Source organism: Paenibacillus amylolyticus (assembly GCF_051136285.1).
Classification (GTDB): Bacteria; Bacillota; Bacilli; order Paenibacillales; family Paenibacillaceae; genus Paenibacillus; species Paenibacillus amylolyticus_F.
The window spans coordinates 4,554,597-4,612,267 of the sequence record NZ_CP194938.1 but is presented as its reverse complement, the minus strand read 5'-3'; the positions used below and the strand labels follow the sequence as shown (position 1 = coordinate 4,612,267).

General features: G+C 47.9%; 39 protein-coding genes, 1 tRNA gene and 3 rRNA genes (2 of these 43 cut by a window edge). 7 read left to right on the top strand and 36 right to left on the bottom strand.

Annotated features, from left to right (window positions below):
* Positions 1–62, bottom strand: the 5' portion of a protein-coding gene (cysS, locus tag ACR8BL_RS20150) for a cysteine--tRNA ligase (RefSeq protein ID WP_434749253.1). The gene continues 1,339 nt to the left of window position 1, outside the view; the window shows 62 of its 1,401 coding nt (coding positions 1–62); its start codon is at positions 60–62; its stop codon lies beyond the left edge, outside the window.
* A gap of 65 nt (positions 63–127) precedes the next feature.
* A complete protein-coding gene (cysE, locus tag ACR8BL_RS20145) occupies positions 128–781 on the bottom strand; it encodes a serine O-acetyltransferase (RefSeq protein ID WP_434749252.1) in 654 nt (217 codons plus the stop codon).
* A gap of 154 nt (positions 782–935) precedes the next feature.
* On the opposite strand from cysE, the gene ACR8BL_RS20140 reads away from it, so the two are divergent.
* On the top strand, positions 936–1,193 hold the full coding sequence (locus ACR8BL_RS20140; RefSeq protein WP_434749251.1) for a hypothetical protein: 258 nt from the start codon (positions 936–938) through the stop codon (positions 1,191–1,193).
* A gap of 75 nt (positions 1,194–1,268) precedes the next feature.
* On the opposite strand, the gene gltX is transcribed toward ACR8BL_RS20140, so the two are convergent.
* The 4 genes from gltX to ACR8BL_RS20120 form a co-directional block, all read right to left on the bottom strand.
* On the bottom strand, positions 1,269–2,732 hold the full coding sequence (gene gltX / locus ACR8BL_RS20135; protein WP_434749250.1) for a glutamate--tRNA ligase: 1,464 nt from the start codon (positions 2,730–2,732) through the stop codon (positions 1,269–1,271).
* A gap of 33 nt (positions 2,733–2,765) precedes the next feature.
* On the bottom strand, positions 2,766–3,242 hold the full coding sequence (gene ispF / locus ACR8BL_RS20130) for a 2-C-methyl-D-erythritol 2,4-cyclodiphosphate synthase (protein ID WP_434749249.1): 477 nt from the start codon (positions 3,240–3,242) through the stop codon (positions 2,766–2,768).
* Positions 3,239–3,931: a 2-C-methyl-D-erythritol 4-phosphate cytidylyltransferase gene (gene ispD, locus ACR8BL_RS20125; RefSeq protein WP_434749248.1), complete on the bottom strand. Its 693-nt coding sequence runs from the start codon at positions 3,929–3,931 to the stop codon at positions 3,239–3,241. Before ispD ends, ispF begins: the two co-directional genes overlap by 4 nt.
* Before the next feature lie 101 nt (positions 3,932–4,032).
* Positions 4,033–5,118 carry a PIN/TRAM domain-containing protein gene (locus ACR8BL_RS20120; protein WP_434749247.1) on the bottom strand — a complete coding sequence of 362 codons (1,086 nt, stop codon included), beginning with the start codon at positions 5,116–5,118 and terminating at the stop codon, positions 4,033–4,035.
* Positions 5,119–5,290: 172 nt separating this feature from the next.
* On the opposite strand from ACR8BL_RS20120, the gene ACR8BL_RS20115 reads away from it, so the two are divergent.
* On the top strand, positions 5,291–5,686 hold the full coding sequence (locus ACR8BL_RS20115) for a DUF1573 domain-containing protein (RefSeq protein ID WP_434749246.1): 396 nt from the start codon (positions 5,291–5,293) through the stop codon (positions 5,684–5,686).
* Between the two features lie 136 nt (positions 5,687–5,822).
* Here ACR8BL_RS20115 and pssA read toward each other — a convergent pair whose 3' ends face one another.
* The 12 genes from pssA to ACR8BL_RS20055 all read right to left on the bottom strand — a co-directional run bounded on the left by pssA (position 5,823) and on the right by ACR8BL_RS20055 (position 21,093).
* Complete coding sequence (pssA, locus tag ACR8BL_RS20110; protein ID WP_434749245.1) at positions 5,823–6,554, bottom strand: CDP-diacylglycerol--serine O-phosphatidyltransferase; 732 nt, start codon at positions 6,552–6,554, stop codon at positions 5,823–5,825.
* 42 nt (positions 6,555–6,596) lie between these two features.
* On the bottom strand, positions 6,597–7,673 hold the full coding sequence (disA, locus tag ACR8BL_RS20105; protein WP_434749244.1) for a DNA integrity scanning diadenylate cyclase DisA: 1,077 nt from the start codon (positions 7,671–7,673) through the stop codon (positions 6,597–6,599).
* Positions 7,674–7,686: 13 nt separating this feature from the next.
* On the bottom strand, positions 7,687–9,054 hold the full coding sequence (gene radA, locus ACR8BL_RS20100; RefSeq protein WP_090924698.1) for a DNA repair protein RadA: 1,368 nt from the start codon (positions 9,052–9,054) through the stop codon (positions 7,687–7,689).
* A gap of 271 nt (positions 9,055–9,325) precedes the next feature.
* Complete coding sequence (locus ACR8BL_RS20095; RefSeq protein ID WP_434749243.1) at positions 9,326–11,788, bottom strand: ATP-dependent Clp protease ATP-binding subunit; 2,463 nt, start codon at positions 11,786–11,788, stop codon at positions 9,326–9,328.
* Positions 11,789–11,982: 194 nt separating this feature from the next.
* A complete protein-coding gene (locus tag ACR8BL_RS20090; protein WP_434749242.1) occupies positions 11,983–13,053 on the bottom strand; it encodes a protein arginine kinase in 1,071 nt (356 codons plus the stop codon).
* A 28-nt stretch (positions 13,054–13,081) separates the two neighbouring features.
* On the bottom strand, positions 13,082–13,600 hold the full coding sequence (locus tag ACR8BL_RS20085) for a UvrB/UvrC motif-containing protein (RefSeq protein ID WP_434756416.1): 519 nt from the start codon (positions 13,598–13,600) through the stop codon (positions 13,082–13,084).
* 31 nt (positions 13,601–13,631) lie between these two features.
* Positions 13,632–14,093, bottom strand: a complete 462-nt coding sequence (locus tag ACR8BL_RS20080; RefSeq protein ID WP_434749241.1) for a CtsR family transcriptional regulator — start codon at positions 14,091–14,093, stop codon at positions 13,632–13,634.
* Positions 14,094–14,566: 473 nt separating this feature from the next.
* A complete protein-coding gene (locus ACR8BL_RS20075; RefSeq protein WP_434749240.1) occupies positions 14,567–15,751 on the bottom strand; it encodes a GNAT family N-acetyltransferase in 1,185 nt (394 codons plus the stop codon).
* Between the two features lie 212 nt (positions 15,752–15,963).
* Positions 15,964–16,080, bottom strand: a 5S ribosomal RNA gene (rrf, locus tag ACR8BL_RS20070).
* Positions 16,081–16,175: 95 nt separating this feature from the next.
* Positions 16,176–19,101: ribosomal RNA gene (locus ACR8BL_RS20065) — 23S ribosomal RNA — on the bottom strand.
* A gap of 252 nt (positions 19,102–19,353) precedes the next feature.
* Positions 19,354–19,429 (bottom strand) — tRNA-Ala (locus ACR8BL_RS20060).
* A 108-nt stretch (positions 19,430–19,537) separates the two neighbouring features.
* Positions 19,538–21,093: ribosomal RNA gene (locus ACR8BL_RS20055) — 16S ribosomal RNA — on the bottom strand.
* The 16S, 23S and 5S rRNA genes sit together here with 1 tRNA gene alongside, the layout of an rRNA operon.
* A 586-nt stretch (positions 21,094–21,679) precedes the next feature.
* Here ACR8BL_RS20055 and ACR8BL_RS20050 point away from each other — a divergent pair.
* Positions 21,680–23,068 (top strand): molybdopterin-dependent oxidoreductase, encoded by a 1,389-nt coding sequence (locus tag ACR8BL_RS20050; RefSeq protein ID WP_434749239.1) that lies wholly within the window; start codon positions 21,680–21,682, stop codon positions 23,066–23,068.
* Between the two features lie 137 nt (positions 23,069–23,205).
* Here ACR8BL_RS20050 and ligA read toward each other — a convergent pair whose 3' ends face one another.
* The 15 genes from ligA to uvrB form a co-directional block, all read right to left on the bottom strand.
* Complete coding sequence (ligA, locus tag ACR8BL_RS20045; protein WP_434749238.1) at positions 23,206–25,218, bottom strand: NAD-dependent DNA ligase LigA; 2,013 nt, start codon at positions 25,216–25,218, stop codon at positions 23,206–23,208.
* Positions 25,219–25,336: 118 nt separating this feature from the next.
* The gene (pcrA, locus tag ACR8BL_RS20040) at positions 25,337–27,703 is read right to left on the bottom strand and encodes a DNA helicase PcrA (RefSeq protein ID WP_434749237.1); all 2,367 of its coding nucleotides are present in this window, start codon (positions 27,701–27,703) and stop codon (positions 25,337–25,339) included.
* Positions 27,704–28,026: 323 nt separating this feature from the next.
* Complete coding sequence (locus tag ACR8BL_RS20035) at positions 28,027–28,713, bottom strand: heptaprenylglyceryl phosphate synthase (RefSeq protein WP_434753189.1); 687 nt, start codon at positions 28,711–28,713, stop codon at positions 28,027–28,029.
* Between the two features lie 222 nt (positions 28,714–28,935).
* Positions 28,936–29,811: a phosphatidylinositol-specific phospholipase C/glycerophosphodiester phosphodiesterase family protein gene (locus tag ACR8BL_RS20030; protein ID WP_434749236.1), complete on the bottom strand. Its 876-nt coding sequence runs from the start codon at positions 29,809–29,811 to the stop codon at positions 28,936–28,938.
* Positions 29,812–29,990: 179 nt separating this feature from the next.
* Positions 29,991–30,881 (bottom strand): dTDP-4-dehydrorhamnose reductase, encoded by an 891-nt coding sequence (rfbD, locus tag ACR8BL_RS20025; protein WP_434749235.1) that lies wholly within the window; start codon positions 30,879–30,881, stop codon positions 29,991–29,993.
* On the bottom strand, positions 30,878–31,903 hold the full coding sequence (gene rfbB, locus ACR8BL_RS20020; RefSeq protein ID WP_434749234.1) for a dTDP-glucose 4,6-dehydratase: 1,026 nt from the start codon (positions 31,901–31,903) through the stop codon (positions 30,878–30,880). The genes rfbD and rfbB overlap by 4 nt, the downstream gene beginning before the upstream one ends.
* Before the next feature lie 54 nt (positions 31,904–31,957).
* Positions 31,958–32,506, bottom strand: coding sequence for a dTDP-4-dehydrorhamnose 3,5-epimerase (rfbC, locus tag ACR8BL_RS20015; protein WP_434749233.1), 549 nt, complete (start codon positions 32,504–32,506; stop codon positions 31,958–31,960).
* Positions 32,507–32,714: 208 nt separating this feature from the next.
* A complete protein-coding gene (gene galU, locus ACR8BL_RS20010) occupies positions 32,715–33,593 on the bottom strand; it encodes a UTP--glucose-1-phosphate uridylyltransferase GalU (protein ID WP_434753188.1) in 879 nt (292 codons plus the stop codon).
* Between the two features lie 141 nt (positions 33,594–33,734).
* Positions 33,735–37,271: an SNF2 helicase associated domain-containing protein gene (locus ACR8BL_RS20005; RefSeq protein WP_434749232.1), complete on the bottom strand. Its 3,537-nt coding sequence runs from the start codon at positions 37,269–37,271 to the stop codon at positions 33,735–33,737.
* Positions 37,272–37,594: 323 nt separating this feature from the next.
* Positions 37,595–40,108: a DUF3656 domain-containing U32 family peptidase gene (locus tag ACR8BL_RS20000; protein ID WP_434749231.1), complete on the bottom strand. Its 2,514-nt coding sequence runs from the start codon at positions 40,106–40,108 to the stop codon at positions 37,595–37,597.
* A 369-nt stretch (positions 40,109–40,477) separates the two neighbouring features.
* The gene (locus ACR8BL_RS19995) at positions 40,478–42,373 is read right to left on the bottom strand and encodes a stalk domain-containing protein (RefSeq protein ID WP_434749230.1); all 1,896 of its coding nucleotides are present in this window, start codon (positions 42,371–42,373) and stop codon (positions 40,478–40,480) included.
* A gap of 43 nt (positions 42,374–42,416) precedes the next feature.
* Positions 42,417–43,583 carry a S1C family serine protease gene (locus ACR8BL_RS19990; RefSeq protein ID WP_434756415.1) on the bottom strand — a complete coding sequence of 389 codons (1,167 nt, stop codon included), beginning with the start codon at positions 43,581–43,583 and terminating at the stop codon, positions 42,417–42,419.
* Positions 43,584–43,973: 390 nt separating this feature from the next.
* Complete coding sequence (locus ACR8BL_RS19985) at positions 43,974–44,183, bottom strand: hypothetical protein (RefSeq protein ID WP_090923015.1); 210 nt, start codon at positions 44,181–44,183, stop codon at positions 43,974–43,976.
* Positions 44,184–45,300: 1,117 nt separating this feature from the next.
* The gene (gene uvrA / locus ACR8BL_RS19980) at positions 45,301–48,159 is read right to left on the bottom strand and encodes an excinuclease ABC subunit UvrA (RefSeq protein ID WP_434749229.1); all 2,859 of its coding nucleotides are present in this window, start codon (positions 48,157–48,159) and stop codon (positions 45,301–45,303) included.
* A 204-nt stretch (positions 48,160–48,363) separates the two neighbouring features.
* Positions 48,364–50,355, bottom strand: coding sequence for an excinuclease ABC subunit UvrB (uvrB, locus tag ACR8BL_RS19975; protein WP_434749228.1), 1,992 nt, complete (start codon positions 50,353–50,355; stop codon positions 48,364–48,366).
* Positions 50,356–50,524: 169 nt separating this feature from the next.
* On the opposite strand from uvrB, the gene ACR8BL_RS19970 reads away from it, so the two are divergent.
* The gene (locus tag ACR8BL_RS19970) at positions 50,525–51,325 is read left to right on the top strand and encodes a flagellar motor protein (RefSeq protein ID WP_434749227.1); all 801 of its coding nucleotides are present in this window, start codon (positions 50,525–50,527) and stop codon (positions 51,323–51,325) included.
* On the top strand, positions 51,309–52,148 hold the full coding sequence (locus ACR8BL_RS19965; protein ID WP_434749226.1) for a flagellar motor protein MotB: 840 nt from the start codon (positions 51,309–51,311) through the stop codon (positions 52,146–52,148). Before ACR8BL_RS19970 ends, ACR8BL_RS19965 begins: the two co-directional genes overlap by 17 nt.
* A gap of 146 nt (positions 52,149–52,294) precedes the next feature.
* Here ACR8BL_RS19965 and ACR8BL_RS19960 read toward each other — a convergent pair whose 3' ends face one another.
* Genes ACR8BL_RS19960 through ACR8BL_RS19950 form a run of 3 tightly spaced genes read right to left on the bottom strand, consistent with a single transcriptional unit; the run spans position 52,295 to position 55,600 of the window.
* Entirely contained in the window at positions 52,295–53,470 is a 1,176-nt protein-coding gene (locus ACR8BL_RS19960; RefSeq protein WP_434749225.1) for an ABC transporter permease, read from the bottom strand.
* Complete coding sequence (locus ACR8BL_RS19955) at positions 53,463–54,653, bottom strand: ABC transporter permease (protein ID WP_434749224.1); 1,191 nt, start codon at positions 54,651–54,653, stop codon at positions 53,463–53,465. Before ACR8BL_RS19955 ends, ACR8BL_RS19960 begins: the two co-directional genes overlap by 8 nt.
* Before the next feature lie 11 nt (positions 54,654–54,664).
* The gene (locus ACR8BL_RS19950; protein WP_434749223.1) at positions 54,665–55,600 is read right to left on the bottom strand and encodes an ABC transporter ATP-binding protein; all 936 of its coding nucleotides are present in this window, start codon (positions 55,598–55,600) and stop codon (positions 54,665–54,667) included.
* A gap of 201 nt (positions 55,601–55,801) precedes the next feature.
* On the opposite strand from ACR8BL_RS19950, the gene ACR8BL_RS19945 reads away from it, so the two are divergent.
* Both ACR8BL_RS19945 and ACR8BL_RS19940 read left to right on the top strand, forming a co-directional pair.
* Positions 55,802–57,019 carry a sensor histidine kinase gene (locus ACR8BL_RS19945; RefSeq protein ID WP_434749222.1) on the top strand — a complete coding sequence of 406 codons (1,218 nt, stop codon included), beginning with the start codon at positions 55,802–55,804 and terminating at the stop codon, positions 57,017–57,019.
* A gap of 20 nt (positions 57,020–57,039) precedes the next feature.
* A protein-coding gene (locus tag ACR8BL_RS19940; protein ID WP_434749221.1) for a response regulator transcription factor crosses the window boundary here: on the top strand, positions 57,040–57,671 show its 5' portion. Its footprint extends 58 nt past the window's final position; 632 of the gene's 690 nt are visible here — the first part of the coding sequence; the start codon lies at positions 57,040–57,042; the stop codon falls past the right edge of the window.

Genomic DNA, 57,671 nt, shown 5'->3' with positions numbered 1-57,671 from the left:
GACTCTTGTGGAACAAACTCCTCTTTGGTGCGACTCATCGTATTATAAATATGAAGCGTCATAGTCACTTTTCCTTTCGTCCTAAACTACTTTTACTTGATTTCATGGTGTATGTTAACGGATGGAGTTAGGTGCATTTCTCAGATTCACGTGTATTTTGCAAAGTACGCACTTCCTCCTGCAGCCGTTCAATCTCACGCTGCATGCTGCGCAAAGAGTCGATGACCGGGTCGGGCAATTGTTGATTCAGACGATCCACCCGCCGTCCATCCTGCTTGACGATTCTGCCTGGAATGCCCACCACCGTGCTATTGGCGGGAACTTCTTTCAGTACAACCGAGTTCGCGCCAATGTTGCTCTGATCCCCAACTCGAAATGACCCCAACACCTTGGCTCCGGATGAGATAACCACATTATTACCAATCGTCGGGTGTCTCTTTCCTTTTTCTTTTCCCGTTCCACCAAGAGTTACTCCTTGATAGATTACAACATCGTCACCAATCTCGCAGGTTTCACCGATGACAACTCCCATACCGTGGTCAATAAACAAACGTTCCCCGATCGTAGCTCCAGGATGAATCTCTATCCCTGTCATAAACCGGCTAACCTGTGATACGAACCGGGCGAGCGAGTACCATTTTCGTCTGTACAGATCGTGAGCAAATCGATGGGCCCATATCGCATGCAACCCTGAATACGTAAATACGACTTCAAACCAACTCCGGGCGGCCGGATCATTTTCAAAGACCGTCTGAATATCGGATCTGATCTTTTTGAACATGCTCGTTCCCCTCTTGTTCAGGTTCTCGTCCTCCGGGTTCGCCGGACGGCGCGTTCCTTGTTAGTATACTTGCGCACTCGCATAAACAAAAAACGCCCCTGCAGCACGAAGCTGCAGAGGCGTTAGTCGCGGTCCCACTCTGCTTGGCTCATTCTTGAAAAAAAGAGCCCTCTGGCGGTTCGGTAACGAGAACCAGTCGTCACCATCTATCCTGACGTTTTCCTCTATCCAGTGGACAGAGGCGGGGCCGGATTCGACAGTGCAGCTCACGGGTGCATTTCAGACTGCTGGACAGTGGACGGCTCGCAGCCACCACACGCCGAGAGATCTATTCTCTGCTCACGCGTGGGGCCATCCTCTCTGGATCTGTCCGGATCAGCTTACTTCTCCCGGTCTTTGCTGTTCTATATGAACGTATTATAACAATTCAACCTTGTGTTGCTATTATAGCGAAAAGCATTGGGACTGACAACCAGCAGAATTGAATTTACGCGCCTGTCACTCGTGCCAGCAAACGCTGGGTTACAGTGTCTCTGCCCAACAGCACAATCGTCTGATTCAGGTCACGTCCGTGAGTCTGTCCAGTCAAGGCCACGCGGATTGGCATAAAGAGCTGTTTGCCCTTAAAGCCCGTCTCCTTCTGTACTTCCTTGATCAGCGCAGCCATTTTACTAGGCGTGAATTCATCACTCGCCTGCACCTTATCCGCAAATGCCTTCAGTACGGTTGGGACCTGCTCCTCAGCAAGTACCGCAGCGCCTTCACTTTCCAGTTCAACTTCTGGACGGAAGAATACTTCGGACAGTTCCACGATATCGGATGCCGAATTCATCTGTTCCTGATAGAGATGTACGAGCGTATGTGCCCATTCTGTTTGCTCCGTGGAAAGATCCGCAGGAAGACGTCCAGCTTTTTGTAGATGCGGAATGGCCATCTCGGCAATCCGTGCCGGATCAGCATTTTTGATGTAATGGTTGTTCAAGTGCGCCAGCTTGTGTGTGTCAAATACAGCCGGACTCTTAGACAGACGTTTGGTATCAAAAATGGAGATCAACTGCTCTTGTGAGAAGATTTCTTCTTCTCCTTCCGGCGACCAGCCAAGCAGGGAGATGAAGTTAAACATCGCTTCTGGCAAATAGCCGAGCTGATCATATTGTTCAATAAACTGAATTACGGATTCATCGCGCTTGCTCAGTTTTTTGTGATTTTCGTTCACAATCAGTGTCATATGACCAAATTGTGGCGGCTCCCATCCAAGCGCTTCATAGATCATCAGCTGACGCGGTGTGTTGGAGATATGATCCTCTCCACGCAGTACGTGGGAGATCTTCATCAAATGATCATCCACGGCAACGGCATAGTTGTACGTGGGAATGCCATCCTTTTTCACAATGACAAAGTCGCCTGATTCCTTACTGTTAAACGAGATTGTGCCTTTGACCATGTCGTTAAATGTATATGTGCGGTCTGCCGGTACACGGAAACGAATGCTCGCCACGCGGCCTTCTGCCTCGAATGCCTCGATCTGCTCTGGTGTCAGGTCCCGGTGTTTGCCGGAGTATCGCGGGGTTTCTCCACGAGCCGACTGCTCTTCACGCTCCTGCTCCAACTCTTCTTCCGTGCAGTAGCAACGATACGCCAGACCTTTGTCCAGCAGTTCCTGCGTATATTTACAATACAGATCCAGACGCTCAGTCTGACGGTACGGTCCGTATTCTCCGCCTACATCAATACTTTCATCCCACTCGATACCGAGCCATTTCAAGTATTTCAGCTGGCTTTCTTCTCCGCCCGCAATATTCCGCTTCACGTCCGTATCTTCGATACGAATGATAAATTTTCCGTTATTATGTTTGGCATACAAGTAGTTAAACAGCGCCGTACGAGCGTTCCCGATATGCAGGTGTCCCGTTGGGCTCGGTGCGTAGCGCACCCGAATTTCTGTGCTCATATGATCCCCTCCGTCTCTAATTGATTGATGATATCACACACGTACAAGGCATACAACGGATTGGGCTGCAATTCCCTCTCCCCGTCCTGGGAACCCAAGTTGTTCTGTTGTTGTTGCCTTCACGTTCACCTGTGTTACATCCGCTTCCAGCGCTTTGGCAATCACTTCTGCCATCTGCGGGATATAAGGTGCCATCTTTGGCTTCTGGGCAATAATCGTTGAATCGATATTACCAAGCTTATACCCACGATCCTTCACAAGTTGCCATACATGTTCAAGCAGTTTCAGGCTGTCGGCATCCTTGAATTCCGGATCGGTATCCGGAAAATGTTTGCCGATATCTCCAAGTGCCAGCGCGCCAAGAATGGCATCACTGATTGCATGCAGCAACACGTCTGCGTCGGAGTGGCCCAGGAGCCCTTTATCATAAGGAATCGTTACTCCGCCAATAATACACGGTCTACCTTCCACCAACTGATGCACGTCAAATCCTTGTCCTACACGTATCATCGCTTCTTCTCTCCCTCAAGCCAAAACGCGGCATACTGTAAATCTTCCGGTGTCGTTAGTTTGATGTTGGTATAACTGCCTTCCACAACCTTGACCGACATTCCCTGGCGTTCAGCCAGCATGGCATCATCCGTGCCCAGAAACCCGTCCTGTTCCGCGGACTCGTAAGCCTCCAGCAGGGAAGAAAGACGAAAAGCCTGCGGGGTTTGAATGCTCCACAGACTACTGCGATCCGGCGTCGCTGTAACGATGCCTTCCGCATTCACTTGTTTGATCGTATCCTTCACCGGCACAGCCAGCACAGCCCCCCCGCCCGATGCGGCGACAGCCATACAGTCTCTGATATGCTCACGGGTCACAAAAGGACGCACCCCGTCGTGAACGAGAACCCAATCCGTGCCTAGCGCCCGAAGGCCTTCATGCACCGAATGCTGTCTCTCTTTCCCTCCGGGGATCACGCGGACACGCGATTCCAGCTGATATTCTTTTACCCATTTCAGGCATCGTTCAACATCTGCGGCACCTGTAACCAGAATCATCTCACGGATCTCGTCCAGAGTCGCAAATACTTCAAGCGTATGTATGAAAACGGGCTTGTCCTGTAGCAGCAAAAATTGTTTGCTCTCGGTCGTTCCCATGCGGGTTCCCCGGCCTGCCGCCACAATGACAACGCCCCACCCTTTATCCATGCCGCAATCCCTGCCTTGTCTGTCAGTTTATCGCCGGGCGACAATTCATATCTGATTTGATATCCATCATCGTACAACGATACACTACCCATCATACCGCTTTATTGGGCTTTTTCCAACAGTTTCGGCTTGGCAAAAATCATTCGTCCCGCCGACGTCTGCAGCACACTGGTCACGAGCACTTCCATCATCATGCCGATATACTCGCGTCCGCCTTCAACCACAATCATTGTTCCGTCATCCAGATAGGCTACGCCCTGTCCATGCTCCTTACCGTCCTTGATAATCTGCACCATGATCTCTTCTCCCGGCAGCACAACCGGCTTAACCGCGTTTGCCAGATCATTGATATTGAGCACCGATACCCCTTGAAGTTCACAGACTTTGTTCAGGTTAAAATCATTGGTAACAACCTTGCCCTGAAGCACTTTGGCGAGTTTCACCAGTTTGCTATCCACCTCGGAAATTTCCTCGAAGTCGCCTTCGTAGATCAATACCTGCACATCAAGTTCCTTCTGGATTTTGTTCAAAATGTCCAGCCCACGACGCCCGCGGTTACGTTTGAGCAGATCTGATGAGTCTGCAATATGCTGCAGCTCTTCCAGTACAAATTCCGGGATAACAATCGTTCCCTCGATGAACCCGGTCTTGCAGATATCTGCAATTCTTCCATCAATAATGACGCTGGTGTCCAAAATTTTATGCTCTTCCATCCGTCGTCCTTCTTCTGCCTCGGGGTGTCCCCATCGTCCCGACTTCCAGAGTGCCGCCAGATCGTCTTTCTTGGCCATAGCCAAACTATACCCGGAATACGCGGCAATCACAGTCAGGGCCACTTGCAGCACCTCTCCTGCGGTTCCCAACCAGACAAGGCAAGGATACATCAGTAATGCAACCAGCAGTCCAGCCAAGGTACCTGCCGCCCCAGCAGCAAGCTCATTCATGGGTATTCTGGCTAAAGAATCGATACCGCTATGCAATCTGTTTGCCATCATGGTACCGCCGATCGTGCATACGGACATAAAAAGTACTGCTCCCAGCAGTGTCGATACGCCAGCTCCCAGCAATCCTGCCGACTGAATCCATTCAGCCATCCAGGGAATAGACTTGCCTGCCAGATGATAAGCCGTGTACCCGAACCATGCGCCGCACAATCCAGTAAAAGTTAAAATGCCTTTTCTCCACATGAGTTCCTGCACCTCCTCAATCATTCTTCATTTTCATATCCAGTATGATCCAATTTCGGGAAAGCTAATCCGGTTCGCAAGAAGTTTTTGGAAATGTTACATTCGTCAGTTGAAAGTAAGACTTTTATTGGCATATAATGAATTCAATTCATATCCCGAGGTGAGTGGCAAAATGAGTACGCTAAGTTTACAGGCTTTTCAGGATCAAGTTTCCGAACTGTTGCTGCGTCATCGCAGCCTGATTGATGTACTGTCCAAAACAGGACAAGCCGGGGCCTCTGTTAACCGCGCCGTGTCCAAAGCCATTACTGAATGCGGCTGCATTGAGCTGCACGCCACCAAACAGCAGTACACCCCTGAGAGTGGTATTTCTCAAGCCAAGAGCCTGCTGGAAACGCATGTGGAAGGTCAGTTGTGTGAGAATTGCAAAGAGGTGATCAGCTCCGAGTTGGGGCGAAACCTGTTCTATATGTCTGCACTCTGCAATCTGCTGGACATTAACTTGGAAGAAGTCGTGAATCACGAATCACAGAAATGTTCAACGCTGGGGATATTTAACCTGTCTTAGCTATATCTGTCTCGGTTACTTGGTTATAGATCGAAAAATGCAATCCAAACAAAAAGCACGTACGCTCCTTTTTAAGGAATGTACGTGCTTTTTTATATATGATTGGTCGTAGCTGGAGCTAAATACTCTACTCTCTTTAATTATCGGAAGAACGGGAAGACTTCTTGTCCTTGCGTTTTTTGGCACGATTTCGGGAAGCAGCCGTTCGCACACTGTATCTCATGCCATATAAGGCATATAACACCAGCGGGATAAAAATCAGCTTGGAGAGCTGATCCGGGAAAAGAACAGCCAGCGCTACAGCCAGCAGTATAACCCACGGGGCAATCCAGATGGCCTTGCGGGGCAGTCCGACTTTTTTGAAATTGGGATATTTCAGTGAACTGACCATCAGGTAAGACAACAGCAGCGTAGCAATCATCATGCTGATTGGTCCAATATCCTTGTGAAACAGGGAAAGTGTAGCCAGCACACCACCCGCAGCCGGAATCGGCAAACCTGTAAAATACCCCGGAATTCCTGGGCGCACGTTAAATCTCGCTAAACGAATTGCACCGCAGATCGGAAAGGCGGCTGTAGCAATCCAGGCAAAGATCGGCATCGCATCCTGAAATGACACCATAAAAATAATTAATGCAGGTGCTGCACCAAAAGACACCATATCGGATAAAGAATCCAGCTCCTTGCCAAATTCACTTTGCGCATTCAACGCCCTTGCTACCCTTCCGTCCAGACCGTCCAGCAACATCGCAACGATAACCATTATTGCAGCCGAGCTGTATTTCCCGTTAATTGCAAGCAAGATGGCCAGCATACCAAGAAACAGATTACCTAAGGTAAAAAGATTTGGAATGAATCTGGTTAACATGTTGTTTCACCTCATCCATTAGAAGCCCTTATAGGCGATTTCCTACATCTGTCGGTCAATAAACATTTGCTCCTGCAGACGTTTGAGACCTTCCTTAATGGTGCGTGCACGAACCTCACCAATGCCGTCTACCTCATCGAGTTCTTCAATTGTTGCCATGATGACATGTGGTAACTGTTCAAATTGATCCACCAAGTTATGAATAATTACATTAGGCAGACGAGGGATCTTATTTAATACCCGGTAACCACGTGGGGCAACCGAATCTTCGGAAGTCGCCGCTGATGAAGGATAACCCAGCAATCGTACAATATGATGTGCATCAAGCAACTCCTCGTCCGACAATCTTTTTAATCCCATGATAATTTCACGAATCTTGTCATCACTATCGTCACGAGCATAGTCCTTATACAGCAGCCAAGCTTCTTCCTCTGTTGTCCCCACAAGCTCTTCCATTTGCATGGAAATGAGCCTGCCTTCGTTCCCCAGCTCATCAATATATCGTTCAATCTCCGTTTTGATCCGCAGCACCATTTCAGTACGCTGAATGACGTTTACCACCTCAGGAATCGTCACCAGCTCCTCAAATTCGGAAGCACTCAGATTTGTAAGGGATTGCTTCAGCACCGCTTTATACTTTTCGAGTGTTTGAATCGCCTGATTCGCTTTGGTCAGAATTACTCCGATTTCCTTAAGTGAATATCGAAGCGTGCCCTGATACAGGGTGATAATATTCCGGCGCTGCGAGATGGATACGACCAGCTTGCCGGTTTGTTTTGCCACTCGCTCTGCCGTCCGGTGACGAATGCCTGTCTCTGAAGAAGAGATAGAGGAGTCCGGGATTAGTTGTGTATTGGCGTACAAAATCCGTTTCAAATCCTCACTCAAAATAATCGCACCGTCCATTTTGGCAAGCTCGTACAGGTAGTTTGGGGAGAAATCACAGTTAATCGAAAATCCCCCATCCACCACTTCCATCACTTCAGGGCTGTATCCTACAACAAGCAGTGCGCCCGTCTTGGCACGCAGCACATTTTCCAGACCTTCGCGGAAAGGTGTACCTGGTGCAATCAGCCTTAACAAATCATTCATATTGTCCAGTTGGCTTGAATCTTTCATCTTGTTATGCCCCCTAATCTAAAGCAACCGCTAGTGCATCTGCCACGGTATTCACACCGATCAGTTGTATCCCGCGAGGATGTTTCCAGCCCTTTAAGCTTTTTTCTGGTAAAATAACTCGTTTGAAGCCCAGCTTCGCGGCTTCTTTCACACGTTGTTCTGCCCTCGATACGGCACGAACTTCACCCGTTAGGCCAATCTCGCCAAAGATGACATCATCCGGCTTGGTTGGTACATCTCTCAAGCTGGAAGCAATACTGACTGCGACGGCCAGATCGACGGCCGGTTCATCCAGCCTGACCCCGCCAGCCACGTTCAGATAGGCATCCTGTGTCTGCAGGAACATGCCCATCCGTTTCTCCAGAACCGCAATGATCAGATTCAACCGATGATGATCAATGCCTGTTGCCATGCGGCGCGGAGATGGAAAATGTGTCGTCGAAATCAAAGCTTGCAGCTCCACCAGCATCGGACGTGTACCTTCCATGCTCGCCACTACGGTAGAACCGGCTACTCCGAGTGGACGTTCAGATAAAAATAACTCTGAAGGATTACCCACTTCGCGGAGCCCGTCTTCTCCCATTTCAAATATGCCAATTTCGTTAGTGGAACCAAAACGGTTCTTCACCGCACGAAGGAGACGATACGTATGATGCCGTTCACCTTCAAAATAAAGCACACAGTCCACCATATGCTCTAACATACGAGGACCAGCGATGGCACCTTCTTTGGTAACATGCCCTACAAGAACCGTTGCAATGCCTCGGCCTTTAGCAATCCGCATGAATCTGGACGTGCATTCCCTTACCTGTGCCACACTCCCTGGTGCGCTGGTAACTTCGGGCAAATATACCGTTTGAATAGAGTCGATGACAAGAAAATGCGGCTGGATCTGATCCACCGCTTCCTCCACTCGTTCCATATTGGTTTCACACAGCACGTACAGCTCAGGCGAAAGTGCACCGAGCCGGTCAGCTCGCAGTTTTGTTTGCTTCACGGATTCTTCCCCAGACACATATAACACACGCAGCCCGGAGTGGGTTAATGCGTGAGAAGTCTGTAACATCAACGTTGATTTTCCGATACCCGGATCGCCCCCCACCAACACAAGCGAACCTGGCACAATGCCGCCGCCCAATACACGGTTGAGTTCTCCGATTCCAGTCTGTACACGCGGCTCCTGACCGCTATCTATATCTATGATAGGAAGCGGTTTATCTTTACTGTCAAACAGCGGAGAATTTCTCCCTTGTGTTTTGACCACCGTTTCGGTTTCTTCTATCATTGAATTCCAGGACTGACAACCAGGACATTTTCCGTACCATTTGGGGGCTTCATAGCCGCATTCCGTACATTGAAACTTGGTTTTAACTTTGGCCACTTCAGCACTCCTATGAATTATTTTATTTTATATCAGCATTTACATTATTCGACTAATTTTGCTTGTTGCCCTAACATACAGGGTTACTAAAAGTTTACCATTGTTTGAGATTTTTCGTAAAGGATTATCGCAAACTTTACACATGTTCCTGGTGTATCTCGCTACAATTCAATCACAACTCCCGCACATATGAAAAAATCCTCCCCGGCGGAAGCCAGGAAGGACCGGAATATGAATATAAGCTGCTTTCATTCAGCTGTTCACACCCTATTTATTTCGTTTCAATCTCCTCATTGGACAGAACGGGCGCATCTTTTTTGGTTACAGACAATGCTCCATTCTCTTCGTCAATGAGCAAGGAGTCCCCTTTGGTAACATTACCTGTGAGCAGTTCTTCAGACAATTTGTCTTCTATATGCTTCTGAATTGCCCGGCGAAGTGGGCGTGCACCGTAAGCAGGATCAAAGCCAGCTTTGGCCAGGAAGTCCTTGGCGTTATCTGTAAGTTCAAAATCAACTTCGTATTCGTTGAGTCGTTTACGTAGTTCCTCACTCATGAGAGTAACAATCTCAGCGATATGTTTCTGTTCGAGTGAGTGGAACACGATAATCTCATCGATCCGGTTCAGGAACTCAGGACGGAAGCTTTTCTTCAGCTCATCCATCACTTTGCCCTTCATGTTATCGTAATCTGCCCCTGCATCCACAACAGCTGTGAAGCCAAGAGTGGAATTACGTTTGATCGCTTCTGCACCCACGTTAGATGTCAGGATAATCAGCGTATTGCGGAAGTCCACAACACGTCCTTTGGAATCCGTCAAACGCCCATCTTCCAACACTTGCAGCAGGATGTTGAAGACCTCAGGGTGCGCTTTCTCCACTTCGTCCAACAGGACTACAGAATACGGTTTGCGACGAACCTTCTCTGTCAACTGACCGCCTTCTTCATATCCCACATATCCTGGAGGTGCTCCGACCAGTCTGGATGTGGAGTGTTTCTCTCCATACTCGGACATATCAATCCGAATCACGGCATTTTCATCACCGAACATCGCTTCAGCGAGTGCACGAGCCAGTTCGGTTTTACCTACACCAGTAGGACCAAGGAAGATGAAAGAACCCATCGGACGTTTCGGATCTTTAAGTCCGGCACGTGCACGGCGAACGGCACGGCTGACGGATTTCACAGCTTCATCCTGTCCGATAACCCGTTCATGAAGAATGGACTCCAGATTCATCAAACGCTGTGTCTCTTCTTCTTTTAGCTTGTTCACCGGAATTCCTGTCCAGTTGGCTACCACTTGAGCGATATCTTCTGGAGTTACTTCGGAATCAGTGCGGCCTTGTTTTTCTTTCCATTGGTTCTTCGTGGTATCCAGCTCTTCACGAATTTTCTGTTCCGTATCACGAAGTGCTGCTGCCTTTTCGAACTCTTGGCTTTGAACCGCCGCGTCTTTTTCCTTGCGGATATCTTCCAGACGGCTCTCCAATTGTTTCAGGTTTGGCGGAATGGTGTAAGAGTTCAGCCTTACTTTTGATCCAGCTTCATCGATCAAGTCAATGGCCTTATCCGGCAGGAAACGATCAGTGATGTAACGATCAGACAATTTAACGGCTTGCACAATCGCTTCATCTGTAATTTTCACACGGTGATGCGCTTCATAACGATCACGCAGACCATGCAAAATTTGGATTGCTTCTTCCGGCGATGGTTGATCAACGGTAATCGGTTGGAAACGACGCTCCAGCGCAGCATCCTTTTCGATGTATTTACGATATTCATCAAGGGTGGTCGCACCGATACACTGCAATTCTCCACGAGCCAGAGCTGGTTTCAAAATGTTTGATGCGTCGATTGCACCCTCCGCACCACCGGCACCAATCAGCGTGTGCAACTCATCGATGAACAAGACAATGTTTCCAGCTTGACGGATCTCATCCATGATTTTTTTCAGGCGATCCTCGAATTCACCACGATATTTGGTTCCAGCTACAACCGAACCCATATCCAACGTCATTACCCGTTTGTCACGCAAGGTTTCCGGAATTTCATTTGCAATGATTTTCTGTGCAAGACCTTCAGCAATCGCTGTTTTACCTACACCCGGTTCACCGATCAATACAGGGTTGTTTTTGGTACGACGGCTCAACACCTGAATGACACGCTCAATTTCCTTGCTGCGGCCAATGACCGGGTCAAGGTTATTTTCTCTGGCGTAAGCCGTGAGATCGCGAGCCAGACTATCTAATGTTGGTGTACTCACATTGGCAGGTGTTCCATTATGACTGGAAACCGCTTCGCTGCTTCCGAGCAATTGCAGTACTTGTTGACGTGCTTTGTTCAAACTGATGCCAAGGTTGTTGAGCACACGTGCAGCAACTCCTTCGCCTTCACGGATTAATCCGAGAAGAATATGTTCTGTTCCTACATAGGTGTGACCCAATTTACGAGCCTCATCCATGGACAATTCAATTACTTTTTTCGCGCGCGGCGTATATGCAATGTTCGTAGGTTGCTCTTGACCACGGCCAATTAGCGTTTCTACTTCATCCTGAATTTTTTCCAATCCGAGTCCCAGGCCGATCAGTGCTTTGGCAGCAATGCCTTCACCTTCACGAATGAGGCCGAGCAAAATATGCTCCGTACCGATGTTATTATGACCGAGACGGACAGCTTCTTCCTGCGCGAGTGCGAGCACCTTTTGGGCCCGTTCCGTAAATCTTCCAAACATCATATCTCCTGCACCTCCATGGTTTTGGATCAAACGAGGGAATTTAATCTACTCGATAACCCTTCGTTATTCTTCATATCATTTTGTTGGCAGCCATGCTGCGATTAAAATCATTGGTACCTTCCATGAGAGTGGAGGCCTTGTTATATAAAAGCCGCAGGTGCGGCATGAAACCGAAGTTAGTATTCCAGGAATGTTTACCCAGAACTTTTAGCTGCTTTGATCGTATCACGAATTAACTGTGCCCGGTAGATGTCACGCTCATCTGTGCGCATATCCCCGAACGTTTTTTGCAAAAATCCTGGCTGCGTCATCACATTCAGCTCATTCATCACCGGAATGGTTAACCCATCCAGCAATCCAAGATCCACACCGAGCCGAATATCAGATAAGCGCTGCGCTGCTTCTTTCGTGTCTACAATGGCTGCATGGGACAAGATTCCGTAGGAACGCATCACCCGATCTGTAATACGTAGTCTGGAATCGGTAATAAGCCGTTCTCTGGCTGTACGTTCATGACCAATCATCTGTAAAACAACGCTGTGCAGATTGTCGATCACTTCTTGTTCCGTCTGCCCAAGTGTAATCTGATTGGAAATCTGGAACAGATTGCCCATTGCCTCACTGCCCTCTCCGTAAATCCCTCGAACCGTTAACCCCACCTGGGATACGGCACTGAGAATACGACCGATCTGCTGTGTCATGACCAATGCTGGAAGATGCATCATGACCGAAGCCCTGACACCTGTTCCAACGTTTGTTGGACAACTGGTTAGATAACCCCTGCGATCATCAAAGGCATAATCCACATGCGCTTCAAAAGCATCATCTATAGCGGAAGCTTTCTCCCAGGCTTCTTTCACCTGGAACCCCGGATAGAGGCACTGGATACGCAGATGATCCTCTTCATTAATCATAATGCTTACCGATTCATCTTCACTAAGAATGACGGCTCCGTTTGTAGATTCATTCGCCAGACTTGGGCTGATTAGATGTTTCTCCACCAACACTCGCTTATCGAGTTCATCGATATCGATCAGATCAAGTGTAGTAAAATCACCAAAGGCATGTACGTCATCGTACTGAAGTACTTCGCTCAGTTTATTCAACACCTCTTCCGATTGCTCACCCGAGGCCAGCATCGGGAAGGGGATATGCTGAAGGTTACGTGCGATACGGACACGACTGCTGATTACAATCTCTGAATCAGTTGCATCACTGCGCATCCATTCACTGAGCGCCTTCTCTGTAAAACGCAGATTAGGCATTATGGTTCCCTCCTACTCATGACAAACTTTACTCCTGAGCTATTCCTTTTTCAAGTTCACGAATCTGATCCCGGATTTGAGCTGCCTCTTCGAATTCTTCTTGGGCAATGCTCTGCTGAAGATTTTGCTTCAGATCAGCAATTTGTCGTTTCACCTTAATGCGTCCACCCGCTCTGGCAGGAACTTTGCCCACATGAGACGTGCTACCATGCACTCGTTTGAACAACGGGTCGAGACGACTGTCAAAGTACTTGTAACAGGAGCTGCAGCCAAAACGGCCAACTTTGCTGAACTGCGCATAAGTCATGCCGCATTCTTCACATTGCAGTGCCTTGGCAGGTGCAGCACCTGAACTTTTGCCTGCCGGATCAAAATCAAGCAATCCGGACAGCAGATTGTGAATGGAAAATCCTCCGGATGTTCCAGGAATCATCTCCCCCTTCTCACGGGCACATGATTCACAGATATGAAATTCCGTCTTCTCTCCATTTACAATTTTCGTAAAATGAAGTGTAGCCGGACGTTTATTACATTCTTGGCACAGCATATAGATGTACCTCCTTTGATCCCGATAGTTTTCATTTACCGAGCAAAGATATTAGCATCGCCTTCAACATTCTGGCACGAATTTGATCCCGGTAAGGAAGTTTGACCATAAGAACCTCTCTCGACACAGCCGCACGCATCAACCCGGCTTCCCGCTTACTTAAGAAACGGGCTTCTTCCAGTTGATAGATCAAACCTTCCGCAGCAGTCTGTCCAATCTCCTCACCAATGCTGTGATGCAGATGGTTGTGCAGAGCAGATTGAGCGGGTAATTCAATGCGCTGTATACGAACGTATCCACCGCCGCCACGTTTACTCTCTACCAGATAACCTTTTTCTATAGTGAAACGGGTGCTGATGACATAATTGATCTGGGAAGGTACACATGAAAACTGATCCGCCAGATCATTACGCTGAATTTCAATCATTCCTTCGGGACTTTCATGCAAAATACCCTTCAGATATCGTTCGATAATATCAGAGATATTACGCATCCAATCATCCTCCACTGTCTGAAACGTTAAGTCAATAAGGACCCACACGCCCCCACAGAGTACACCTTCTCCACCCATTTAACCACTTAGTGAAACAGCGAATCTTACCGCCTCAGGTGGTAAACAAGAGAGCATAGGAAGCACGGAGGTCCTTTAATATCCCCTTGATCTTCCAATGACATGTATCCGTTACACGGTACTTCTCATCAGAGAGCAGTAAGAAAGTCGAACAATCATATCGTAGGTATAATAATAAACATTTAACCTTGAGTTGACTTTGACTTTCTTTGACTTTATATACATTATAGCATATTTTACTGTTTTGCCAAGTGGGGGCACTATTCATTTTTTACGATTTTACACGAAATATTCGCCTGACACAAAAAAACCTCTCCCAGGCATCGGGAGAAGTCTGATTGCTCACTATTACACTTCTTATCTAATCGATGATATACGACTTGATATCTGCAAGCTTAAAAGAAGTCAAGTAAGTAGGTTTCACGGTGTGGAATAGCCTTCTCCAGCGCTTGAATTGCGGTAGCCGAGCCTTCCATTCTACCGATCTGCGCCATCTCTGCTGGTCTGCGATACCCCATTAACACGGCTGTGAGCGATTGGATATTGAGTCGAATTCGCTGATCATGCTGATCTTCACGCTCTGATTCGGCCTTTTTCCATATAGAAGCCGTTCCGTTCATCGCTACATTTAATTCCCATACCCCTTCATTCCAAGGAGCATATGCGTCTTCGACTTCAAGCCAAATCTGTACAGGCGAGTCCTGACTTGCAAAAGGATACTGCGAAATGAACTGCTCCACACTTACAATCCGTGCCATGAAGTAAGGTACCACCTCTTGCTGAATCCGTGGATTGTCCAGTTGAAACGCTAACATATCACTTGCTGGCGCTTGTAAAGTCACCTCGTTAATCATGGAATCATGATTGGCGATAAACGTCCAAAGCCCTTGTCTTGCCTCTTCATTCAGATGAATCATCTCACCGATGGTAAATTTGCTATCCTTAACCTCGTAGAATACATAACCTTGAGGTACATCAGCCTCATCATAGTACACAGCTCGCTTACTGCCTTTTTTTATATATACTGAATTCTCCCACCAAGCGCCATCCCGATTCAAGCTTCCATTATAACGTGCTGCATACGTTTCATAGACCTGCTTCAATACAGCAAGCTCGGGATTCCCCCGTTTAATCGTACCTGGTGTTTGTTTCTTGGCTGGCAGTTCGGAGGTAGACAATTTGTATTTCTTATATTCCACATAGGTTTCCCACCCGTATTTTCGATAAAAGGAGAAAGCAAACGGATGCAGGAAGGAAATACTCTGTTTATTTCGATTCATTTCTTCGAGCGCATATTTTAGCAGACCCGCTACCCATCCCTTGCGTCTGTATTCCGGCCAAGTTGCTACACCTGCAATTCCACCCATTTCAAAGGATCGTCCGTGGATGTACGTTTGAAATGGAATAATTTGAAGTTTGGCTCCCACCTGTCCATCCGCATAGACACCCAATACATTATGCTTGGAAAATTCCTCTCGCCGTCTCTCCAGTTGATCCTCTGTCATTGTAAACTGAAAAGCATACTCAGAGAGCGCCATACACGCCTCATAATCGCCAGCCGTTAATTTACGAAGTTCCATATGATCCTGCACCTCATTCTCTCGTAATGTAAGTCCATCCTTGTGAAAATAAATAGTTCAAATTATATAGGAGGTTAAGCGATACTACTACATACATTCGAGTGTGTCAGAGGTTTCCCCTAAAGTCAAACAGGAGATGCAACATTCACATCTCCTAAGTAATAAAATATAAAATAAAAACCACCACCGAATTACATCGGCAGTGGTTCTTTGCTTGGCGGCGTCCTACTCTCCCAGGACCCTGCGGTCCAAGTACCATCGGCGCTAGAGGGCTTAACGGTCGTGTTCGGGATGGGTACGTGTGGAACCCCTCCGCCATCGCCACCAAACGCGATTGGTCGAAGCATAGCTTCTTCCATTCATCAGAGTGTTGTTCTCTGAAAACTAGATTCGAAACGAAACTCACGCAAACTCAAACGTGCTATTGGATAAGCCCTCGACCGATTAGTACTGGTCAGCTCCATGCATTGCTGCACTTCCACCCCCAGCCTATCTACCTCGTCGTCTTCAAGGGGTCTTACATACTGGGAAATCTCATCTTGAGGGGGGCTTCACGCTTAGATGCTTTCAGCGCTTATCCCGTCCGTACATAGCTACCCAGCGGTGCTCCTGGCGGAACAACTGGTACACCAGCGGTACGTCCATCCCGGTCCTCTCGTACTAAGGACAGCTCCTCTCAAATTTCCTACGCCCACGACAGATAGGGACCGAACTGTCTCACGACGTTCTGAACCCAGCTCGCGTACCGCTTTAATGGGCGAACAGCCCAACCCTTGGGACCTACTTCAGCCCCAGGATGCGATGAGCCGACATCGAGGTGCCAAACCTCCCCGTCGATGTGGACTCTTGGGGGAGATAAGCCTGTTATCCCCAGGGTAGCTTTTATCCGTTGAGCGATGGCCCTTCCATGCGGTACCACCGGATCACTAAGCCCGACTTTCGTCCCTGCTCGACTTGTAGGTCTCGCAGTCAAGCTCCCTTATGCCTTTGCACTCTTCGAATGATTTCCAACCATTCTGAGGGAACCTTTGGGCGCCTCCGTTACTCTTTAGGAGGCGACCGCCCCAGTCAAACTGCCCACCTGACACTGTCCCCGTACCCGTTAAGGGCACCAGGTTAGAACCTAGATACGATCAGGGTGGTATCCCAACGGTGCCTCCACACAAGCTGGCGCTCATGCTTCTAAGGCTCCCACCTATCCTGTACAGATCGTACCCAAATTCAATATCAAGCTGCAGTAAAGCTCCATGGGGTCTTTCCGTCTTGTCGCGGGTAACCTGCATCTTCACAGGTATTAAAATTTCACCGGATCTCTCGTTGAGACAGCGCCCAAGTCGTTACGCCATTCGTGCGGGTCAGAATTTACCTGACAAGGAATTTCGCTACCTTAGGACCGTTATAGTTACGGCCGCCGTTTACTGGGGCTTCGGTTCACAGCTTCGGATTACTCCTAACCACTCCCCTTAACCTTCCAGCACCGGGCAGGCGTCAGCCCGTATACTTCGCCTTACGGCTTCGCACAGACCTGTGTTTTTGCTAAACAGTCGCTTGGGCCTTTTCACTGCGGCCCCCTCGTGCTATTCACACTACCGGGGCACCCCTTCTCCCGAAGTTACGGGGTCATTTTGCCGAGTTCCTTAACGAGAGTTCTTCCGCGCGCCTTAGAATTCTCTTCTCGCCTACCTGTGTCGGTTTGCGGTACGGGCACCTTCATCTGGCTAGAGGCTTTTCTTGGCAGTGTGAGATCATGACCTTCGCTACTGTAATTTTCGCTCCCCATCACAGCTCAGCCTTACAATGTGCGGATTTGCCTACACATCAGCCTTACTGCTTAGACGGACATCCATCAGTCCGCGTCACTACCCTACTGCGTCCCCCCATTGCTCGTAACGATTTACGGTGGTACAGGAATTTCGACCTGTTGTCCTTCGACTACGCCTTTCGGCCTCGCCTTAGGTCCCGACTTACCCTGAGCGGACGAGCCTTCCTCAGGAACCCTTAGGCTTTCGGCGGATCAGATTCTCACTGATCTTTTCGTTACTCATACCGGCATTCTCACTTGTATAATGTCCAGCGCTCCTTACGGTACACCTTCAACCCTTATACAACGCTCCCCTACCCCTGATGCAATGCATCAAGCCATAGCTTCGGTGGTGTGTTTAGCCCCGTTACATTTTCGGCGCAGAGTCACTCGACCAGTGAGCTATTACGCACTCTTTCAATGGTGGCTGCTTCTAAGCCAACATCCTGGTTGTCTGTGCAACTCCACATCCTTTCCCACTTAACACACACTTGGGGACCTTAGCTGATGGTCTGGGCTGTTTCCCTTTTGACAATGGATCTTAGCACTCACTGTCTGACTCCCGGAAGTAAGTCTATGGCATTCGGAGTTTGACTGAGCTTGGTAACCCTTGCGGGCCCCGCACCCAATCAGTGCTCTACCTCCACGACTCTGTTTTCCGAGGCTAGCCCTAAAGCTATTTCGGGGAGAACCAGCTATCTCCGAGTTCGATTGGAATTTCTCCGCTACCCCCACCTCATCCCCGCATTTTTCAACATGCGTGGGTTCGGGCCTCCAGTGCGTGTTACCGCACCTTCACCCTGGACAGGGGTAGATCACCCGGTTTCGGGTCTACGTCCACGTACTATGGCGCCCTATTCAGACTCGCTTTCGCTGCGGCTCCGGCTCTTCACCTTAACCTTGCACGGGAACGTAACTCGCCGGTTCATTCTACAAAAGGCACGCCATCACCCCTAAAACGGGCTCTGACTTTTTGTAAGCACACGGTTTCAGGTTCTATTTCACTCCCCTTCCGGGGTGCTTTTCACCTTTCCCTCACGGTACTGCTTCACTATCGGTCGCTAGGAAGTATTTAGCCTTGGCAGATGGTCCTGCCGGATTCATACGGGGTTTCACGTGCCCCGCACTACTCGGGATCCGTCTCGGAGGGAACCAACTTTCAACTACAGGGCTTTTACCTTCTTTGGCGGGCCTTTCCAGACCTCTTCGCTTAACCGGTTCCTTTGTAACTCCATGTGAGACGTCCCACAACCCCAAAGAGCAAGCTCCTTGGTTTGGGCTTCTCCGCGTTCGCTCGCCGCTACTGACGGAATCACTATTGTTTTCTCTTCCTCAAGGTACTTAGATGTTTCAGTTCCCTTGGTATGCCTCTGCACAACCTATGTATTCAGTTATGAGTAACTGGATATTACCCCAGCTGGGTTTCCCCATTCGGACATCCCCGGATCAAAGCTTGCTTACAGCTCCCCGAGGCAGTTTCGTTGTTCGCCACGTCCTTCATCGGCTCCTAGCGCCTAGGCATCCTCCGTGTGCTCTTAGTAGCTTAACCATTGCGCTCGTGTTCGAGCTGTCGCTCCGCTTGGTTTGCTTGCGCAAAGCCAAAAGTCGCTCCATTTCGATCACTCGCTCCAGCAATCTACCTTATAAACACTTCACTTGTTTACACAAGATCAGCTAGGATGATTGTTATTCGGTTACTTGAACCGAAACAAGCATTCATCCCTAAAGGAATGTTCTAATTCGCGTTTATTTCGTTTCGATATCTAGTTTTCAAAGAACACAACAAATAGATGAAATTGTTTGGTGGAGCCAAGCGGGATCGAACCGCTGACCTCCTGCTTGCAAGGCAGGCGCTCTCCCAGCTGAGCTATGGCCCCTCAAATTCCATCAAAACCGAACAAATGGATTAGTAACTCTGTATTGCTTGCAAGTTCAATGAACTTACTTATTTGAATGTCTTCGTTGCAGAAGACGATTCTCCATAGAAAGGAGGTGATCCAGCCGCACCTTCCGATACGGCTACCTTGTTACGACTTCACCCCAATCATCTATCCCACCTTCGGCGGCTGGCTCCTTGCGGTTACCCCACCGACTTCGGGTGTTATAAACTCTCGTGGTGTGACGGGCGGTGTGTACAAGACCCGGGAACGTATTCACCGCGGCATGCTGATCCGCGATTACTAGCAATTCCGACTTCATGCAGGCGAGTTGCAGCCTGCAATCCGAACTGAGACCGGCTTTGCTGGGATTGGCTCCATCTCGCGATTTCGCTGCCCGTTGTACCGGCCATTGTAGTACGTGTGTAGCCCAGGTCATAAGGGGCATGATGATTTGACGTCATCCCCACCTTCCTCCGGTTTGTCACCGGCAGTCTATCTAGAGTGCCCACCCGAAGTGCTGGCAACTAAATATAAGGGTTGCGCTCGTTGCGGGACTTAACCCAACATCTCACGACACGAGCTGACGACAACCATGCACCACCTGTCTCAACTTTCCCCGAAGGGCACCTGATGCATCTCTGCTTCGTTAGTTGGATGTCAAGACCTGGTAAGGTTCTTCGCGTTGCTTCGAATTAAACCACATACTCCACTGCTTGTGCGGGTCCCCGTCAATTCCTTTGAGTTTCAGTCTTGCGACCGTACTCCCCAGGCGGAGTGCTTAATGTGTTAACTTCGGCACCAAGGGTATCGAAACCCCTAACACCTAGCACTCATCGTTTACGGCGTGGACTACCAGGGTATCTAATCCTGTTTGCTCCCCACGCTTTCGCGCCTCAGCGTCAGTTACAGCCCAGAGAGTCGCCTTCGCCACTGGTGTTCCTCCACATATCTACGCATTTCACCGCTACACGTGGAATTCCACTCTCCTCTTCTGCACTCAAGTCACACAGTTTCCAGTGCGATCCGGGGTTGAGCCCCGGGATTAAACACCAGACTTACATGACCGCCTGCGCGCGCTTTACGCCCAATAATTCCGGACAACGCTTGCCCCCTACGTATTACCGCGGCTGCTGGCACGTAGTTAGCCGGGGCTTTCTTCTCAGGTACCGTCACCTTGAGAGCAGTTACTCTCCCAAGCGTTCTTCCCTGGCAACAGAGCTTTACGATCCGAAAACCTTCATCACTCACGCGGCATTGCTCCGTCAGGCTTTCGCCCATTGCGGAAGATTCCCTACTGCTGCCTCCCGTAGGAGTCTGGGCCGTGTCTCAGTCCCAGTGTGGCCGATCACCCTCTCAGGTCGGCTACGCATCGTCGCCTTGGTGAGCCGTTACCTCACCAACTAGCTAATGCGCCGCAGGCCCATCCCCAAGTGACAGATTGCTCCGTCTTTCCAGTTCCCTTCAGGCGAAGAAAACAAGTATTCGGTATTAGCTACCGTTTCCGGTAGTTGTCCCAAGCTTGAGGGCAGGTTGCCTACGTGTTACTCACCCGTCCGCCGCTAACCGTCCGAGAAGCAAGCTTCTCTTCAAGTCCGCTCGACTTGCATGTATTAGGCATGCCGCCAGCGTTCGTCCTGAGCCAGGATCAAACTCTCCAATGAAGATGAATTTGGTCAGCGTCGTTAAACACTGTCAAACTCATCGGGGTATTGAAAAGAGCGATAAGCTCATTTTGAATCTGACGATTCATTATAAATCAAAAGTTACTATCCATTTGTTCAGTTTTCAAGGAACTTGTTCTCCCATCCTTTGTCAACTCATGTCAACCGGACAGGAAACTTATCATATCATGTTAACAAAGTTTCTGTCAACATTACTTTTTTGTCTATCTTCAAAGCTATTCGACTTTCGTTCGTTTGAAGCGACAAGAAATAATATATCATGCTGTCGATCATTAAGCAAGTACTTTATTTAACTTTTTTCATATTCATCTATATAGCTGAAATCTGCTCTTTTTATTTGAAGTAAGTGATCCAAAAACTTTATAATAAGGTATCTTAAATTAGAGGAAGTACCCCAAGGATACCGCAGGTGCTTAATGAATAGTAGACACAGTAACATCATCACCCATGTTCAATATGCTCTTTCTAAATCTGATAAGTGAATGATTTGAATTGCACATCAATTATGCTTATGGCTCTTGACCGGCAATTTTCGACTCAAATCCATGACTCGAGGTGAACAAACTTGAAACAGTGGTTAAAAAGAATGCGCAAAGGTTATGGCAAAAAGCTGGTTTCCATTCATGCCTGGAATGCCTGGATAGTTGTTATTCTCGCCATTACTGGTCTTGTACTCATTGGCGGTTTCTGGCGTGAAACTCTGGGTATCGGACGTGTCTGGTTAAAATGGTTACATATCGCAGTAGGTCTCGCCCTACTTGCCCCTGTATTGTATTACTTATTTTTGGCCAGTAAGCATTGGAAGCAGCTTCGTAATAAGCCATGGCAAAAAGCAAATACGATCATCGTCCTTGCGCTTCTGATCGGCTGGTTATTATCTGGTATCGTCTTATGGCAGTTCAAGCTGGCAGGCCCCCGGTGGTCCAACGCTGCGCTACTGATCCATGATCTGCTCACATGGGTTGGTTTGCCTTATATCATCTACCATTCCATCACACGTACCCGATGGTTAAAAGACTCTGCACGCCGTACGATTCAAGTCGATGAAGCTTCAGCACAGATGCCGAGGGTGTCCAATCCCAACAATCGCTCCTCTAATGAAGATGAGTCGGAAACACGCAATACACCAGCAGCCATGTCTGCTCTACAGGAGAATCCAGACTTTAGTAAAAGCAGTACAACACAGATCCTTGAAAAACCACAGCCGGTATACACCCGTCGAGCCTTCATTCGTTCAGCTGTTGGCATAGGACTCGCGGTGACTCTTGGACCTACTTTTGTATCGTGGGTTGGTAAAAACCTCAAGTTTGATAACAACATAGACAGCATGCTCGAGAATGATCCCAATCAGATGGTTCCGTTGCCTCAACCATTATCCGCTTCTTCTCCTCCGATCGGAGGGGGAGCCGAAGGTCACTTTCGTGTATACACGGTTACCCCCATCCCATCTTTCTCCAATGCAAATTGGTCATTTCGCGTAGATGGACTTGTGGAACGAGCACAGATCTGGAATTGGGAGCAGTTCGTCAAGCTCACACGCACCGTGCAAGTCAGTGACTTTCACTGCGTTACCGGCTGGTCCGTGTATAAGAATACATGGGAAGGCATTCCCCTGAAGCATTTCCTGGAGAACGCTGGTGTGAGATCCGGAGCGCACAGCGTCAAGTTTTATTCTGGTGACGGAGTTTACACCGATGCCATCACGCTGGAGCAGGCACAAATGGATGATATTATAATTGCGGTTATGCATGACGGTAAACCTATTCCTGCAGACCTTGGCGGTCCGGTACGGCTCGTTATCCCACAGATGTATGCCTACAAATCGGTCAAGTGGTTGAATCGAATCGAAGTCATCGACAGCGAGCATATTGGATACTGGGAAGAACGGGGATACGACAAAGATGCTTGGTTATCCGGTGCTTCTCAGCGTTTTCCGAATATTACTGGTTCATAACAGATCTCAATGCATACAAAGGAAGCCTCCCGGCACGACATGCGTGTTTCTGGAGGCTTCCTTATTTGCAAGCGGTTTTGACACTGCTTGTTATTCACAATAACAAAGCAGACGCAGCACCCGTTTATATTCACGTCTTACGGATTCAGCAGACGTACCAGTTCATCCTCGTCCTCGATGGTCGGAATACCGAGATCATGGGCCTTTGTTAATTTACTGCCTGCCTTCTCTCCGGCAATGACCAGGTCTGTCTTTTTTGACACACTTCCCGTTACCTTCGCACCAAGTGCTTCAAGTCTCTGCGTTGCTTCTTCACGCGTCAATTGATGCAGCGTTCCTGTGAGTACCACTGTTTTACCGCCAAAGAAGGAGTCCTCAACAACAACAGCTGGAGCTTCTGGTGCCTGTGCTTTCACACCCAGATTCAGCATCTTCTCAATAGCAGCCTGTGTGAATGGATCCGCAAAGAAGTTAACGATACTCTCTGCTACAATACCACCCACGTCTGGCAGTTCGACTAATTCCTCCGCGGTAGCGTTCATGATCGCGTGCAGATCACGATAATGCTCAGCCAGCATACGCGTGGTGGATTTGCCTGTGTTAGGGATACCCAAAGAATACAGGAACGAAGCCAGGTCTCGGTCTTTACTCTGCTCTAGCGCAGCGAGAAGGTTACTCGCTTTCTTTTCGCCAAATCGCTCCAGCTTCACCAAATCATCAAACTGCAGTGTATACAGATCCGCCGGTTCACGCACGTTCAATTCATCATATAACTGAATCGCTGTTTTCTCACTGAAGGTCTCGATGTCCATCGCGTCTCTGGAGGCAAAATGGGAAATACGAGCAACTGTTTGCGGTTTACATGCCAGTTTGTTGTTACAGAACAAATGCGCTCCGCGCTGCTCCAGCGGGAATCCACATGCAGGGCATTGCTCTGGATAGATGATCTCTTCCCCATCATTCTCTTCGGTCACTTTACCGAGAATCTCCGGGATAACATCATTGGAACGGCGGATGAAGACACGTGAACCCAGTGCATACTTCAGGTTTTTACGCTCGATATCACCCACATTGTTCAGCGTACAATTTTGTACCGTTACTCCAGCAAGTTCAACCGCTTCTACCCGCGCCAGCGGGGTTACTTTGCCTGTACGGCCAACATTCCACACGACTTCGTTTAGTACCGTAGTTGTCTCTTCTGCTTCAAACTTGTAGGCAACTGCCCAGCGCGGGAACTTGTCCGTGTAGCCAAGTACTTCACGAGTTCGCATGTCCGTCAGCTTAATAACCGCCCCGTCAATCAGGTAATCCAGTTGTCCACGATTTTCCTGAATTGCTTCGAGCTGCTCCATAACGTCATCGAATTCATGGAAGTAGGTGAGTGATGGATTAACTTTAAAACGGTTCTCGCGCAAGAAGTCCATCATCTCCTGATGATTCGAAAACTGAATGTCGTCCGAGTATCCAATGTTATAGAAATAGGCATTCAACCGACGCTCAGCGGTCGTTTTCGGATTTAAATTGCGCAGCGCTCCTGCGGCTGCATTTCGTGCGTTTTTGAGTGGCTCGGCAGCCGTCTCGTTATATCGGTTCAGCACTGAAAGGTTCATAATGCCCTCTCCCTGCACTTCAATCGTACCGCCAGTATACGGAATTTTGAGCGGAACAGATTTGATGGTTTTGACTTGTGCCAAAATACCCTCGCCCACCGTTCCGTTTCCACGTGTAGAGGCCTGCACCAGTTCACCGTTTGTGTAGGTCAGGTTCAAGGTCAGCCCATCAAATTTCAGCTCAATGACGTAACCTGGGTCAGGTAAGGGATTCTCCGGGTTTTTGCTGTTATAGTCATTCACCAGCTTTAATACACGCGTATTCCAGTTGCGCAGCTGTTCAATGTTCTGCGCTTTGTCCAAACTCCATAATGGGGATAAATGACGATGCGGGTTGAATCCCTTAAGCAATTCGCCCCCTACACGTTGTGTGGGAGAATCCGGCAATACCATACCGCTCTCCTGCTCCAGTGTAACCAGTTCATCATACAGAAGGTCATACTCCTTATCACTGATCTGCGGCTGATCCATCGTGTAGTACTGATAATTATGTTGGTTCAGCTCGGTAACAAGTTGCTCCATCCGGTGCATCGGGTCCATACGGGCCATCCCTCCGTTTATTTAATATATGTAGAAGAAACATGCCTATTGCGATAATCGAACATGGCAGAATCAGATCTCATGTCAGCTCAGGATTAGGCAATAGGCCGTTTCATTCTTATTCCACTTTGGTAATTGGGGCAAATCCAGCCAGCAGACGTTTCACGCCAACCGGAGCCGGGAATGCAATCTGCAGCTCGGTATCATTACCACTGCCTTTGACAGCAACAATGGTACCTGTTCCCCATTTGCCGTGTTGCACTTTATCGCCTGCCTTGAATCCTGACGCACTGTCGGAAGAGACAGACTTCGAAGCTGACGCTGGTGCTGCAAAGGTGGGACGAGAGGTACTCGTAGTCACTCGGGATGTTGGTCCTGACGCAGTTGCGGATGAACCGCTCCGGCTCTGCTGTTCAAACAGCTTGGATGCACTCGCAGCGCCACCGAAATTACTTCCACCACTTGAGCCTAGGCCACGTCCACCATAGGAGCCGCCACCCGAACTCGACCCACGACGGTAGCGGTCTCTTGCAATGGAGGTATCTTCCTTAAGTTCATCCGGAATTTCGTCCAGAAAACGGGATGGCGGGTTCGCCGTTGTACGTCCAAACAATGTCCGCATCTGCGCGCACGAGAGGAATAACTGCTCCTCAGCCCGTGTAATCCCCACGTACGCAAGACGACGTTCTTCTTCCAACTCTTCGTTGTCCATAAAAGCCCGGCTGTGCGGGAAGACGCCTTCTTCCATACCCACGATAAAGACAACCGGGAACTCCAGACCTTTCGCACTGTGCATGGTCATCAGGGTAACGGCATCGCTCTGATCCTCTTCGTCATCGTTCATGCTGTCGATATCCGCAATGAGTGCCAGATCGGTGAGAAACGAAACAAGCGTTTTGTCTTCATTATTTTTCTCAAACTCCATCGTTACCGACAGGAACTCATCAATGTTCTCGAGCCGTGCACGAGATTCGAGTGTATTTTCATTTTGCATCTCAAGGCGATATTGACTCATCTCGAGAATCTTCTCGGTCAGTTCGGTAACAGACAAATATTCCACCATTTGGTGAAGCGCAGCGATCATATCATAGAACTCTACGAGTGCGTTACGTGTACGGCCAGCAAACCCAAGATCATCTACGACCTGTAACACACGGAAAATGGAAATTCCACGCTCTCCAGCCGCAGCAGCCAGCTTGGCTACTGTCGTATCTCCAATGCTGCGCTTAGGCACATTAATAATCCGGGTTAAGCTGATATCATCATCCGGGTTCGACAACAGGCGCAGATACGCCAGAATGTCCTTGATCTCTTTCCGATCATAAAACTTGATACCGCCGACAATCTGATAGGGAATGTCCGACTTGATCAGAATTTCCTCGATAACCCGGGACTGGGCATTGGTACGATACAAAATGGCATGGTGCTGATAGGATTTGCCGTTCTTCACATTTTTACTAATCTCGGAGGTTACAAAATACCCCTCATCATGCTCAGAGTCCGCCCGGTAAACTTTGATCTTCGAACCACCCTCTTTGTCCGTCCACAGCTTCTTCGGTTTACGGCCTGTATTGAGGCCAATCACTTCATTTGCCGCATTCAGGATATTGGAAGTGGAACGATAATTTTGCTCGAGCAGGATCGTCTGTGCTTCCGGATAATCTTTTTCAAAATTCAGGATATTGGTAATATCCGCTCCACGCCAGCGATAGATCGACTGATCACTATCTCCTACCACGCAGATGCGGTGATGGCTATCAGCCAGCATACGGCACAACATGTACTGTGCACGGTTCGTATCCTGATACTCATCGACGTGAATGTACTGGAATTTCTTTTGGTAAAAATCGAGTACTTCCGGCACTTCTTTGAACAGTTGAATCGTTGCCATAATCAGGTCATCAAAGTCGAGCGAGTTATTGGCTCTTAAGCGGCGCTGGTACATCGTGTACACCTTCGCTACAATGCCTTCAAAATAGTCGCCTGCCTGCTTCTCATATTGCTCCGGGCTGATCAGTTCGTTTTTGGCTGTGCTCATCATCGCTTGAACGGCTTTGGGTTCAAACTTTTTGGTATCAATATTCTGATCCTTCATACAGCTGCGAATGACGGATAACTGATCCGATGAGTCCAAAATGCTAAAATTCGATGTAAACCCAATACGTTCAATGTCACGGCGCAAAATACGCACACACATGGAGTGGAACGTGGATACCCAAATATCGCGGCCCTGAGAACCACCTACGAGCTGGGATACCCGCTCCTGCATCTCTCGAGCGGCTTTATTCGTAAACGTAATCGCCAAAATGCCCCACGGGGGTGCTTTCCGTGTTGCGATCAGGTAGGCGATCCGGTGTGTCAGCACCCGGGTTTTGCCCGAGCCCGCGCCAGCCATAATCAGCAGCGGTCCATCCGTTGCCTCTACGGCTTGACGCTGGGGAGTATTGAGCCTTGCTACGGCGTCATGTATATTTACAGGTTGCATGCATGCATGCTCCTTTCATTGTTTGGTGGTATTACGGGGCCCTGAGGTTAAACTGGTCACTCCGAGTGCAGTAGCATCTTCCGATCGTCGTTATCCCCAGATTTTTTGATCCCCTTTGGCAAAGGGAAAATCCGGTGATAAATACGAACACTTCGTTTCTTCAGATCGCTTCTGCACTCTCCGTTTATGTGTAAACGTAGTCGCCTTATACTTTGTGGGTAGGTAAGAATATCTAGAAAACTGTAATGAATCTTCAGTTTAAAAGCCAAAGTTCTATTTTAACAGATTCAAAGGGGGATGTGGGGAATGGTAAACTAAACCGGTTAGGCATTACCTTTCACGGCTTGTACCGTCTCCAGCGCTTGGCTTAAATTGCTATACACAATATTGCCAACAACAACGGTATCCGCTGCTTGAGCAGCTTGTCCCGCTCTCTCCGCCGTATCAATTCCACCGCCATATATGAGGTGTGCCCGCTCCAATTGTCTATGTGTCTCGCCTACAAGTTCCATATCACCAAATGTTCCGCTGTACTCCATATATATAATGGGCAGATGGAGCAGTCGCTCTCCAGCTTGCGCATAGGCAACCGCAGCCTCTGTAGTCAGTTCCGTATCCGCTCCAGTTAACCTTGCCACAGTTGAGTCCGCATGAAGCACAATATACCCCTCGGTAATCAGCAAATCCCATGGGATCAGATAACCATAACGCTCAATAGCCTGCTGGTGTTGTCCAATAATCCACCTGCTGTCCGTTGTGTTCAGCACCAATGGGATCAGATAACCGTCAAACCCAGGCACAACCGCCTCCAAATCGGATACTTCCAGCACACAGGGCAGTTCATAACGACGCACACGGGACATCAGATCTACTGTATTTTCATACGTAATTCCTGACGATCCGCCGACGATAATCGCATCACTTCCCGACATGCATATTTGATCCAGTGCCTCATCGGTAATTTCACGGTCCGGGTCGAGCTTGAATACGTGTCTCCACTGCTTAATCATGTCTATCAACGAACATTCCTCCAGAGGTTCTTCTGCATCCTAAAAAGCTTGTAAACTAAGTCTAAGTCAGCAGACAACAGGTGTCAATGTTCGTATAAAAGGCGAACAGAAAAACACAGACTTTTTGCTGTTTCCATTTCTAAAAAGTCTGTGTCCTGAAGGACGAATCTTTTATCTCTTTTCATCTTTTTTTTCGGAGAGCTTTTCTGAGTCTTGATCTTTTTAAGGTTTCCAAGCAAATCTTGAATTCATCTCTTCCATTTCTTGCTCGGTCAAAACGTCCGAATACACACCGTACACGCCCCACTTTTCATAATTGGCTGCCTGCTGGGTATCATTAATGGTATGCACATACGTAACTGCTCCGGCCTTCTTCAGCTTGGCAACGAAGTTCTGGTTCACTTTATATTCCGGCATCGTTACGGCATCAATGTCATTATTTTGTACAAAATCAACAACCTGGGCCTCTGAATCTTGTGTAGCGTATAACGTGTAGATGATCGAAGGGAAGCTGTAAACTTCTTTTACCTTTTCAAGCATCGGTTCGTTATATATTTGTACAACAACCCGGCTTAGAGCGGACGGATCATGTTTCTTCGCTGCAGCGACCAACGATTGGAGCACTTGCTGGATATCTTCATCTTTCTGCTCTTTGGTATCCGTCACGATGTACATATCCGGATATTTGGACAATACGTTCATAACTCCATCGGCATCCATTGGCTGATAAATACCCAGAATTGGTGTATTCATAAATTCATCATGGGTGAGTACTCCGGCCTGTTTATGCTCTGGCAACTCTTCATCCTGTCCCAGCATTTTGCTCATATTGGCCGTCCACTCATGTCTGGCTACAGCTACGCGATCCGAAGTAAGCATGAAATCAATTTCAAATACACGTGTACCCTTTTCATAATTGGCAATCATGGCTTCATACGCATTGGTGTAAGGCTGTTCCCGAATACTTCCCATCGCATGGGCAATTAATCGATAATTCGTAAATCCGTCACGCTGCTCCTCACTCTGGCTATCATGCGCCCAAAAGAGTGTCCCCACAGTAACGAGCAACAATGTCAAAACGGCGGCAATACGTTTCATATCATTCACACATCCTTATATGTCACATTGCATTTTGGTAACTAACTACCCGAATAAAACATAAGCAAAACAAAAAGCCGCCCTAAGGCGACTCTACGACTGTAAGATACGATAATAAAATGTACAATTTCTCCAACTAAAAACGATCAAGGGTCAAGCATCTTGCAAAAATTCTTATTTCAATTCGTCTGTTCCGTATTCAGCTCATGTAAAAATGTAATCAGTGCTTCTCTCCAAGGTCTCATGGCTTGAAGCCCATTCGTACGAATCGCCATATGATCCATCACGGAATACGCTGGACGAGAAGCCGGACGTGGAAACTCAGCCGTAGTGCACGCTACGATTTCAGCTATCTGGGCTGTCGCTTGAAAAAAACCATGTTGAATTGCTTCCTCGGCAATCGCCTGTGCAAATTCAAACCATGTGCAGCTTCCCGCATTGGAAGCATGATAAATGCCATATTTTTCGGATATAGCCAGTTCAGCGATCAGACGAGCAAGATCCACTGTATACGTAGGTGCCCCCTGCTGATCATGAACAACTTGAAGCTGAGGGCGTTTTCCCATCAGATCCAGCATTGTTTTGACAAAATTATGGCCATGACTGCCATACACCCATGATGTCCGGATAATAAACCACCGTGTGTTCAGACTCTGAACCAGCCGTTCTCCGGCGAGTTTGGATGTGCCGTATACACTTTGTGGATTTGTCTCATTGTACTCCTGATAGGGAGTGTTCCCCCTCCCGTCAAAAACATAGTCTGTACTGATATAGACCAGCTTCGCTTTCACATTCTCAGCAGCAACCGCTATATTCCGTGTACCTACAGCATTAATTGAGAACGCCGTATCGATATCAGATTCAGCCTGATCCACCGCAGTGTAAGCAGCACAGTGAATAATAATATCAGGCCGGAAAGCATATATAAGATCTTTACATTGCTGCTGATCCGTAATGTCCATCTGTTCCCGGTCACAGCCCAGTACGTGATAGCCGTCTGAACCAAAGGTTTTTACAACATCATATCCAAGCTGCCCCGCGGCTCCTGTTACCATAATTCGATACTTCATACGTCCGAATCACCCATTCGATTACCATACTGGAGTTTCACATAATCCTGATACGTACCGGAATGCACTCTAGCCATCCATTCCTGGTTATTCAGATACCATTGGATTGTTTCTTTAATACCCGTTTCAAAATTATGCACCGGTTTCCAGCCAAGTTCGTTCTCCAGCTTCGTTGGATCTATCCCGTAACGCCGATCATGCCCCGGACGATCCTGTACATATTGGATCAAACTCGACGGTTTGCTCAGCTGTTGTAGCACAGTCTCGACAATGTGAATATTGGTGCGTTCATTGTTACCGCCTATGTTGTATACCTCCCCTGATTTGCCCTGATGAATGACAAGATCAATGGCACGACAGTGATCTTCAACATAAAGCCAGTCACGAATATTCAGACCATCTCCATATACAGGAATGGCTTCGTCCTTCAAAGCACGAGAGATAATGAGCGGAATAAGCTTCTCTGGAAATTGAAATGGACCATAGTTGTTGGAGCAACGTGTAATATTGACAGGTAAACCGAAGGTTTCGTGATAAGCTCTGACGAGGAGGTCACCTCCAGCCTTGCTCGCAGAATAAGGGCTATTAGGTGCCAAAGGTGTCTCTTCTGTAAAAAGTCCTGTCGGCCCAAGTGAGCCATACACCTCATCCGTTGAAACCTGTACAAATTTGGTGATCTGATATTTCTTCGCTGCATCCAGCAGTACCTGTGTGCCCATGACATTTGTGCGGACAAAAACATCTGGAGCCAGAATACTGCGATCCACATGGGATTCAGCAGCGAAATTCACAACCATATCAATACCTTGAGCAAAAATATTCTCCATCTGCTGCAAATCTGCAATATCAGCTTTAATGAAGGTGTACTGCGGATTGGACTCAATCGACTGCAGATTTTCCAGGTTTCCCGCATATGTCAATGCATCCACGTTAATGATTTCGTAATTCGGATGTTCCCGAAGCATATATAACAAAAAGTTGCTGCCGATGAAGCCAGCCCCGCCGGTAACCAATAATTTCATGCCGTCTCTCTCCCTCTGCCTCCAGATATGGATCGTTCCTGAATGTTCTTGTCATTAGTCAAAATTCAGTTCTGCACCCCTAAGCACGGGATGCTTCTGATCTTTATCGGATAAGATCGGTTCCGTTACAGGCCAATCGATGGCAAGTTCAGGATCATTCCATAGAATACCACGGTCATGTTCAGGCGAATAAAATGCATCCACTTTGTAAACCACCTGTGTACGCGGGATCAGTGTACAGAACCCATGGGCAAATCCTTGGGGAACCAAAAGCTGACGCTGATTATGTTCACTGAGTATGACACCCTTCCATTGTCCGAAGGTTGGCGACTGTCTACGTATATCTACAATCACGTCGTAAATGGCACCCGATATTACTCTCACCAGCTTGGTCTGTGCTTTTGGATGAAGCTGATAATGAAGTCCTCGCAGAACACCCGCCTCAGCCGACAAGGATTGATTGTCCTGAATAAACGCATGATGTATCCCATGATCCAGTAGGATTTGCTCATTATAACTTTCCATGAAATATCCGCGATGATCCCCGTATACTTTCGGTTCCAATATAGCAGCATCCTTCATAAACAGCGGAATTAGCTTCATGTCATCCCCCCCGCTCTGCCTCTGACAGTATTTCTTCATTTTGATTATGTATATGTGAGTTACCCTTCAAGTGTTTGTTCATTCGCCTCTGTCATGCAGACACAAAAAACCAGCCGAAGCATTGTGCATCGGCTGGGCTGGGGATGGACATTCAAAAAATAGAACTAAATACTGTGGTAGTAATGTATAAACCAAACATTGATTCAGCTTAGCGATTCCCGACAATGTCTTTCAGATACTTCAATAAATCTTCCCGCAGATCAGGACGCTGGAGTGCATAATGGATGGATGTTTCAATAAAACCTAGCTTCTCGCCCACATCATGGCGCAGACCATCAAAATGATACGCGAGAATCTGGCGTTGTTCATTCAGACGGGACAAGGCATCGGTCAGTTGAATCTCTCCACCTACACCGACGGGTTGTCTACCCAATATTTCAAAAATGTCTGGAGTAAGAATATAACGCCCCATGATCGCCAGATTGGAAGGAGATTCTTCCGTTTTTGGCTTTTCAATCAAACGATGTGCCCGAAAGACGCGCTCATCTGCACGCGTTAACATCTCTCCATCAATGATACCGTAACGGGATACCTCACTCCAATCAACAGGTTGCACGCCGACGATCGGGGATTGCAGTTCGTCATAGACTTCAATCATCTGCTGCAAGCATGGGTGATCCGCTTCAACAATGTCGTCCCCGAGCAGGACGGCAAATGGCTCATTGCCAATAAACTTGCGGGCACACCAGATGGCGTGACCAAGTCCTTTCGGTTCCTTTTGCCGAATATAATGGATGTCAGCCATCTCGGAAGGTTTACGTACTTCGTTAAGCAGATCCCACTTCTGTTTCTCTGCCAGATTCTGTTCAAGTTCAAAGGAATAATCAAAGTGATCCTCGATCGCCCGTTTCCCTTTCCCTGTTACGATAATAATATCTTCAATCCCGGAAGCTACGGCTTCTTCGATAATATACTGAATAGTGGGCTTATCCACGATGGGCAACATTTCTTTCGGCATGGCCTTAGTGGCAGGCAAAAACCGGGTTCCCAGCCCGGCGGCTGGAATAATCGCTTTGCGGATACGTATAGGAAACACTCCTTTGGCTGGATCAGCAGAATTTAATCATAATGAGTAGGAATCACATAAAATTGGGTTAGAAAAATGTTGTATTCTCTATACATTACCACAAATAATTTGACAAGAGTTGTATAAAAAAACAAGTTTGCTCTAAACCATCAACAACTCGCGAATATCCTGCTCGGATAATGTCGTTGATCCTCCATCCCCCGGTTCAATCACCTCGGCAATTAAATCTTTCTTCCGCTGTTGCAACTCCAGAATTTTCTCCTCAATGGTGCCCTCGGTCACGAGGCGGATCACCTGAACCACTTGTTTCTGTCCCATCCGATGCGCCCGTCCAATCGCCTGTTCCTCCACCGCGGGATTCCACCACAGATCATACAAAATAACGGTATCTGCTCCCGTGAGGTTAAGTCCGGTTCCGCCAGCTTTGAGTGAAATGAGAAACAACTCAGCTTCCCCCTCGTTAAATCTGCGGCACATCTCCACACGGCTCTGTGCAGGGGTCTGTCCGTCCAGATAAAACAGATTGTTTCCCTGTGCTGTAAGAGTCTGACGAATAAGATTAAGCATACTTGCGAACTGGGAGAAGATCAGAATACGTTTGCCAGCGGCCAAACAGTCTTGAACTGTCTGCAGCAGTTGTTCCATTTTCCCGGAATCCCCTTGATATCCATCCACAAAAAGTGCCGGGTGACAGCATAACTGGCGCAGACGGGTAATACCTGCCAAAATTTTGATCCGATTTTTCTGGAATCCGTTTTCCTCCATATCCTTTGAGGTTTCATCCTGAAGCTGGGAAAGATAAGCTGCATACAGCTTTTTCTGTTCCACTGTCAGCTCGGAGCGCTGCACTGTCTCAATCCGATCTGGCAGTTCTTCCAGCACATCCTTTTTCAGGCGGCGGAGAATGAACGGACGCACCATGCGCGAGATACGTTCGGGCGGCAGGTCACGGAACCTTCTGTAGCTAGGGAACAGTCCCGGGAATACTGCTTCAAAAATAGACCACAGTTCATCCAGAGAATTCTCGACGGGTGTACCTGTCAGAGCAAATCGGCGCGGTGCCTGAATCTGTTTGACTGCCTGCGCCGTCTGAGACGATGCATTTTTGATCGCCTGCGCCTCATCCAGAATCAAGGCATGGAAGGTTCGTCCCAGATACGTATCCAGATCACGTCGTAGCAATGGATACGATGTCACGATTACGTCCGCCTTGTCCATACCCGCCAGCATGCTCGTACGCTCTTCCTTCTGTCCTGCGGCGATCAGTACGTTCAAATGCGGAGCAAATCGCGCAAATTCATTCGCCCAGTTGTATGTCAATGAAGCAGGCGCGACAACCAGTACAGGCGGATGCGACATTCGCGTACGAATCGTCAGCCCCTCTTGCTGCGAGGTGTGCCAAGTGTCATCTATCGTTCCAGTGGTGTTGTTTACATCAGCTGACACCCCTGCCGCTTGTCCCTGCTCATCAACAGATTTCTCCTGTAACGATGCGGTGATGTAGGCGATGCTCTGCAGTGTTTTCCCCAGTCCCATATCGTCGGCCAGAATGCCCCCAAACCGGTAATGTGCAAGTGTACGAAGCCACTGATAACCGCTTGCCTGATAATCCCGCAGTACAGGAGCCAAAGTCTGCGGTAAAGGAAAATCCATTCGCTCAGGATCACGCAGATCATCGAGGAAACGTTTGAGCGAACCTCCCCATTTCACATGACCGGAAACCTCATCTCTACCCGGGAGCTGCAAAGCCCTTACAGCAGGCAGCCGGATATGGCTGCTCTGGATATCTTTCGCTTCCAGTCCAAGCGCGTCAGCCATGCGAGCGAAGCTGCTCGCGCCTTCATTCTCAAGTGACAGGAAGACACCGCTTCGCAGGCGGAAGAAAGCTTTCTTTTCCACAATGCTGCGCATCAGTTCCTGCAACTCCTGCTCATCGACTCCCTCCATCTCGAAGGAAATCTCAAGCCAGTCCAGTCCTCTTCCCAGATCAGCGCGAACCTTCGGCGGAACAGGATACGTTGGCATCATCGCTTTCACGGCATTCGGCATGTAGATATCGGCCAGCTTCTCAAGCTCGGGTAACAGGTGATACATCACATCATAGATGGCGTCCTCACGTTCGCTTGCCCAGACACTTCCCTCCCGCTCCAGGAAAGAGCGATCCAGTCTCTCGATTAGATTGCGTTCCTTGAAGCGGTCGCGAATCAGAATGACCCTCTTCTCTTCCTCATTGATCAAATACTCTGCCAGCGGGTTAATGACCATGACGCCATAATCGAATTCCAGACGTGCTGTAATGCGTTCCCGGTAAAAGTCGATGTACAGCTTCGGTGACAACTCGGGTTCAGCAATCTGTTCACGCACACGGGAATCAATCGATAGATGCCCCAGCATACGCAGTTCCGGAACGACATGCTGCACGAACTCATCCACCTGCTGTGAAGAAATATCAATACTCTCTTTAATGCCATAAGAAGTGAGCGCACTACTCAGATCTTCCAGACTTCGTATCTGCATTGGTTCCAACATATAGAGCTGCCCTTCAACAACCACCGCATCATACGCCGGAAGCAGGATCAGTTCGCGCAGTCCCGACACCTCCAGCTGATAACCTTCATTAACCCCTTCCGCGATCCGGTAAAATAAAGGCAACGCCCCTTCGCTTAGGATAAGCGGTCCGTTCGCCAGCCCCGTACCCTCCATCCGGCTGTCCACCTGCAAAAGCAGCTCCAGCAAAGGCTTCCACACGATGGGCGCAATCAGGATATCCCTTCCGTCCGAAGCACCCAAATATCCGGAGATGGACTCACGATATGCCTCTTCACTTTGTCTCATGCGAATGAGCATCGATAGGATCGCTTGATCTTGGGCACGAAATACATGCATTAGCGGATCATAATGGAACAGCTTGGTGAAGGACATGGGCTCGCCCTTCTCGATACAGTTCAGGAACTGCTTCACCTTTTGCACAACATAGTGCCTTTTATTGCCCACTTTTAATTCAAGTGCCAGCTTGGCTCCACCTCGAGAAACATGCACCAGTTTGCATATAAACTGTACCTGTAGCTCTTCTCGCAGCATGGAGCGAGTGACGGGTGCTATGTATTTTTGCTCCCGTTCATGTGGCAATCTGCGATCCTTCGCAAACATGGACAAAATCTGGTCTGCCGTGCGGTAGGACGGCTTGTCCGCAGAGCGGCCCCAGCCTGAAGCCGAACTCGGACGACCTGCCTGGGCAAAAGGAGAAGGTGATATCGTCTCCGGCCTTTGCTGCTGTGCCTCTACTTTGGGTGTAGATGATGATGGAGTTGAATAAGGCCGCTCCCATGTCTGCTCTTCTACCAGTGTGCCTACTTTAGATGTCACACCTCTGCTACTGGATGGATCAGGAATGTCCGTATGTTCATGAATAGCGAGTAGGACGGCTGCGATATGTTTGCAATAGTCATAGTAGTTGCCATAGGCCGGGCAATTGCAATGCGCTTCAATCTCTCCCGCATCATCCAGATCAACCTTGACTTCGTAGGCTTCTGTACCTCGAACAACCGCTTGATAATGACGTCCGTCCTCACTCACAGCCAGCTTGCCAATTCTGCCTGACTGTTGATATTCTTCACCGTGTTTGAATGCCGTGACCCCGCACAGCAATTTAATATCCATCATCGTAAATGGAGCCACGCCTCACACCTCCTTGGTTGCCGATGTCACTTTTTTATAGAAAAAACCCCAAGAGCTCCGTAAAGCAGAGATTGGGGTTGCTTATTAAGTTGAAATATAGTCGTTTACACGTGCACTTCGATGACAGAATAACCCTCCAATCACTGTTATCCCCAGATTTTTTGATTCCCTTTCCTAAAAGGGAAAATCCGGTGATAAGCGTATGCTTCCGATGCAGCTTTCTTGCAGAAAGCTTTTAGGCGAACGCTTCGCTTTTTCAGGTTTTTTCTGTCCTCTCCGTTTTTGTGTAAAAAAATAGTTCAACTTATATCTTGTTGCTCCGTTTATTTAACCAGTTGGCCGCGTGTAACGCCCAGCTGATTCGTTGCTTTCAGTGTTTTCCATACTTGTGTACCGCTGATCTCGCCGCGCAGTGCACGGTTGTACAGATCGATAACTTCCTTCACCTGCTCCGGTGTCTCTTCCAGGAACTCTACCCGGTAACGGGATACACCGAGATCCATGAAATTCGTAAGATACTCCGCACCAGACTGCTCTACTGCGTTATATACCGTGTTACGGCATCCTTCATCCACACGTACCGGGTGAGACATACCAATTCGGTCTTGCAAGGATGCACGTTTTTCTTCACAAGGACGGCCACAGTTTGTATAATCCGTTCCTTCACTCATAAACGTACAGTATACACAGTGCTCCGTATGGAACATCGGCAGATGCTGATGGATGACCACTTCGGTCTGACTTGTACGAGAGTTGCCAAGCAGATCAACCATCTGTTGAATGTTCAAGTCATACGATGGTGTAATCCAGTCACAACCTGCTTCCAGGAAAAGTTCCATGGCCTTGTGATTGGCAATATTTAAGGAGAAGTCACCGATCAGCTGCGGATGCTTCGCGTCCGGGTTCATTCTGCGGTGACGCAGGTAGAAGTACAACGCACCTGTGTTGCGTACGAGTACCGCATCCGGTTCCAGACGCAAGATATTGTTATGATAACCGTTCTCTCCAGGCATATGAATACGCGGCGTTGCCAGCGCAATTTTGCGGCCTGCGGCATGTACAGCTTCCACGGCTGCCGGGAACTGCTTGATGAACTCGAAGTCGGCGTAGATCATGCCGACACCCGCCTCCAGCGCTGCCTCCACTTGTGGCAAGCTACGGCACAGCGCGGTCAGCTCTGCTTGACCGCGAGCTACTGGCGATGCCGGTTGTACCGCATCGCCGTACACGTCCACCGCCCGTTTCACGTAGACGGGCGGTTTCGGGCGCTCACCCGCGAGTTGTTCGACCGCCTGACGGCGAATATTGTTCAACTCGCGCATCGGGATGATGACGTCACCGTGCAGGCCCACGTCCAGTTCCTCCAGTTGGAACACGGTGCCACCGAGACGTCCGAATTGCTCCTCGAGCAATTCATGGGTCATCGGACGTTTCTGGGCAATGTCCAGTTCCATCTCCGAATCCACACGCACGGTCGTTCCCTTCTGCACGTCGGTCCACCACGTGCTGAGCGGCTGGCCCGGGCTGCCGATGACTTTTACTTTGACAGGGAAGACACGGTAAGGCTTATCGATCTCAAAGCTTTGACGCAGACGTTTGTCGAGCGCAGGGTCATTGGTTTTCCACACTTTGTCGCCGACTTTCACACGACGCAGGTCTACATCACTGCGGCCCGGCACGATATCCACGATCCAGCCTTCGCCGGCTTCACCTTCGATCTTCACACCTTTGCGACGTACATCATATATACGCCCGCCTTCTTCTTTCTTCGTTGGATCACCAGCGTCAAACACAATGCCGTCTCCACGTTTCACGGGTGCGTCCAGTTTCAGAACCACACCGTCACGCAATACTTGATCCACACGACCAAGATAAACACCGCGGCTTTTCGGGAACGTGCCGTCTACCAGCTGTTTGTTGTTAGTGCCGTCCAGGAAACCATGGGTGAATCCACGCGAGAAGCTCTGTTGCAGCTCACGAATTTCTTCCTTGCTTGTCCGTGTATTGTCACCGTCAAAATAACGGTCAATCGCTTTGCGATATTTGCTAACTACGTTCGCCACGTACTCTGGCGTTTTGAGGCGGCCTTCAATTTTGAAAGACGTTACGCCCGCTTCGATCAATTCCGGCATGATATCAATGGCTGCCAGATCTTTTGGAGACAACAGATAGGCCACATCGCCCATTGGCTGATGAACGCCATCTACCATCAGATCATACGGCAGACGGCAAGCCTGTGCACATTCACCACGGTTCGCGGAGCGTCCGCCCCACATCTCGGAGGTCAGACACTGACCCGAATAAGACACACAAAGCGCGCCATGCACAAATACTTCCATCGGAAGTTTCGCTTGGTCGCCAATTTTCTGAATTTGCTTCAGATTGTTCTCCCGTCCGAGTACGACACGTTCCATGTCAAACGGCTTGGTAAACTCCACCGCTTCAGGCGACGTAATCGTCATCTGCGTGGAACCGTGAATTGGAAAGTCTGGCGAAATCTCACGAATCATTTTGACCAGACCCAGATCCTGTACAATAACTGCATCCACACCTGCATCTACGCAAGCATCGATAAGTTCTTTGGCATCTTTCAATTCATTTTCAAAGATCAATATATTAAAGGTCAGAAACCCTTTTACGCCATAACTGTGCAAAAACGCCATAATCTCCGGCAGCTCGTCCATACGGAAATTATTCGCTCGCGCCCGTGCATTAAACTTTTCGACTCCGAAGAAAATCGCATCTGCTCCGTTGGCTACCGCCGAACGCATGCAATCCCAGTCCCCGGCAGGTGCCAGAAGCTCAACGTCTTCTCTTCGTATTGTTGCTGTTTTCATGTAGATCCTCCCCATACCGGCCTACGCCGGTTTTCTTCCCTTGGTACCCGTATTTCGGTACACCTCATTGCTGTCAACGTCAAGTATCACTATATCTATACATTATGTCTGTATTGCCTGAAATCGAGGCCTACAGTCTCTCTATTCATCAAATCAGCAGTAATAACTCCTGAACTAGTATAGTGTACCACTTCTGCACCCACTCTTCTACGTTTTCCTGAAAAAACCGTTTATCATTTTCATCTTTTTCCATTCGAATTCCACTCATATTTAATGCTCCCACTCCTACTCAACGCATCTCCACTTCATCTCAAAAGAAAAAACCGGAAGGTTCTCTAACCCTCCGGCAATTTCTATGCATCTTTATTCTTATTTGATAAAAGTAAATGAGTTCACTGCTTTTTCCAACATGGCTGCCTGCACTTGCGTGCGGTTCGCATCGTTCAGACCACTTGTGATCGTATACGTTGTTCCATTCTTTTCAAAGACGATCTGACGTCCTGTATACGGCACACCCTTGTCCACCTCATGATACGTAAAGGAGAACGCAGGCACACCTGCAAAGGTCAGCTCCTCACTACGGATCAGATTGAAGCTTTTTCGAGTTTTGGCTGCCTCTGCATAAGCCTCTCTCAGCTGACTAACCGTCATCTCAATCGACTTGTCCTCTGTAGCCACAATGGAGAAGTCTCCGCCTGTGAACGTATAAACGACAGGTGAGCTTTCATAACGGTCATTGTACGGCGTCCAGTAGCGCGGAATATCCACGCTGTAATGATACGTTTTAGACGTACGTGTGATCGTCTTCATTTTATCTGTCAGATATGGATCTTCATCCAGCTGACCAAAGTTATCTTTTACCGTGTCAAAATCAATCTCCACACTCTTCATGATCTGTTCAAACCAGGCCCGGTCTGCAGTTTTCCCTTCAGGGAAGGTGTATTCCGCGTAATAACGATACCCGTTTTTCTGCAAAAGAACGTCAAACTCGGTCTGCCATCCTGCACCGAAGTTATAGCGGAATTCATTCACCTCGGCCGTCTCACCCGAGATATCCGTCGTAAACGAACCCACCTGCTGATAGCTTTCGGCTGTAAAGGTTTCACGCATCCACTTTTCGAGCTGATTACTCCATTCCTTCACAGTTGCCCCAGACTTGGCAGAAGTCACCCGTAGTTGCATATACGCTCCGTCTTTATCTTGATAGACCATATTTTTATTATCCATAGACCAGCCAGCCGGAACCTTTAATTCAATACCATAGTCATCATTCCATGCCGCTCGCATGCCTTCTTCCACCGTGGAAAGATCCTTAATCGTGCGATCGGACTGCACATAGCTTGGCTCAAAGGAGTTGAGCAATGAAGCATGCTTGCCCATATCTTTATAATTGGTCGCTTCATAATCCGCTAAGTACACATCATATTGACGACCGTCATGAACATACTGGCGTAACTCCCATAACACACCGTCCGCATCTTTGACGACAACTCTTCCATAAGGGGTGTTCCCTTTAGATACCGCTTCACGATCCAGTACCGTATCTCCTGCCTGTTTGGCCACCTGTACCAGTTGTGTCAACAGGTCGTCCGCATCCAGCACAACATTCTGGTCACTCACATACACTTCGAGATAATAACTTTCGTCCGAAGCTCCAAAAGTCATCATGCGTTCCTGTTCATTGGTTTGCAGCACCAAAAGATCTGCCGGATAATGAATCGACCAGCCATAATAGCTGTTGCCAATTCTGGTTTTCCCCTTGTCCAGATCAATGCCGCCATCATCAGTACCCTCACCTGTTTGCAGCATACGAATGACCATCTCTCCCGAACTGTTTGGTGCAAGCGTTGCACCAATTCCGGCAGCAACCGGACGAAGAGGAACCATCAGCACACCGTTTACCATTTTGGGTGCAGCCCCCATCTCCACTTTGACTCCGTCAATCCAGGCGATGGAACTGTCTATTTTTAAGGCCACCACATGCGGACCTTCCTTGATTTTTATCACATCATTTTTCTCTAACCCGATCTCGCTTCCAAATGCCTTCTTGAACACACCTACAGGCACCATAGTCACACCTTTAACGATGAGGGGTTTTGTTATGTTCTGTTTCTTACCGTTAATAAATGCGGTTGTACTCCCTGCTTTGACCCGTAGCTCATTCGTGATCAACTCATCGGATGCCCATACTGGCAGAGCCGTGCCCAACAGTAAAATCCCTGCGAATACACCCGTGCTCAACACGCGTAACCATGACTTCTTCATTCCGTTCATTCGTCCTCTCTAAATTCGGGTTACTTGCTGGGCCTTATTCTTCTTCATCCGTTGGAAGTGATTCCTCTGACTTGTCCTCCAGCGAAGATCGATCCACAAGAACTACGGTGCGAGTTACGATGTCACCATCGGTTTGCACCAGCAGTTTCACCTTTTGTCCAGGTAAATACGCTTTGAGCAATTCGTTAATATCTACAACTGAAGATACACGTTTGCCCGCCACACTGTAAATCGCATCCCCTTCCTTGATCTTGGCTTTCTTCGCTTCAGGACTCAGTACACCCGTAACCGTCAACGGATCTTCCGCAGGCAAACCTACGATGGCAGACCAGCTCTCTTCCAGTTGTAATCCGAGACTCGCACGTTTGATCGTTCCATATTTGAAAAATTGATTAATAACAAAGTTAACGGTATCCACCGGAATGGAAAACCCCATGCTCTCAATGCCCACTGCAGAGAACTTCATCGAGTTAATACCAACGACTTCCCCCTTCAGGTTAACCAGCGGTCCCCCGCTATTCCCAGGATTAATAGCCGTATCCGTTTGAATTAAACGGTAAGATGCTTCCACGCCGCGATTCAGGCCACTGATCACACCAACCGTAGCTGAATTACGCAACGAAAAGGAGATCGGCGTACCGATCGCAATGACTGTCTCCCCTACAACAGCCTGCGTAGCTTTAGCAAAGACCGCAGGTTTGAGAGATTTAGCATCAATTTTAACCAGCGCAAGATCACTTAACGGATCACTGAATGATTCTGTAATGTTGTATGTATTACCGTCTGTCGTTACCACGACTGGATCAATCAACTCATCTACCACATGAGCGTTCGTCACAATCCATCCGTTAGAGCGAATGATAACGCCTGTGCCATGTGCCAGATTATAACGGTCATTAGCCGACCCGTTCTGATTTTCCGTCGTTTTGCCGATAATTCCTACTACGGACGGGGATACCTTCTCGATCACTTGCGGGATATTTGCATTTCCCTTGTATGTATACGTTCCAGATTTGGCGTCGTATTGACCACTGCCACCGAACATCTTCACCAGATCTTTGGTATTCACATACACCTGGCCGTCGATCACCTTGGCTTGCATGCCTGTCTTAGAAGATGCAGCTCCAGCCGTAGCCGCCATACCAATGGAGAGCACCATAACCATCATCATAGTTGTTGCTCTCTTTAAAAACCTTTTCATGATTTCACCTGACCCTCTCTATACATCCTTCTTGCGAGACTGGACAGCTGATTCTTGGCCGAATCTATCTTCTCTCTCATCTGCAATACCGGTATCCCTCAATGTATCATACAAATTATGCCTGTACAATCGTTTTAATTTTCGTTCTTTTTCGACAAAAAGAGATTCATTTCTTCGAGGTTTACAGACATGAAAAAACACCTTCCATATCCATCGTGGAAAGTGTCTCATACTGCTCATGTGTTATTGGTATGTCTACTGCATTGGAGTGTCTCTAATGTGTGTTAGAATAGCTGTAAATTTTTGAGACAACTACATTTGTGTTAATCATGCTCATATCTCTGACGATGCAGTTAGAACGCTACTACACTCACTGGCAGTGTGTCTCTGTTAACCAAACCAGCCTGTGATCATCGCGTAGTCTGTCATCAAAAATACCAGCAGACTGACAACTGTAAACCCGATGGCAAACAAGTTTTTCTTCGGGGCCCGAAGCAGACGAACCAGTCCGATAAAAATCAGGATTGTAAACAAGATGACAAAAATATCAAATGCATTAAAATTCGATGTACTCGCCGTGGCAGCCTCTGCAAGCAGCATGGATAGACAGACCTCCTCACCATAGTTGAACAACTTAACGCATACCCTAAACTCTTCCTCTATGTTATCTGTACACTGTTAGTAATGCAAGCCCTATCATCCAGAAAAATGAAAAAAATCCATATTGACCGATTAGCTTGTGAAAGCTTATCCAGTCTAATATGTAAACACTTTCATTAGATCACCATGTTAACAACTAACGAAAGACGTACACAGGAAACAGATAAGATATAAAGATGATCGGAGCAGGTAACAGAGGCAGTCACATGCAGTTCCATGTACTCACTATATAATCACTATGAAGTTCCACACAGTTCCATGCAGTAACCACACCGTAGTCACTATGTTGTTCATGTTTTTCAAACTGTCCATGTTGTCATGTTGTTCTATGTAGTCACTTTGAGTCCCTTGAAGTTACCATGTAAGTTCTACACGCTAACGATCACCACGAAGCTTATTGGGCCCGATTATCACCTGTTTCAAAATCTAACGATCATGAGAAACGCTATTTCACTCAAAATCGTCGAAAATCAGCGTAAAACCCGGTTTTTTGATGTAATAGCGTCGCTGGTGATCGTTAGAATTCTGAGTTACCTGATTTTGCTTGAATAAGCTCTCCTGTGATCGTTAGATACTGTCTGGTTGAGCCGGCAAATCACAAGTGAGTTACACTGGCATTGGGTACCCGAACGACTCATTTAATAAATACACTTTAGCCCAAATATATACTTAAGTTAACTTAACTCATCCAACGTGGGTTCCTTCTTAATTTAATGTCTTACTGCTTTGTAATGTTCCATACTACTTCTTACTTCTTACTTCTTACTTCTTACTTCTTACTTCTTACTTCTCGTTTCTTGTTTCTTGTTTCTTTTCCTTATTTTTATAAAATCCGTGGACTCACCTCAACTTTTTAACGCCCATTTCTCTTTCCCCCAACTTATCCTACTACTCTTAAACGTCATACAAAAAACCTTCCTCACCACAGGAAAGGTAGTGGATTGTCATCCGCTGCCTTTTTCTCGGGCAAAGAAGGTTCGCATCTTTATTTCAACTCGTTACCTAATCGAACATCTCACAAGTCCGCATTCCAAATTGCAGTTTTGCTGTACTTTTATCAGTCTGCCAGTTGCAGAGCTCTGCTCCGCTCCGTATCGCGCTCCAGTACAGGTTTAAGATATTTGCCTGTGTACGAAGCTTCTACCTTAATTATGTCTTCTGGTGTTCCTGTCGCTACAATTGTACCGCCCCCGCTTCCGCCTTCTGGACCTAGGTCAACGATATAATCGGCTGTTTTGATGACATCCAGATTATGCTCAATGACAAGCACCGATTCTCCGGAATCGACGAGGCGATGTAATACGGTAAGCAGACGGTCGATATCATCAACATGCAGACCAGTGGTCGGCTCATCCAGAATATAAATCGTTTTGCCAGTACTCCGGCGATACAACTCAGAAGCAAGCTTCACACGCTGTGCTTCACCACCAGACAGTGTTGTAGCAGGTTGACCCAGATTAATGTAACCGAGGCCGACATCAAGCAATGTCTGCATTTTGCGATGAATCTTCGGAATATTCTCGAAAAATTGAGTAGCGTCCTCCACTGTCATCTCGAGCACATCCGAAATATTTTTGTTTTTGTATTTCACTTCTAGTGTTTCGCGGTTGTACCGTTTGCCTTTGCAGACCTCGCATGGTACGTATACATCCGGTAAGAAATGCATCTCGATTTTGATAATGCCGTCTCCTCGGCAAGCTTCACAACGTCCACCTTTGATGTTAAAGCTGAAACGACCTTTTTTGTATCCACGCACCTTGGCTTCGTTCGTCTGTGCAAACAGATCACGAATGTCATCAAAAACACCCGTATACGTCGCCGGATTAGAACGTGGTGTGCGTCCAATCGGCGACTGGTCGATATCAATCACTTTATCGATATGCTCCAATCCACGAATCTCCTTGTGTTGCCCAGGGCGTACTCTCGCACGGTTCAGATCGCGTGCCAGCGTTTTGTACAGAATCTCGTTGATCAGCGTAGATTTACCCGAACCGGACACTCCCGTTACAGCGGTAAATACCCCTACAGGGATTTTTACATTCAGATTCTTCAGATTATTCTCTTTGGCTCCGCGTACTTCCAGCCAGCGATCCCCCACACTTCGGCGTTCGTTACGAATCGGTATAAACTTCCGTCCACTAAGGTACTGACCCGTTAATGAGTTTTCATCATTCATAATCTCTTCCGGTGTACCCTGTGACATAATCATACCGCCGTGAATCCCTGCACCTGGGCCAATATCGATAATGTAGTCCGCAGCCATCATGGTATCTTCATCATGCTCTACCACGATCAATGTGTTTCCGATATCACGCATATGTGCCAGCGTGGAGATCAAACGATCATTGTCCCGTTGGTGTAGACCAATACTTGGCTCATCCAGAATGTAGAGCACTCCCATCAGGCTCGAACCTATTTGAGTGGCTAGTCTGATCCGCTGTGCTTCACCACCGGACAACGTTCCAGCGGCACGGCTTAACGTCAGGTAGTCCAGACCTACATTAACGAGGAAGCCCAAACGACTGTTAATCTCTTTCAGGATCAGTTTGGCAATGGTTTGCTCTTTTTCGGTCAGCTGCAACGAATCAAAGAATCGTCCCGCTTCACCAATAGACAGACTTGTTACATAAGCCATGTTGTGATCATTAATGGTTACTGCAAGGCTTTCGCGTTTCAAACGCTGCCCTTTACATGTCCCGCAAGGCTTCGCACTCATGTATCCTTCAATGAACTCACGGATGCCTTCAGAAGCAGTTTCGCGATAACGACGCTCCAGATTATTAACGATGCCTTCAAACGTAACTAATGCTTCTTTGCGTTGTCCAAAATCATTTTCATAACGGAATCGAATTTTCTCCGTGCCTGTCCCTTGCAGCAGTTTGTTCATCTGATCAGCAGGCAGATCCTCGACAGGTACATCCTGCGGAATGTTAAAGTGTTCACATACTGAGCGGAGAAATTGCGGATAATACGTGGACGTTCCTCCTGTCCAGGCATCAAACGCTCCTTCTTCAATCGTTTTGCTGCGATCCGGCACAAGCAGATCCGGGTCTACAATCATTTTGACACCCAAACCGTCACAATCCGGGCAAGCACCAAATGGGCTGTTAAAAGAGAACATCCGAGGTGCCAGCTCATCGATGCTGAATCCGCAGACCGGGCAGGCAAAATTCGAACTGAAACGTAGCTCTTCTTCACCAATGATATCAACGAGCAGCTGCCCGCCGGACAGATTGAGAGCCGTCTCAATAGAGTCTGCCAGGCGTGCCTGAACGTCATCCTTTACAACGATCCGGTCAACGACAACATCTATTGTATGTTTTTTGTTTTTCTCCAGTTGGATATCTTCCGATAGGTCACGTAGTTCCCCATTAACCCGTACACGTACAAAACCCTGTTTGGACACATCAGCAAATACACTTTTATGTTCCCCTTTGCGCCCCGCAACAATTGGAGCCAGAATCTGTAACCGGGTACGTTCAGGGTATTGCATAATACGATCCACCATCTGTTCCACCGTTTGTGATGTAATCTCAATCCCGTGATCCGGACAATGCGGGTGACCGACACGTGCAAACAGGAGACGCAGGTAATCATAGATTTCGGTAACAGTTCCTACCGTGGAACGTGGGTTACGGCTTGTTGTTTTCTGATCTATTGAAATCGCGGGCGACAAACCCTCAATGGAATCAACATCCGGTTTCTCCATCTGACCCAAAAACTGACGTGCATAGGCTGACAATGATTCTACATAACGCCGCTGTCCTTCGGCATAGATCGTATCAAACGCTAGCGAGGACTTGCCTGATCCGCTCAAACCAGTCAATACGACAAAGCGGTCACGCGGAATGGTGATATCGATGTTTTTCAAGTTGTGCGCTCGTGCGCCTTTGATGACAATGTTCTCGCTCGCCAATGGTATTCATCCTCTCATTGCTTTTCTATAAACCTTTTAACCAAATTCATCGTTCCTATTAGTATTGACTCGATTTTGTGATTTCAACATGTCTTATTATCGGGTCAACGGATGCATTTCTTTACTCAACAAGAGAACGGCCAACTGGCCGTTCTCTTAACACAAAGTTTCAATCAAGGAAACTCTTCCTCTATCGATTTATATCTATTCTGCTCGCAATTCCAGCAGTGCATCACGAAGCTCGGCGGCACGCTCAAACTGCAAGTTTTTGGCTGCGTCTTTCATCTCTGCTTCTAGACGCTGAATAAGCGACTGCCGCTCTTTCTTCGACATCTTCTCGGCAGCGCCAGTCAGGTACTCGTTTTTGGATTCAGCAACCTTCGTTGCCTCAATCACATCACGTACTTTTTTGCGAATCGTCTGTGGTGTAATGCCGTGTTTCTCATTGTACTCCATCTGAATGGTACGACGTCGTTCCGTCTCTTTCATCGCTTTATCCATGGAATCCGTCACTTTGTCACCATACAAAATAACTTTACCCTCACTGTTCCTCGCGGCACGCCCGATCGTCTGAATCAGGGAACGCTCGGAACGCAGGAAACCTTCTTTATCCGCATCGAGAATAGCCACTAACGATACCTCTGGTAGATCCAGACCTTCTCGCAGCAAGTTAATGCCAATCAACACATGGAAGGTACCCAGCCTGAGATCACGCAGAATTGACATCCGTTCCAGCGTTTTGATCTCCGAGTGCAGATATCTAACCTTAATGCCAACTTCCTTCAGGTAATCCGTCAGGTCTTCCGACATCTTCTTGGTCAGCGTAGTAATCAACACACGCTCATCTTTGGCAATCCGATCGTTAATCTCCGCAATCAGGTCATCAATCTGCCCTTTCGTTGGACGCAGCTCAATAATAGGATCAAGCAGACCCGTTGGACGAATAATCTGCTGAACCATCGTATCGGTATGCTCAATTTCGTACGGTCCCGGTGTGGCAGATACATAGATGATTTGATTCATTTTTCCTTCAAACTCTTCAAACTTAAGCGGGCGATTATCCAATGCAGAAGGCAGACGGAAACCATGATCCACCAGCACAGTCTTCCTTGCTTGGTCACCATTGTACATTGCGCGGATCTGTGGCAATGTTACATGAGACTCATCCACTACAATCAGCATGTCATCCGGGAAGTAGTCCATCAGTGTGTAGGGTGTATCCCCACGTTCACGGAATGTCAGCGGCCCGGAATAGTTCTCGATCCCTGAGCAGAATCCAACTTCCTTCATCATCTCAATATCATAACGTGTACGCTGCTCCAGCCGCTGCGCTTCCAGCAACTTGCCCTGCTCACGCAACACTTCGAGACGTTCTTCCAGCTCACGCTCAATGTTCACCAGTGCCACGCGCATCGTTTCTTCCTGGGTTACGAAGTGAGATGCCGGGAAAATGGCAATATGCTCACGCTCACCGATTAATTCTCCGGTCAAAACGTCAATCTCGGTAATCTTCTCAATCTCGTCCCCGAACAGCTCTACCCGAATCGCATGTTCACCCTTGGAGGCCGGGAAAATCTCAATAACATCACCACGGACACGGAACGTGCCGCGTACAAAGTTAATATCATTCCGTTGGTACTGTATCTCTACGAGACGGGACAAAATCTGATTACGTGGCTTCTCCATCCCAACTCGCAGTGACAACAGCATGCTGGAATAGTCATGAGGCGAACCCAAACCATATATACACGACACACTCGCTACAATAATGACATCGCGGCGTTCAAACAACGAACTGGTCGCTGCGTGTCGCAACTTATCAATCTCTTCATTAATGCTCGAATCCTTCTCGATATACGTATCTGAGGAAGGGATATAGGCTTCCGGTTGATAGTAGTCGTAATAACTGACAAAATACTCCACCATGTTATTCGGAAAAAAATCTTTAAACTCGCTCGCCAGCTGCGCCGCCAGTGTCTTGTTGTGCGCAATAATCAACGTGGGACGCTGCAACTGGGCAATCGTCTGTGCAATGGTAAATGTCTTTCCCGTACCCGTTGCACCCAAAAGCGTCTGGTATCTCTTCCCTTCCTGGACACCCTGCACCAATTCCTTGATGGCTGCAGGCTGATCACCCTGGGGAGAAAACTCTGACTCGATTTCGAACGTTTTGTCGCTCATAATAATATCGCTCATTGCCGTATCTCACCCTATCGTCTAAAATAATAGTCACTATATATTGTCGAAGTTCCCCGAATTTCCAGTTGGGAAAACTTATAGTAATAGGAATATTTGTTCCCGTCCAATTATACCTTGTTCGTTTTAGTGATGCAAACGTGAAATCAAGATAGGAGTGGGTTAATTTATGGATATTGCGACACTTATCGGTATCATAGCCGGAATTGCCGCAGTTATCAGTGGTTTTCTGTGGGAAGGCGGTCAGTTATCTGGCCTGTTGCAGAAAACAGCTGCTTTAATCGTGTTCGGGGGTACCATCGCTGCCGTAGTAGCCAGCTTTCCTGCATACCGTCTGCGCACGATTCCTGCTGCTTTACGCATGGCGTTTGGACGTCATCCTCATGATTCCAAACAATGGGTTGAAGAACTGATCGAGATGTCATCCATTGCCCGCAGATCAGGTGTGCTTGCTCTGGAACGCAGAGTAGTCGATCATCCACATCCATTTTTACAAGACGGGATCCAGATGGTTGTCGATGGTACAGACCCGGATGTCGTTCGGCAGATTCTGGAGATGGAGATTGATTCCGTTGAACAAAAGCATGAAGGTTATGCCAAAATATTTGAATCTGCCGGCGGTTATGCCCCAACGATGGGTATCATCGGAACCGTAATGGGATTGATTCAGGTGCTCGGGAGCTTAACCGATCCAACAGGACTCGGACCAGCCATCGCTGTCGCTTTTACCGCTACCCTGTACGGGGTTGCCAGTGCTAACCTGATCTTTTTACCCATCGCCTCCAAAATCAAATCCAGAGGGGCTGATGAAGTTCAATCCATGGAGATGATGCTCGAAGGTGTGCTTGCCATTCAGAATGGTGAGAATCCACAGCTTGTACGCAAACGGTTGGAGTCTTTTACACTCTCACATCGCCGAGTTGTACAGCCTTCACTGGCAAAGGAGGGATCGGATGAGTCGTCGCAGTAAACGACGTGCCAAACGTGAAACTGCTGATCATCGGGAGCGGTGGATGATTACCTATGCCGATCTCATTACGCTGCTGCTGATCTTTTTTGTCATCATGTACGCCATGAGCAACTTGGATACTGGTAAATATGATGTCGTGACTCAATCCCTTCAAACCACTTTTAATAAATCAGACTCTGTCCTTGAGCTGGGGAATGGACTCGGCGAGACACCTGGTCAAACGATTACCAAGACACCTCCATCCCAGGTTCAGGGAGGGTCAGAGGATAACCAAGACCCGGCATCAGATTCGGGTAAAGATAGCCCAGATGAAAACAGCCGTCCACTCACAGAACGAGAAGAACAGTTCAGGACACAGGAGCAGGAACTGCAAAATCTCTTCAATGTGATTACCCAGTATATTGAGGATAATCAACTGGATAATCAAATTTTTGTGGCGGACAAGCCGCAGGGCATCTCCATTACACTAAGTGACCGGTTTCTGTTTGACCAAGGACAAGCTGCCCTGAAAAAAGATGCTGCACCCACACTCAGCAAACTTGCCAGTTTGTTTCGTAATCTTAAGATGGTAGTCAGTATTGAGGGACACACAGACAATATTCCAATTGGGGCAAATTCCACCTTTAAAGATAACTGGGAGTTGTCCGGTGAACGTGCGTTATCAGTACTGCGCTTCTTTCTGGATCAAGGTAAACTTGACCCCGACCACTTCCAATACGCGGGTTATGCGGACACTCGCCCAACCGGAGATAATAAAACTGCGGCTGGAAGACAGAAGAATCGCCGGGTTGAAATTACGGTACTTCGCCAGTTGCAACCTTAGTTGATTGCCGCAAGTTAAAAAAATACATCAAAAAGCACGTACTGCGATATTCTTCCCGGCAGACGTGCTTTTTCTGTTCATTTTATATTTGCATTATACTCAATAACCAGTAATCGTAACCCCGCTCCAGTTCTGCTCGCTCCTTACTACGCATCCATCCCTGGCTGATCAGGACGAAGAATGACCGAACCGACAGCTAACAGGACCACGGCCATGGCAAACAAGATCAGCAGCGGCAGGGCAATGTCCGCCAACGTGCCTCCGGCAGAGATCGTTTCTACAGCCTGAATCGTCCACTTCTGTGGTACAAAGTTCGCGAGCTTCTGCATATACTCCGGCATGATGGATAATGGCCAGAAGCAGCCCCCAATCATACAGGTTGGTACAATAATGAGGGAGTTCAACATACTGGCATTTTTGGTTTCACGAATGAGTCCGCTGACAGTACTTGCAAGTCCCATTGATACAAGCATAAACGCACTAAGAATCAGAAAATGAACACCAAACGGAATCCCTGCATCATAATGCAAAACCCATCTACTTAGGCCAAGCACAAGAGTAACCTGGATGACCCCAATCGCAAGACTGCCTAGAAAATTACCAAGCGCAATCTCATATGATCTGACCGGAGCGGTATACATTCGAGCCATGGTTCGCTGCTTTCGGTCTTCCATAATAACAGCAACCGCACTCGTTAATAACCCCATCATAAACATGATTGTAAATCCGGTGACGTTATTTAACCCCGGCTTGGGATATAATTGCAAGTTCTGTGCTTCCCCGGATACGTGATGTCTGCCGATCTCTTGCAGTAGTTGTGCGAACCTCTCCTCCTGGTTTGTCACATCAGCGTTAGAAGAGGATACCGAAGAAAATGCTCGAACTGCAGAAGCCGACTGTTCCAAACCATTCACCACCCCTTGGGCGGCTGCACGAAGAATAGTTGAACTTTCGCTCACACGCAGTTCAATCCATTTAATTTCTGTCTGCTTGCCCTGCAGTAGCAATTGGGTATAATTCGCGGGAATCACAATTCCCATGCTTCCTTTTTGCCGCACAACGTCCGATTTGACTTCTGCTTCACTATTCACAGGTTTAAAACTGTACTCTTTGGAGCGTGTGAGCTCTTTCATCATCCATGATCCTGCGATTCCCTGATCCATATTCACATAAGGAATAACCGCACGGCTAGCCTGTTCACTTCCAAAAAGGGCAACCGCCCCCGTCACCACAAGACACGGAAGCAGCAGAAAGGCAATGAATCCACGTTTGCGTCCAAGTGTCCTCCTGATCATCAGCCAAGCGATATGCAGACTATTCATAACGGTATCCAACCTTTCTGTATAACACTGCAGCAGCGGCGGCCAGGACTGCACATACAACCCCAAGCATTAAAATATTGTTCATGATCTCGTGCAACGATGCATCAAGCATCATGCTCAGGAAGCTTTGCAACGCCCAGTGATTGACCGTAAACTCGCTGATATGCTGCACAATATCGAGGGCGATCGGAGTAAATCCACCGCTGATAAAGGTCATTACAATGATGATGCTCTGCATCAACGCATTGGCTGAAGCAGCGTTTTTACTGACCAGTGCAACAATAATGCCCAAGGTCATGGATGCCAGAGTAATCAGTACACAGATCAATACGACCAACCAAGGATGACCACCCCATTCCACACCAAATAATACATTTGTCATGACAACAATAATCATGGCCTGCATAAAGGCAAGAAGGCTATTTCCGGCAATTTTGCCAGCAAAGATCACTCCATTGCCCACTGGAGCGGCTTGAAGACGGGCGAGCGTTTTTTTGTCCCGTTCTGTAAACAGGCTATTGATCGTGGTCATACCGGAATACAACATAAACATCGCTAGCATTGCTGCTGCGTAATATTGTGAAGCACTGTAGGATTGATCGGAATGCCCCGGGCTGCTAACCATAATGTTGGAATGTCCTGATGCCGATTCAGTGCCAGCTTGCCTCGCGATCTCCTTCATCGTTTCAGGCCCGAGCACTTTGGCCATCGCTGCCTGTCGATTTAACCCGTCTGTGAAGCCAGTAAACAACGTCTGCCCCACGTAATTCAACGTGTTGTCTTTCCCGAGTATCCATTGCAGCTTCACCGTTTCTCCCGCCATCCATTGCTGAACCATATCGGTAGTCATAATTACTGCGAAATCAAGTTTGCCTCGTTTTAGCGCATCCACCGCTTCGTCCTGGGAAGACAAATCTTGAGCCTTCATCATCTTCGCAACCTCAGGTGAAGCGACAAATGCTGCCAGTGCCTCACCCACGGGAGACGATACCGCTTCAGTAGATTGCACGATCCCCACGCGTACCGTATCAGGCGTCGTTTCCTTCCCCGTTCCCATCGCGCTTGATAGAGCCGTTCCTAAGATAAAGATCAACAACAACGGCAGAATAAATAGATTTACCACCACAGATCGGATTTTCAGAATACGTCTGAGTTCAAAGATGCAAATATACCATATGTTCATCCTATGCCCTCCTAGTCTCGGAGCGTACGCCCGGTCAGATTGAGGAAAAGCGTTTCGAGATCCGGTTCTTCAACCCGGAGAGATTGAATGGACATGTCATGTTTGCTGCAAATAAACAGCATATCCTGCAATGCTTGCTGTGCCGAAGGCAGCATAATGGTTAATGTATCTTCGGTGACTTCGACTGCCTGTACACGCGGGTGAAGCTTAAGTTCTTCCACAACACCGGCATCGATTCCCGAGGTGGTGAGTACGATTTTTTCCTCTGATGCTACTCGTTCCCTTAACTCAGCCTCGGTGCCACAAGCAATAATTCGGCCTTGATCCATAATAGCTACCCGATTACTGATCGCGGCAACTTCCTCCATATAATGACTTGTATAGATAATGGTCGAGCCCATCTTGTTGAGTGTTCGCACCGATTCCAGAATATGATTGCGGGACTGCGGATCAATGCCAACGGTGGGTTCATCCATAATAATCAGATCGGGTCGATGGCTGAGAGCACATGCGATGTTTAGCCTGCGTTTCATCCCGCCGGAGAAGGTTGCTGGCGCCTCCTTGGCCTTATCTTGTAATCCGACAAATTCAAGAGATTCCTGCACTCTTTCTTTGAGCGTTTTCCCTCGCAAACCATATAATCGGGCAAAAAAGGTAACATTATCGGCAGCACTCATCGTCTCATATAACGCCAAATCCTGTGGAACCAGTCCAATCTTGCGTTTCACATCCAGCAGTCGCTCCTTCACCGATATACCATCCAGCTTGATCTCTCCTTGATCCATGCTCAATAGACCTGCAATCATGCTGATTGTGGTACTTTTCCCCGCTCCATTTGGCCCAAGCAGACCAAAAATTTCACCCTTTTTTACATTCAAGTTCAGATGATCCACCGATAACTTGCTGCCATATCGTTTGACAACGTGATCCATTTCTAATATATTCATGCACTTATGCCCCTTCCATTTGAGCTCTTGCCGCGATATTTCTAAGTATATTGTAACGAATGTCTACCTTTGGCGAAGGTACACAAAGTCATACATCAAAGGTGACTTAAGTCATCTCCTGATCCTGGGATTGCCTATGTTATAATCAAGGGTACAGTATCATCTTATTTTTTAATCTCCCTAAAAAGGATGTCACTACATATGCCCATGGGATTCCTGCAATATGGTTTATTATTCGTGCCCGCTGTGCTGTTCAGTTTGACCCTTCCTATGCACAGCGAAGCAGTATACACCCTGTACATCCTCATTGCGGCTGGACTCGCGGTAGCCAACCGTTTCACTCGTTCAGGTGCAGAGCAATCACTGTTATTCCTGGCAGAAATCTTGTGGTCCAGCTGGTTACTGGCTCAATATGGCCCCTTTATGTTTTTCATCTCCCTATCGGTTCTCTATGTTTATATGTATCGGTTAGACGGATCTATACGATGGGTCATATTAGGGGTTCAGCTTATTGCAAGTAATTTTGCACTGCATTGGTATTATACAACTCCACCTGTGCTGAATCTTGAAGCCGTGGCAGTTCAAGTTGAAATCTTCACCTGGTTCTCAGACTCCGTCAAGGTAAGCATTGCCGGTAACCTGCTTTTGTTGATGACGGCAGCACTCTCCTGGCAAGGGGCCAAAACAGCAAATAGCCGGGAGCAACTGGAGAATGTGTATGACGAGCTAAGACATAAACATTATGAGCTGCACGAGACACGCGCACAGCTTATGTTATTTGCAAAACAATTGGAGGATGCAGCCCAGGCAGAAGAACGTATCCGAATCTCCAGACAACTTCATGATGATATTGGCCATCGTCTGATCCGCACGAAAATGATGTCCGAGGCTGCCCTGCTCACCATACCCTTGAATACCGAACAGGGCACCGAAATGGTCAAACAGATTCGTGATCAACTGGCCGCAAGTATGGATGATATGCGTAACACTCTTCACAAATTGCGTCCTGATTTCCATGCCTCTGATGCCTATGCTTTGAATCGCTTATTAGAGGAAGTTGGGCGGGATACGGGGATAAAAACCAATTATGAGATATGTGGTCAGCCGTATGTTCTCTATCCAAGCACACAGATAGTGTTGTACAAAAATGCCAAAGAAGCCGTGACCAATGCACTTAGACATGGAAAGGCCTCGTCCATTGGTATGCAGCTGGTCTTTGGGCATCAGGAGGTCAGTATGATCATCCGTAATGACGGAAGCACTCACTCCCTTTTAGATCCTGGCGTAACAACAGGTCTTGGGCATGAAGGCATGCGACAGCGTACACAATTCATTGGAGGCACTGTCGAAATTCAGTCCACTGATCCGTACACAGTCATCACCCGCATCCCCGTTTCGAACAAAATAAGTTTACTCTAAAAAGGGAAAGGAACACGCTCATGTCAGAACCAAATGATGTAAACCAAAACCCACTTCATGAGCAGCCTGCACATATTCAGGTATTTCTTGTCGACGACGATTCTTTTATCCGCGAAAGCCTGAGCGTGGTGCTTGGCCTTGATGCAGATATTCATGTTACAGGTACCGCTTCCAATGGGACGGAAGCACTTGCCTGCCTTGAATCAGGAACACCAGCAGATGTGGTACTCATGGATATTCGTATGCCTGTATGTGATGGAGTCGAAGGGACTCGTTTAATCAAAACCCGTTTTCCAGATATACAGGTACTGATGCTGACAACGTTTGACGACGATGAATATATTATTCAGGCTATACAGAACGGAGCGAGCGGTTATCTGCTCAAAAATGTCCCTCCTGCCCGTATCGTACAGGGCATCAAAACTGTTCATAACGGGGATATGCTGATCCACCCGGATATCGCACGCAAACTCGCGGGTCTTCTCCGTACACCAGCCTCTCCCCCTGTAAACGAGCCTCTTAAAACGTACGGTCTCACCCGTGCGGAGCTTTCCGTTGCTGAGGCCATCTCTGAAGGGTTATCCAATAAGGAGATTGCTGCTAAGCTGTTTCTCAGTGAGGGCACGGTCAAAAATTATGTGACGGAAATCCT

Coding starts and splice junctions, on each gene's coding strand:
- rfbB (WP_434749234.1), bottom strand. CDS start 31,903: ATGAAATTATTGGTTACCGGCGGGGCTGGCTTCATCGGCAGCAACTTT.
- ACR8BL_RS20035 (WP_434753189.1), bottom strand. CDS start 28,713: ATGATTAAGCAGTGGAGACACGTATTCAAGCTCGACCCGGACCGTGAA.
- rfbD (WP_434749235.1), bottom strand. CDS start 30,881: ATGAAGTATCGAATTATGGTAACAGGAGCCGCGGGGCAGCTTGGATAT.
- ACR8BL_RS19990 (WP_434756415.1), bottom strand. CDS start 43,583: ATGAAAAGGTTTTTAAAGAGAGCAACAACTATGATGATGGTTATGGTG.
- pssA (WP_434749245.1), bottom strand. CDS start 6,554: ATGTTAACCAGATTCATTCCAAATCTTTTTACCTTAGGTAATCTGTTT.
- disA (WP_434749244.1), bottom strand. CDS start 7,673: ATGAAAGATTCAAGCCAACTGGACAATATGAATGATTTGTTAAGGCTG.
- cysE (WP_434749252.1), bottom strand. CDS start 781: ATGTTCAAAAAGATCAGATCCGATATTCAGACGGTCTTTGAAAATGAT.
- ACR8BL_RS20080 (WP_434749241.1), bottom strand. CDS start 14,093: ATGCGTAATATCTCTGATATTATCGAACGATATCTGAAGGGTATTTTG.
- ACR8BL_RS19945 (WP_434749222.1), top strand. CDS start 55,802: ATGCCCATGGGATTCCTGCAATATGGTTTATTATTCGTGCCCGCTGTG.
- ACR8BL_RS20120 (WP_434749247.1), bottom strand. CDS start 5,118: ATGTGGAGAAAAGGCATTTTAACTTTTACTGGATTGTGCGGCGCATGG.
- ACR8BL_RS20085 (WP_434756416.1), bottom strand. CDS start 13,600: ATGCTGTGCCAAGAATGTAATAAACGTCCGGCTACACTTCATTTTACG.
- ligA (WP_434749238.1), bottom strand. CDS start 25,218: ATGGACCCGATGCACCGGATGGAGCAACTTGTTACCGAGCTGAACCAA.
- pcrA (WP_434749237.1), bottom strand. CDS start 27,703: ATGCAACCTGTAAATATACATGACGCCGTAGCAAGGCTCAATACTCCC.
- uvrB (WP_434749228.1), bottom strand. CDS start 50,355: ATGAGCGATATTATTATGAGCGACAAAACGTTCGAAATCGAGTCAGAG.
- ACR8BL_RS19950 (WP_434749223.1), bottom strand. CDS start 55,600: ATGAATATATTAGAAATGGATCACGTTGTCAAACGATATGGCAGCAAG.
- ACR8BL_RS19965 (WP_434749226.1), top strand. CDS start 51,309: ATGAGTCGTCGCAGTAAACGACGTGCCAAACGTGAAACTGCTGATCAT.
- ACR8BL_RS20115 (WP_434749246.1), top strand. CDS start 5,291: ATGAGTACGCTAAGTTTACAGGCTTTTCAGGATCAAGTTTCCGAACTG.
- ACR8BL_RS19960 (WP_434749225.1), bottom strand. CDS start 53,470: ATGAATAGTCTGCATATCGCTTGGCTGATGATCAGGAGGACACTTGGA.
- ACR8BL_RS20000 (WP_434749231.1), bottom strand. CDS start 40,108: ATGAAAACAGCAACAATACGAAGAGAAGACGTTGAGCTTCTGGCACCT.
- ispF (WP_434749249.1), bottom strand. CDS start 3,242: ATGATACGTGTAGGACAAGGATTTGACGTGCATCAGTTGGTGGAAGGT.
- ACR8BL_RS20095 (WP_434749243.1), bottom strand. CDS start 11,788: ATGATGTTTGGAAGATTTACGGAACGGGCCCAAAAGGTGCTCGCACTC.
- ACR8BL_RS19985 (WP_090923015.1), bottom strand. CDS start 44,183: ATGCTGCTTGCAGAGGCTGCCACGGCGAGTACATCGAATTTTAATGCA.
- ACR8BL_RS19970 (WP_434749227.1), top strand. CDS start 50,525: ATGGATATTGCGACACTTATCGGTATCATAGCCGGAATTGCCGCAGTT.
- ACR8BL_RS19995 (WP_434749230.1), bottom strand. CDS start 42,373: ATGAAGAAGTCATGGTTACGCGTGTTGAGCACGGGTGTATTCGCAGGG.
- ACR8BL_RS19955 (WP_434749224.1), bottom strand. CDS start 54,653: ATGAACATATGGTATATTTGCATCTTTGAACTCAGACGTATTCTGAAA.
- ACR8BL_RS20030 (WP_434749236.1), bottom strand. CDS start 29,811: ATGAAACGTATTGCCGCCGTTTTGACATTGTTGCTCGTTACTGTGGGG.
- rfbC (WP_434749233.1), bottom strand. CDS start 32,506: ATGAAGCTAATTCCGCTGTTTATGAAGGATGCTGCTATATTGGAACCG.
- ispD (WP_434749248.1), bottom strand. CDS start 3,931: ATGGATAAAGGGTGGGGCGTTGTCATTGTGGCGGCAGGCCGGGGAACC.
- gltX (WP_434749250.1), bottom strand. CDS start 2,732: ATGAGCACAGAAATTCGGGTGCGCTACGCACCGAGCCCAACGGGACAC.
- ACR8BL_RS20090 (WP_434749242.1), bottom strand. CDS start 13,053: ATGCCTAATCTGCGTTTTACAGAGAAGGCGCTCAGTGAATGGATGCGC.
- ACR8BL_RS20075 (WP_434749240.1), bottom strand. CDS start 15,751: ATGGAACTTCGTAAATTAACGGCTGGCGATTATGAGGCGTGTATGGCG.